The following is a 57671-nucleotide window of genomic DNA, read 5'->3' as shown; positions in this document are numbered from 1 at the left end:
GCGCCCGCCTCGATCATCGCCTTCATCAGCTCGAAAGCGTTGAGCACGCCGCCAAAGCCGGCCTCGGCATCGGCCACGATCGGCTGCAGGAAGTCGATGTCGTCGTTGCCCTCGGCATGGTGCAGCTGGTCGGCGCGCAGCAGCGCGTTGTTGATGCGCCTGACCACCGACGGCACCGAGTCGGCCGGGTACAGCGACTGGTCGGGATACATCTGCCCGGCGAGGTTGGCATCGGCCGCCACCTGCCAGCCGCTGAGGTAGATCGCCTTCAGCCCGGCCTTGACCTGCTGCATGGCCTGGTTGCCGGTCAGTGCGCCCAGCGCGTTGACGAAGTCGCTCTCCTGCAGCGAGGTCCACAGCTTCTCCGCGCCCAGGCGCGCGAGCGAATGCTCCACCCTGACCGTGCCGCGCAGGCGCACGACGTCGGCGGCGGTGTAGTTGCGGGTAATCCCGGCCCAGCGCGGGTTGCTGTCCCAGTCGCGCTGCAGGTCGTCGGCGGTTGGCATGGTGGTCATGGCAGTTCCTTTACGTGGGATCGCGCGTGGCGATCGTGGGGGTGGAACAACAACGGACGGGCGATCAGGACAGGCGCTCGTAGGCAGGCAGGGTCAGGAAGGCGGCCAGCTCGTCGGCGCGCGTGAGTTCCTCGAGCAACGCGATGGCCTCCTGGACGCGGCCGGCGCCGGGCATCGGCTCGGCCGCGAGGCACGACGGCAGGTTGAGCAGCGCGCGCTCGAACAGCGCGAAGTCGACCGGCTCGCCGTCGTGCAGGTGCAGCAGCGGCCGCACGCCATCGAAATCACCACCGTCGCCGTGGTGCAGCCACTGCCACAGCTGCGCGCGTGCGATCTCGGCGGTCGCCGCGTCCTCCATCAGCCAGTGGATCGGCACGCAGCCGTTGCCGTCGAGCCACGCCGCGAGGTAGCGCACGCAGACTTCGACGTTGCCCTCGAAGCCCTTGCGGGTGATGGTGCCGGTCGGCGCCGCCAGCAGCGCGTCGCGATCGGCATCGGCGTCATCGCGCAGCACGTGGTGCTGGTTGGCACCGGGCATCGCCGCGTCGAAGATCCCGCGCGCGATCGGCACCAGCGCCGGGTGCGCCACCCAGGTGCCGTCATGCCCGGCGGACGCCTCGCGCAGCTTGTCGGCGCGCACGCGCTCCATGGCCGCGTCGTTGGCAGCCGGGTCTCCGGCCACCGGCACCTGCGCCGCCATGCCGCCCATGGCGTGCGCGCCGCGACGGTGGCAGGTGCGGATCAGCAGCTCCGAATAGGCCTTGAGGAACGGCGCGACCATGGTCACCTGGCCGCGCTCGGGCAGCACCCGGTCGCGATGGCGGCGGAAGGTCTTGATGTACGAAAAGATGTAGTCCCAGCGCCCGCAGTTGAGACCGGCAACGCGCCCGCGCAGCGCGTGCAGGATCTCGTCCATCTCGAACACCGCCGGCAGCGTCTCGATCAGCGCCGTCACCTTGACCTGTCCGCGCGGCAGGCCAAGCGCGTCTTCGACATGCGCCAGCACGTCCTCCCACAGCTGCGCCTCTTCCATCGACTCCAGCTTGGGCAGGTACAGGTAGGGACCACGGTCGGCGGCGGCGAGCGCGGCGGCGTTGTGGAAGCAGAACAGCCCGGCGTCGAACAGGCTGGCGCTGATGCGCGCGCCGTCGATGCGCACGTGCTTCTCGTCGAGGTGCCAGCCGCGCGGGCGCACCATCAGCACGGCGCGCTCCGGCTCCGGCTTCAGCCGGTACGCCTTGCCGGCGTCGCTGGTGAATTCGAGCTCACCGGCCACCGCCGCGCGCAGCGCGCGCTGGCCGGCCACCAGGTTGTCCCAGGTCGGCGAGGTCGAGTCCTCGAAATCGGCCATGTAGCAGCTGGCGCCGGAGTTCAGCGCGTTGATCACCATCTTCGCGTCGACCGGCCCGGTGATCTCCACGCGGCGGTCCTGCAGCGCTTGCGGCAGTAGCGCCACGCGCCAGTCGCCGGCGCGGATGGCGCGGGTATCGGCGCGGAAGCCGGGCAGCGCGCCGCGGTCGAACTCCGCCTGGCGCACGCGGCGCGCCGCCAGACGTGCCTGGCGCCCGGGTTCGAAGCGGCGGTGCAGGTCCGCAAGGAAGGCCAGCGCGTCGTCGCCCACGACATCGGGCACCGCAGGACCGCTGCCGCTGACGACAGCGGACTCCGGAGCGACGGGATGGAGGACGGCGGACATGGCGGCTCCTGCAAAGGCGGGGCACGAACCATTGCCCGACAGGACCTATTTGACAAAGCAGGAATGGCAATGCGATGTATAACTTCACGTTATAACGAGGACGCCAGGTGCCCGACGCTGCGCCGCTGCGCCGTTTCAGCTACAAGGGCGACCGCCTGAAGCCGCTGCGCGCCTTCTGCCAGGTCACGCGCCTGGGCTCGGTGTCGCGCGCCGCCGAGGCGCTCTACGTCAGCCAGCCGGCGGTGACCCAGCAGCTCCAGGCGCTGGAGCGCGAGCTGGGCGTCCGCCTGTTCGAGCGCAGCGGCCGCCGGCTGCTGCCCACCCGCGAGGGCGAAGCGCTGTACGAACTAGCCCGGCCGCTGGTGGAAGGCCTCGACGCCCTGCCCGGCGCCTTTCGCCGCCAGCTGGCGGGCATGGATGCCGGCGAGCTGGAAATCGCCGCCAACAGCTCGACCATCCTGTACCTGTTGCCGCGGATCGTCGAAGCGTTCCGCCGGCAGCACCCGGAGGTGCGCCTGCGCCTGCACAACACCATCAGCGCCGACGGCACCGACCTGCTGCGCGCGGACACGGTGGAGCTGGTCGTGGGCTCGATGCTCGACGTGCCCGCGGACCTCGCCTACGTGCCGGTCTACGCGTTCACGCCGATGCTGATCACTCCCCGCGACCACCCGCTGGCGTCCGTGCCGCGCCTGTCGCTGGCCGACATCTCGAAGCACGGGCTGATCCTGCCGCCGCAGCGCCAGATCACCTGGCGACTGGTCGACCTGGTCTTCCACCAGGCGCGCGTGCCGTACACGGTGTCACTGGAGGTCGGCGGCTGGGAGGTGATCAAGCAGTACGTGGCGATGGGCATGGGCATCTCCATCGTCAGCTCGATCTGCCTGGACAACGATGACCACGAGCGGCTCGCGATCCGCCCGCTCGACGCCTGGTTCCCGGCGCGCAGCTACGGCGTGGTGGTGCGCAAGGGCAAGCTGCTGTCACCGCAGGCGCGCGCGTTCATGGACCTGATCAAGCCGGATCTGTTCGTGCGCCGCGGGCACGACGAAGGCGGGCACTCGGAGCGCTGAGCACCCGCCGCCGCGTCATTCGCCCACGGCGGGCAGCGCGTCTTCGGCGAAGACCGCCACGTGCGGCACGCCGTCGGTGCCGATCCAGCCGCGGAACATGCCCTCGGTGTTGAACGGGAAGGCCACCGTGCCGCCGGCATCCAGCGCGATCGCACCGCCGTCGCCGCCGGCGCGCACCACGTCGCCGTTGATCACGCCCTCGGCCGCGGTGCGGATGTCCTCGCCGCCATGGCGCACACGCGCGCAGATTTCGTGCGCCGCGGCGGTGCGGATGTAGTACTCGCCCCAGCCGGTGCCGGACACGGCGCACGCCGCATCGGCCCAGGTGCCGGCACCGATGATCGGCGAGTCACCCACGCGCCCGTAGCGCTTGTTGGTCATGCCGCCGGTGGAGGTGCCGGCCGCGAGGTGGCCGGCGCCATCCAGCGCCACCGCGCCGACCGTGCCGAAGTACATCGTGCTGCCGGGGCCGGCCTGTGCCTGGCCCGCGGCGTCCTCGCGCAGCGCGCGCTGCAGCTGCTCCCAGCGCTTGTCGGTATGGAAGTACGCGGGCTCGACCAGCGTGACGCCCTGTTCGCCGGCGAACGCCTCGGCGCCGGCGCCGACCATCATCACGTGCGGGGAGTGCTCCATCACCGCGCGCGCCAGCAGGATCGGATTGCGCACGCGCTGCACACCGGCCACCGCGCCCGCGCGGCCGCTGGCGCCATCCATGAGCGAGGCGTCGAGCTCGTTGCGGCCATCGTGGGTGAACACCGCGCCGCGCCCGGCGTTGAACATCGGAGCGTCCTCGAGGACGGTGATCGCGGCACCCACGACCTCCAGCGCCGGCGCGCCCGCCTCCAGCCGCGCATGGCCGGCGCGGAGCGCGCGCTCCAGCGCGGCGCGCGCCGCGGCGACATCATCGGCGGTCATGCCGGCGCGTTCCACGCCGGCGCCGCCATGGATCGCCAGCACTGCGGTGGCGAGCGGCTGCAGCCGGCCGCCGTCGGCGTGATAGCTGCGGCGGAACGCGGCCGCGTCGACGCGGCCTTCGGGCAGGTGCAGGGTGGATGCGGTCCCCACTCCGATCGTGTCCACGCGCGCCAGGCGCAGCGGCGTGCCGGCGCGCTGCGCCTCTGCAAAACCGCCGCGCACCACCGTTGCCCCGCTGCCGGGGCTGGTCGCGAACACGCGCGCGCGGCCATCGCCCTCGACGGCAAGCGCAGCGTCCTCGTCGACGCCCAGGCCGATGACGGCGCGGCCATCGGCCATCGACTCGGCCTTGGCGACGAACGCGACCAGGCGGCCGAGGCGGTCGCGCTCGGTGAAGTGGGTATCGGTGACCACGCCGGCGAGCAGGTCGATGTCCAGCAGGTCGCGTTCGATGGTGTTGGCCGCACCCAGCGGGTCGGCGAGCGCCTCCGGGCTGCGCAGGCTGCCGTCGTCCATCGCCCCGTAGATGAACTCGCCGAGGATCGCCAGGCCCGCGCTGGTGCCGCCGAGCGGCTTGCCGGCGCGCACGTGCGCCTGCAGCGCCGCGGCCACCGGGGTATCCCGCCAGCAACGCACGTAGCGCGACTGGTCGCCGCCGGCGATGAAGATGCCGTCGGCGCGCGCCAGGCTGGCGAGCAGCGCCGGATCATCGGCGGCGGCGCGGCCGCTGAAGACGAAGGTCTCGACCGAAGCCACGCCGCCCACCTCATCGTGGAACTCTTCGCCGATCTCGCCGCCGAACGACGCGCGCAACACCACCACGTGCCCGTTGCCGGCCTTGTCGAGGAACCAGCGCAGCGCCGCGTGGTTGCGATCGCCGCCGCCCATCAGCAGCAGGCCCGGCGAAGTTGCGCCCGGCGTCGGCAGTGCCGGATCGCCCACCAGGTGACGCTGGTAGTCGGCGGCATGCAGCGGCGACGCCAGGCACAGGCACGCGGCGACCAGGAGCAGCAAGGTCCGGCTGGCGGCTTTCATCATGTCCACGTATCCCCTGTCGATTGCGGTTGCCGCGTCATTGCGCGGTCCATTGAACCAGACGAACGACGGCGCCGATTCCCCCCGCAGCGCGCGCTGCCGCGCGGGCGCACCGATCCGCTATGGTGCGGCGATGCCCGCCGCCCTCGATGCATGGTTCACCAGCGAGATCCTCGTCCACGAGGAAGCGCTGCTGCATTACCTGCGCCGCGCGTGGCCGCGCCAGGACGAGGTGCACGACCTGCGCCAGGAGGTCTACATCCGCGTCTACGAGGCCGCCGGCAAAGGCCTGCCTCGGCAGCCGAAGGCCTTCCTGTTCACCACCGCGCGCCACCTGCTGATTGATCGCGTGCGTCGTGGCCGCGTGGTGTCGATCGAGCCGGTGGGTGATTTCGAGCCGATGAACGTCTTGATAGACGAGATCTCGCCCGAACGCTGGTGCGCCGGACGCCAGGTCCTGAAACGCCTGGCCGATGCGCTCGACCGGCTCCCGGACCGGTGCCGCGAGGTGGTCTGGCTGCGGCGGGTCGAGGATCTTTCGCAGAAGGAGGTGGCCGTGCGCATGGGAATCACTGAAAAGACCGTGGAGAAGCACCTGGCCAAGGGCATGCGGCTCATGGCCGACGGGTTCTACGCCGGCGAGGAGCGCCACGAGGCGATGGCGCCGCAGGCGCGGGCAGGCGATGGCCAGCGACGCAGCGAGTAATGGCAGCGGCGGCGGCGACAGCCGTGACGTCGAGCGTATCGCCGCGGACTGGCTGGCCCGCCGCGACGGCGACGCATGGACCGACGCCGACGCCCGCGCGCTGCAGGCGTGGCTGAGCGCGGCCACCGCGCACCACGTCGCGTTCCTGCGGCTGGATGCGGCATGGAACGAGTGCGGGCGCCTGCAGGCGCTGGGCGCCGGGGTGCGCGAGGGCCCGCCCGCGCGGGGGCACTGGGGCGAGCACGGCGCACCACACGTGCACGCCGATGCCCCGCCCACCGGAGCCGGCACGCCGGACATGTCGGGCGTGGTGTTCACATCGCCGCGGATCGCGCGCCGCGCGCGATGGCCCGTCGCGGCGGCCCTGGCGGCGCTGGCGGTGTTCGCGGTCGCATTGCCAATGGCGTGGCAGCACGCCACGGCGATCGATGCCTCATCGCACCGGACCGTGCCTGGCGCCATCCGCACCGTGCCGCTGGCGGACGGATCGCGCACCACCCTGGGCAGCGACAGCCGCATCGATGTCCGCCTGTCGCGCCGCCAGCGGCAGGTCGAGCTGCTCAAGGGCGAGGCGTTCTTCGCTGCCGCCCGGGACCCGCGCCGGCCGTTCGTGGTCCAGGCCGGCGAGCGCCGGGTGGTGGCGGTCGGCACCCGCTTCTCGGTGCGCATGGACGGCCGCGACCTGCGCGTCGTCGTCACCGAAGGCAGCGTGCGGCTGGAGTCCGCCGACCGCAGCGCGGCGACCGTGCTCCCGGCCGGCAGCGTTGCGCTCACCACACCGGCCGGCCTGCTGGTCACCGCAGGCACGGTGGCCGAAGCCGAACGCATGGTCGGCTGGATGGACGGGGTTCTGGTCTTCCGCGATACCGCGCTGTCCGACGCCGTTGCCGAATTCAACCGCTACAGCGCGCGCAGGATCGTGGTGGCCGATGCGTCGGTCGGCGCGCTGCGCATCGGCGGCAGCTTCCGCTGGTCCAACGCCGAGGGTTTCGTGCGCCTGCTTGAACAGGGTTTCCCGGTGCGCGCCGACCATGGCCGCGAGGAGATCGTGCTGCACGCGCGCTGACATCGGGCCCCCGGGGGATTTGGCCGGCTCGTTCGTCCTGTTATCGAAAGGCGTCGTCCGAACGCCCCAGGGGAGAATGCTTGTGAAACGAGTCAAACCGCTGCGCCTGCTGCTGCTGTCCCTGGCCTGCTCCGCCGCGCTGGCAGCCAACGCCCAGGGCGCGACCACGTCGACCATCGACATTCCCGCCGGCGACCTCGCCACCGCGCTCGATGCCCTGGCCAGGCAATCCGGCACGCAGCTGGTCTACCGCGCAGACCAGCTGCGTGACAGGCGGACTGTCGGCGCGAGCGGCAGCCTGTCGGCATCGCAGGCGCTGGACCGCATTCTCCAGGGCACCGGCTTCGGGGCACGCCACGACAGTTCGGGCGCCGTGCTGATCGTCGCCCAGGCCGGCGCCACGGCTGCGCCGGCGCAGGCCGCGCCGGCGCCACCTCCGCCGGAACCCGCGGCGGCTCCCGTGCCGGAGCCGCAGATCGCCAACCTGGAGGCCGTGCAGGTCACCGGCTCGCGCATCCCGCGCGCGCAGATCGAAGGCCCGGCGCCGGTCACCGTCATCACCGCCGCCGACATCCAGGCCGGCGGGTTCACCAGCGTGCCCGACGTGATGCAGTCGCTCACCCAGAACGGCGGCCAGACGCAGAGCCAGCAGTCCGCGGGCGGCGCCGATTTTTCGCCCGGCGCGCAGCAGGTCGACCTGCGGGCGCTGGGGCCCAACCACACGCTGGTGCTGGTCAACGGCCGGCGCATGGCCGACTTCCCGATGCCGTTCGGCGGCCGCAGCAATTTCACCGACGTGTCGAGCCTGCCGCTGGGCATGATCGAACGCATCGAGATCCTGACCGGCAGCGCCTCGGCGATCTACGGCTCGGACGCGATCTCCGGCGTCGTCAACTTCATCCTCAAGCGCACGGCCGACGGCACCACCATCGACTATCGCTACGGCCAGACCGGCGAAGGCGACGGCGAGTCACACCGCTTGAACCTGTCCAGCGGCTTCGAGCGCGGCAACTTCGGCGGCGTGGTCGGCCTGGAGTATCGCCGCCAGGAACCGCTGTGGGGCTTCGATCGCGCCCAGCAGGATTCCTCGTTCGACGGGCCCACCGCCAACTCGCAGCTGCCGCCGCGCAACTTCCTGATCACCGACTGGTGGGACGACTACATCGACCCGGGCGAAGACACCTGCAACGCGATGTCGCACCTCAATGAAGGCACCATGGGGTACGCGTTTCGCCCCCGCTACGGCAACTACTGCGGCAGCGACCGCTCGGTGGCCTACCGCACCATGATCAGCAAGCGCGAAGGCGTGAACGGCTACGCGTCGATGAGCTACCGGTTCGACAACGACACGGAATGGTTCGCCGATGTCCAGGCCGGGCGCCACGAGGTGTCGCTGTTCCGCGGTCCGCGCAGCTGGGCGCTGATGACGCCGGACGGCACCGAGTGGGATTATTTCTACAACCAGAACACCGAGCAGCTCGAGTACTGGCAGCGCCAGTTCACCCTGGAGGAAATGGGCGGGCTGCAGACCGGCATGGTGGAAACCGTGCAGAAGACCTTCAGCGTGACCACCGGATTCAAGGGTTCGATCTGGGGCGACTGGGACTACGAGGCGGCGCTCAGCCACGCGCAGTACACCGCGCAGATCAGATGGCCGCAGATCGTGGCCGAACGCGCCAACAACCTCTTCCTCGGGCCGCAGCTCGGCTATGACGAGGACGGCTACCCGATCTACAACGCCGACCACGCGCGCCTGTGGACGCCGCTCACGCGCGCCGAGTACGACAGCATCTTCGCGCACACCACGTACCAGCCGGAATCCGACACGCAGACGCTGGCGCTCACCCTGGCGCAGGCCGACCTGTTCACGCTGCCGGGCGGCCCGGTCGGCTTTGCCGCGACCGCGGAGCTCGGCCACCAGTCCTACGACCTCAAGCCCGACCCGCTCGCCACCGGGTACTACTACTACAGCTGGAAGGATTCCGACGGCCAGGGCAGCCGCAACCGCTGGGCGCTGGCCGGCGAGCTGCGCATGCCGCTGGTGGACACGCTCAACCTCAGCGTGGCCGGCCGCTACGACCAGTACCGCTTTGCCGGGCGCGACCCGGGCCGGTTCACCTGGAGCGCGGGCATGGAGTGGCGGCCCGCGGCCAGCCTGCTGGTGCGCGGCTCCTACGGCACCGCGTTCCGCGCGCCCGACATGCACTACATCTTCTCCGGCCCCGGCAACGACGAGACCTCGGTCGACGACTACTACCGCTGCGCGACCGAGGAGCCCGACGAGGCGCTGGACGACTGCAGCTGGAGCGGCGAGGGCATCATCCGCAGCCGCGAAGGCAACCGCGACCTGTCACCCGAGACCAGCGACTCCTGGACCGCGGGCATGGTCTGGTCGCCGGCCAGCTGGTTCGACCTGTCCGTCGACTACTTCGACATCGACATGCGCAACCAGGTCAAGGACCTGCGCGCGGACGAGGTGATGCGCAACGAGGCCGACTGCCGACTGGGCGAAGCCGACATCGACTCGCCGCTGTGCGTCGACACGCTGGCGCGCATCACCCGCATGCCCGACGGCAGCATCTACGGCGTGCACGTCAATCCCATCAACATCGCGCGCGAGACCACCAGCGGCGTCGACGTCGGCGCCAACCTGCGCTGGGACACGCGCGCCGGCACGTTCCGGCTCAACGGCAGCTACACCTGGGTGCGCGGGCACGACATCCAGGAATACCCGGACGCCGACATCGTCGACATGTTCGCCATCAACAGCGGCTACGACATCCCGCGCAGCAAGGCCAGCCTGCGCCTGTCGTGGGAGAAGGACGCGCTGTCGGCATCGATCCAGGGGCGCCGGCTTGGCAGCCTGCCCAACGACGACTCGTACTACGAGATCTACGACCCCGAGGATGGCAACAGCCCGTGGATCGCGGCCACCTACCGCTACAACGCCAACGTGCAGTTCACCTTCAACGACCATTCGCGCCTGTCGCTGACGGTGGTGAACCTGTTCGACAAGGCGCCGCCGCACGACCCCACGTACACCGGGTATCCGTACTACGACATCTCCTGGTTCGACACCGAGGGCCGCAGCTTCTACCTGCAGTACACGCACAAGTTCGGCGGCGGGCCGCTGTAGCCGCGCGCGAGTCCGCGACCGGGCCGGCCTTGCCGCGCACCGGTCGCGGCGGCCGTGCATGCGTGCCTCAGACCGTTCCGCACCGCTTCCCCATCCACGGCCGGTACCAGTCGCGGATGCGCGCCATGTCGGCTTCGTCGTCGTCGCCGACGTGGAACAGGGGACCGAAGCCGATGATCCTGTCGGGGTAGTGGAAGTACGCGGGCAGCACCGGGACGTCGGCGGCGCGGGCGATCTTCAGGAAGCCGCGCTTCCAGTGCTCCACCGGCTTGCGCGTGCCCTCGGGCGCCAGCCCGAACCAGAAGCGCTCGCTGCCGCGGATCAGCGTGACGACCTGTTCCACCACGCCGGACGACACGCTGCGGTTGATCGCGGTCACGCCGAGCGCGCGCAGCAACGGCCCCAACGGCCACCAGAACAGCTCGCGCTTGCCGATGAGGCGGATGTCGAGCCCCATCGCGAGCTTGGCGGCAAAGCCCCACACGCCATCCCAGTTCGACGAATGCGGCGCGGCGATCAGCACCAGCCGGGGCACGTCGGGGAGCTCGCCGACGATGCGCCAACCGCCCATCCGCAGCACGGTGCGCCCGAACCAGCGGGCCAGCCGATTGGGCTTCAGGCGCGGCGCGTTCGGCGGCAGTGTCGGCACGATGTCGTTTCCGCCGGCAGCCGTCTCGCGCATGCGCCCTGTCAGTCCCAGCCGCGCCCCGTGCGGCCCTTCTTGATCGTACTACGCACGCGCTTGTCATCCATCCGCCTGGCCTTGGCCGCGCGGCTTGGGCGCGTGGCGACGCGCGGCTTGGGCACGTGCAGGCCGGCGGCGACGAACGTCGCCAGGCGCTCGCGCGCGTCTTCGCGATTGCGCTCCTGGGTGCGGAAGCGCTGCGCGCTGATCACCAGGACGCCTTCGGTGGTGACGCGGCGGTCGCGGCGCGCGAGCAGGCGTTCACGCACCGGTTCGGGCAGCGTGGGCGAGTTGGCGATGTCGAAGCGCAGTTCAACCGCGGTCGAGACCTTGTTGACGTTCTGCCCACCCGGGCCCGACGCGCGCACGAAGCGTTCGACGAGCTCGTCTTCGGGGATGGTGATGGCGGGCGGCGTGCTGGTCATGGCGTGTCGGCGCGGATTGTACGGCGGGCGGCGGCACGCGGCCGTCGCAGGCTCACGCCGACGGTGGATCGAACAGCGCCAGCGCGCGCCTGAACTCCGCATCCGGCGGCGCCACCACGTCTACGTGCCTGGCGGGATCGTGCGGGTGCGGGAACGACAGCTGCTCGGCGTGCAGCAGCATGCGGTGGATGCCGAGCATGCGGAAGCTGCGGTTGTGGCGGCCGTCGCCGTGGCTGGTGTCGCCGATCAGGTGGTGCGAGAGATGCTTGAGGTGGCGACGGATCTGGCGAAAGCGCCCGGTCTGCGGCCAGGCGCGCAGCAGTGCGTAGCGCGAGGTCTCGAAACCGGCCGACGGCAGCGCCAGCTCCGCCGTGGCCAGGCGCTCGAAGCGCGTGACCGCCGGCTTCTTTTGCGGCTTGCCGGGGCCGCCGTCGAGGTCATGGTCGACTTCGAACGCGGCCTCCGCCGGCCAGCCGCGGCAGACCGCGAGATAGGCCTTGTCGAGCCCGCCGGCCATCAGCGACTTGCCGAGGAGCGATGCGGTCCCGCGGTCGAAGGCCAGCAGCAGGCAGCCGCTGGTGGCACGATCGAGGCGGTGGACGAGGAAGATCGGCCTGTGGAACTGCTCGCGCAGGCGGTTGGCGGCGAAGTCGCTCTCGCCGCGCGCGAGCTTGCTGTCGTGGACCATCAGACCGGCGGGCTTGTCGACGACGGCGAAGGTCGCCTCTTCGTACAGCACGTCGAGCGCCTCGGGTGCGGGCAGGGCTTCATCCGCATCGGTCGCGTTGCCCGCCGTTACGGGCGCGCCGCCGCACCCCACTGTCATCGCCGTGGCCAGGCCGCGAGCAGCGCGGCCAAGCCGCCGATGCCCGCCACACATGCCGCCACGGGCACCGACCACAGCGCCGGGCCGCCGGCTTCGAGCGCATACAGCACGCTGGCGACCAGCAGCAGGCCGACGCCGACGATCGCCGACACCGTGCGCCGCTGCATCGCCGCCATCACCTTCACCAGCTGGCCGATGTCGTCGGAGCGCATCGACAGCTGGTGGCGGCCTTCGACCTGCTGCTGCAGCCAGGCATGCAGCAGGCGCGGCATGTCGGGCGCGTGGGTGACCATTTCCGGCAGGCGCTTGCCGAACTCGCGCGCCAGCCGCTGCGGGCTGTAGCGCTCGGCGAGGATCCGCTCCAGCACCGGCCGCGCCACCGCCCAGATGTCGATCTTCGGGTCGAGCTGGCGGCCGACGCCTTCGATGTTGAGCAGGGTCTTCTGCAGCAGGATCAGCTGCGGCTGAAGGGTGAGCTCGAAGCGCTGCGCGGTGCGGAACAGTTTCAGCAGCACCTCGCCCAGCGAGATCTCCGACAGCGGCCGGGTGAAGTACGGCTCGCACACGCCGCGCACCGCGGCCTCCAGCTCGTCGATGCGCAGGTGCGACGGCATCCAGCCGGCCTGCACGTGCAGCTCGGCGATGCGCCTGTAGTCCTTGTTGAAGATCGCCATGAAGTTCTCGGCGAGGTAGTACTGGTCCTCGCTGGAGAGCTGTCCCATGATCCCGAAATCCAGGGCGATGAAGCGCGGGTTGGCGCGGTGCGCCGGGTCGCTGTCGACCCAGATGTTGCCGGCGTGGGCATCGGCGTGGAAGAAGTTGTCGCGGAACACCTGGGTGTAGAACACGCGCACGCCCTTGGCGGCGAGCGCCTTGCGGTCGATGCCGGCGGCGTCGATCGCGGCGATGTCGTCGCTGGGGATGCCGCGCACGCGTTCGAGGGTCAGCGCGCGCTCGGCGCTGTGGCTCCACACCGGCTCCGGCACGTACAGATCGGGCGAACCAAGCCAGTTGCGGCGCAGCACCGACGCATTGGCACCCTCGCGCTGCAGGTCGAGCTCGGCGGCCAGCGTGGACTCGATCTCGGCGACGATCTCGCGCGGGCGGATCTTGTCGGCGCGAGGATGCGAGCGGTCGACCAGCGCGGCGATGCGCTTGAGCAGCGCGATGTCGCCAGCGATCCGCGCCTCGATGTCGGGGCGCAGCACCTTCACCACCACCTCGCGCGGCGCGGCGCCGTCGATCGCAGGCAGGGTCGCCGCATGCACCTGGGCGATCGAGGCCGAGGCCAGCGGGCGGGTGTCGAAGCTGGCGTAGGCCTCGTCGATGCGGCGGCCCAGCGCGCGCTCGACGATGGCGCGTGCGACCTCGCCGTCGAATGGCGCCACCTGGTCCTGCAGCAGCGCCAGCTGGTCGGCGACGTCGGCCGGCACCAGGTCGCGGCGGGTGGAGAGGATCTGCCCGAACTTGACGAAGATCGGGCCCAGTTCCTCCAGCACCAGGCGCAGGCGCGCGCCGCGAGGCAGCGCCGCGATCTCGCGCGAGGCACTCGGCACGAACGGCCGCATCAGCCGCAGCCAGCGCTCGGCCGGCGTGCCGGCGAACATCTCGTCGAGGCGATAGCGCAGAAGCACGCGACCGATGCCGAGCGCACGCACCGCCGTCTTCATGCACGCCCTCCGGCGCCGCGCCCGAGGCGCGCGATGCGCGCAGCCAGGCGTTCGACATCGTCGCGGACCGCGTCGACGTCGTCGTGGAACGCGTCCAGCTCGTCGCGGCCGATCACGTCGCGCGATTCCTCGACCACGTACTCGGCGGCGCTGCTGGCCAGGTTGCTGCCGGCCGTGCGCGCGCCCTTCAGCGTCGCGGCCACGGCATTGGCGACCTGCACGCCCATGACCTCGCCGAACGCCGCGACGAACGGCCGCTGCCAATCGGGATCGAAGCGCGAGGCCATGCGCTGCAGCGCGCGTGCAAGCTCGGCGTCGCCCTCGATGCGCAGGCGTCCGCTGGGAGTGGCGTGGTCATCGCGGTTGCGGCCGAGCAGCGCCGGCAACTGGGCCAGCAGTCCACCCAGGGTGCTGCGTATCGACAGGTCGGCGGGTGCGTCGGCCTCCACCGGCCCCACCCGCAATGCGTCGTTATCGACGCGTATCGCCAGCGCCAGCGGCGGTGCCGCCAGGTGCAGGGCGACGTTGCGTCCGGCGAGACGCGCCAGGTCACGGCGGGTGTCGTCGTCAAGCGCCAGCGCGTGGTTCAGCGCAGCCTCGAGGGCACGGCCCGCGAGCGGCTTCCAGGCGGGGAACGGGAACGTGGTGTCGGCCATGGCGGCATTGTAGCGACCTGCCATCGGCCATCGCGGCGGCACCGGGTGCGGGCGCGACGCCGCGGCGATGGTGCGGGCCGGCGGCGCACGCGAGGTGACGGCTGGTGGCCGCCAACGCGCGCGCGCCGGCCCGGCCGGTCAGACCTTGCGGCCGCGGAAGAACGACACCGCGGCGAGCACCAGGAACACCACGAACAGGATCCAGGCGATGTTGGTGGCGGCACCGGCAATACCGCTGAAACCGAGCACGGCGGCGATGATGGCGATGACGATGAAGATCAGGGCGTAGCTGAGCATGGCGGTCTCCCTTCCGGCCGTCGGGCCGGCGCAGCGCCATGGTCGCCAAGCCGGAGTCGTCAGCGGGTGACGGATCCCGCCGCGTCGGCCGCCAGCCGGCGCAGGCCTTCGGCAATGGTCACCCGCGGCACGTAGCCGAAATCGCGCGTCGCCGGCGCCATGTCGTACCAGTGCGTGGTGCTGAGCTGCTCGGCCAGGAAGCGCGTCAGCGGCGGCTCGCCGCGCAGCCGCAGCAGCGGCCAAAGCGCCTCGTAGGCGGCGCCGATGGCGTACGCGGCGCGGAACGGCAGCGTCTTGCGCACCTGGGGCGCGCCCACCGCCGCCAGCAGCGCGTTGACGATGTCGCGCACCGCCATCGGCTCGCCGTTGCTGATGAAGTACGCGCGCCCGGCGCAGGCCGCGCCCGGCGCCAGCGCGGCGAGGGCGTCGAAGTGCGCCTGTGCCGCGTTGTCGATGTAGGTGGTGTCGATGCGGTTCAGTCCGTCGCCGACGAAGCGCAGGCGTCCGGCGCGCGCGCGTTCGGCCAGGCGCGGCAGCAGCTGGTTGTCGCCAGGCCCCCAGATCAGCCGCGGGCGCAATGCGATCGTGGCGAGCTCGTCGTCGTTGGCGGCCAGCACGATCTTCTCGGCGATCAGCTTGGTGGCGGCGTACGGCGCCTTGAGGTCCTGGCCATAGGGCACGGTGTCGGCGGTGCCGCCTTCGACCGGGTGCGTGGCGCGGTGGGTCACGCTGGGCGAGGACGTGTACACCAGCCGGCTGATGCCGTGCTCGCGGCACCCGGCCAGCACGTTGCCGGTGCCCATGACATTGGCGCGGTGGTAGCTGTCGTAGCTGCCCCAGGCGCCGGCCTTGGCGGCGTTGTGCAGCACCGCGTCCATGCCCGCGCAGGCGTCGATCACCGCGTCGCGATCGGCCAGGTCGCCACGCAGCTGGCGCACGCCCATGGCGTCGAGCGCGGGGTAGTGCCCGCGGTTGAAACTCGTGACCTCGTGCCCCGCCGCCACCAGGCCGCGGCACAGCGCTTGGCCAAGGAACCCGCCACCGCCCGTGACCAGCACCCTCACGCTCAACCCTCCTGCTTCACCGGCTCGAAGACCTTGCCGCGGCGCACTTCGCGCGCGGCCCACGCGGCCAGCTTCTCGCGGCCGATTTTCGCATTGTGGCGGATGTCGACCGGAAATGCGGAGTGGAACAGCACGCTGTCGACGCGCGCGGTGTGCACGAATCCTTCGCCGATGTGGCGCAGCTCGGCGGCGATCCGCGCGTGTTCGCCGCGGGCCACGCCCTTGTGCAGTTCCACGCACAGCAGCGGCCGCTGCGCACCGCGCGCGCCAAGGCCGACCAGCGCCGTGCGCCGCACGTCGGGATGGGTGTCGAACACCGGCTCGACCTGCTCGGTGCACAGCGTCGTCGCAGCCGTGACCACGCGCTGCGACTTGCGGCCGCAGAACCACAGCCGGCCTTCCGCGTCGAAGTAGCCGAGGTCGCCCATGCGATGGACGATGCGCTCGCCGGTGGCGCCGGCCTCATGGATCTTGGCCAGCCGCGTCTGCGCATCACGCTTGAAATAGGTGTCGGTGGCGGTCGGCCCGGCAACGGTGATCTCGCCGACTTGGCCCGGCTTCACCAGCTGGTCGTCCGACCATTCCGGAATCGCGTCATCGGTCACGCGGATGATGCGCACCTCGTTGGGCGGCACCGGCCGGCCGACGCAGGTGCCGGCGCCGGTTTCGGTGCGCGCGCGCAGCGTCATCAGCTCGCACCCTTCGATCACCGCCACCGGCAGGCATTCGGTGGCGCCGTACGGCGTCCAGAACTGCGCGTCGGGCGGCAGCAGCGCGCATATCTTCGCCACCACATCCGCCGGCACCGGTGCGCCGGCCGAGGTCACGCGCGTCACCGTGGGCAGCGGCACGCCATGCTCGGCCAGCACGCGCATCAGCGCCGGCGAGCCGAACAGCTGGGTCACGCCGAAGCGGGCGATCGCCGCGTGCAGCTTGCGCGGGTCCGCGCTGGCCGGGCGCGTGGGGTCCATGTCGGGGATGACCGAGGTCAGCCCGAGCGCAGGATCGAACAGCGCGAATGGCGGGAAGGTCGGCAGGTCCACGCCGCCGGGCGCCAGGCCGAAGGCGTCGCGCAGCATGGCGACCTGGGCGGCAAAGTGGCGATGGCGGTACACCACACCCTTGGGCACGCCGGTGGACCCGCTGGTGAACAGGATCGCGGCGACGTCGTCCGGCACGGTGTCGGCGAGCTGCGCTCCGGCTCCGGCACCGTCGCGCTCGACCGCGGCCAGGGTGGCGTCGGCGAACCACGGCCGCGCACCGGTGGTGATGCGCACCCGCGCGGCGCGCGACCAGCCGAGCAGCACGCGCGCCAACATCGCCAGCGGAATGCCGACGAAGGCCTCGGCGGCGGCTTCGCCCAGGCACTGCTTCAGCGCGCGCCGGTCGATGCCCGGATCCACCAGCACCGGCACCGCGCCGACCTTGAACAGCGCGTACATCAGCAGGAAGAACTCGGGCGTGGGCCGCACCATCACCACCGTGCGCGTGCCGCGGACGATGCCGCGCGCGGCGAGACCGGCGGCGATCGCATCACTGCGCGCGTCCAGCTGCGCATAGGTCAGTGCGGTAGCGTAGCGGCCATCGCTGCCGGGGCAGCGCATGGCGATGCGGTCGGGCGCCTCGGCCGCCAGCCGCGGCAGCGCCGCCGCGATGTTGCAGGGTTCGCTCATGCGGCGATTATCGCCCGGCGCCGCAGGGCGTCCACGCCGTCGCATGGACGCCGCCGGCGCCGATCACCGACAATCCCGCGTCCTTCGCCGCGGCCGACACCGCTGGAGCACCTTCGACCATGTCGCTGTTCGATCGCCTCAAATCAGCCGCCGCCACCGACTGGAACGCCTACGTCGACCACGCCTTCGTGCGCGGCCTCGGCGACGGCACGCTTCCCCAGGCCGCCTTCCGCAACTATCTGGTCCAGGACTACCTGTTCCTGATCCAGTTCGCGCGCGCGCATGCGCTGGCCGCGTACAAGAGCCGCACCATGGCCGACATGCGCGCGGCCAAGGGCGGGCTGGCGGCGATCGTGGACGTGGAAATGAACCTGCACCTGCGCCTGTGCGAGCGCTGGGGCTTGTCGGCGGCCGACGTGGAGGCCGCGCCCGAGCAGCGCGCCACCGTCGCCTACACGCGCTTCGTGCTCGACATCGGCATGTCCGGCGACCTCCTCGACCTGCAGGTGGCGCTGATCCCGTGCACGCTCGGCTACGCGGAGACCGGCCGCCGCCTGGCGCCGGCCGGCGTCGGCGCGCTGGATTCCGCGCATCCGTACCGCGAATGGATCGGCGAGTACGCCGGCGAGGCCTTCCAGCAGGTCGGGGTGGCGGCGCACGCCTGGCTCGACGACCTTGGCCGGCGCTACGCCAGCGACAACCGCTTCGGCGAACTGGTCGACATCTTTGCCAAGGCGGCGCGACTGGAAGCCGACTTCTGGCAGCAGGGCCTGGACGCGGCACGGGGCTGAGGCGGCGCGCGCCGCTCCGGCACTTGCGCCCCGGAGCGGCTGGACGAAGAATCCGCTACCCGGCTCCGGCGACCCCCACGTGCCCCATCCCTGCCTGAGCTGCGGCGCCTGCTGCGCCTTCTATCGCGTCAGCTTCCACTGGTCCGAGGCCGATCCCGCGCTGGATGGCAGGGTGCCGCCGGAACTGACCACGCCCCTGCGCAGCCATGAGCGGGCCATGCTCGGCACCTTCGGCGGCAGCGAACCGCGCTGCGTCGCGCTGGATGCCGACATCGGGCGCTACTCCCGGTGCACGATCCACCCGGTGCGCCCGCAGGCCTGCCGCGATGTGCCGGCATCCTGGGAATTCGGCGCCGCGAGCCGGCAGTGCGACAACGCGCGCGTTGCCCATGGCCTGCCGGCACTGACCCGCGCCGACTGGGCCTGGCGCGAGGCCGCGGCCAATGACCGCGACGGCAACCCCGACGGCAACGACACACCGAACGATGGCGGCTCGCCGCCGCCCGCCCTGCCGCCGCCGATCGCGGCCTGAGCCGCTACAGCGGGTTGCGCGCCAGGAAGTCGCGGACGGCGGGCACCAGCACCTCGTGCTTGTCTTCGAGGACGTAGTGACCGGCGTCGTCGAACGCCAGCACCTCGGCGTCCGGCAGCTCCGCCTGGAAGCGCTGCAGGAAATGCCGGTCGAACACGAAGTCCTTCAGCCCCCAGCCGATGAAGGCGGGCAGCGCCGCGTACTCGTGCAGCCGCTGGCCCGCGGCCTCCACCAAGGGCCACGCGCGGTCCTTCGGCGACAGCGGGATGTCCTGCATGAAGCGCACCGTGGAGATGCGGTTCTTCCAGCTGTCGTAGGGCGCCACGTAGGCGCGGCGCACGTCGGCCGGCATCTTCCGCTCCACGCCGAGCCATGAGGCACCGCCGGAAAACGCGTTGAAGCCGCGGATCACCAGCTCGCCGACGGTGTAGTCGCGGCCCAGCGCGATCTGCCAGGGCATGGGCTTGGCGTCGGGCATCGGGAACGCGGCGGTGTTGGTGATCACCAGCCGCTTCACCTGGTGCTGGTGCGCCAGCGCCCAGCCGAATCCGATCATGCCGCCCCAGTCGTGCACCGCCAGCGTCACCGGCCCCGCGATGCCGAGATGCTCGAGCAGCGCGCCGAGGTCGTCCACGCGCGACTGCAGCGTGTAGTCGTAGCGCGGCAGCGCGTTGGGCGCGTCGTCCGGCTTGTCCGACAGGCCCATGCCGACGTGGTCGGGCACGATGCAGCGATAGCCCTTGCCGGAAGCCGGATCCGACAGCCCCGACACCAGGTGCCGCCAGTAGTAGCTCCACGACGGATTGCCGTGGACCATCACCACCACCTCGCCGTCGCGGGGGCCCTCGTCGAGGTAGCTCATGCCGATGCCCGGGCGCACCTGGAAGCGCTTCGGGGTGAAGGGATAGTCGGGGAAATCCATCGTGGAAACAGCCATCACGCTGTGCTTGCTCGTCACTGGGGAGGCCATTATCGGCCAAGCGACGCGTCGCACGGTCCCGCTCAGGCCCCGAACCGCGCGAGCATCCACTGCGAAACGGCGTGGAACAGCTTCTCGCGATGCGCACGGAGGTAGAACGTGTGGTCGCACTCCGGCCAATAGTCCGTTGCCATTCCTGGCGAGCGCATCACCGCGCCGAAGCACGCGCGGGCCTGGCTGCGATGGTTGTAGTAGTCGCCAACCCCGCCGGTGTAGAGCAGCAGCGCCTGCACGCCGCGCGCATCGAGCGCCTCCAGCCGGCGCGCGGCCTCGGCCCGCGTCGGGAAATCGCTGAAGTCGTCGAGCTCCGGCGGGGGCGTGTCCCTGGGCGGACCCAGGCGCCTCCTGAAATAGCCCCAGATGCTGGCGGGCCGCAGCAGGCGTGGCAGGTAGTGGCGGAGGTGGTAGCCGGGAGTGCGATAACCAACGCCATCCAGCAGCAGCAATCCGGCCACGCGCGCGTCCGCCGGCGCGATGTTGAAGGCATCGTTGGCGCCGGAGCACAGGCCGCCCAGGACGAACTCGCGCACCCCGGTAAGTGAGGTCACCAGGTCCATCGCGGCCGTCGTCTCCGCCATCACCCGCCCGGCGGTGACCTGCGTGGACAGCGCGCTGTCGCCAAGTCCCGACTGGTCGAACCGGAACACGGTGAAGCCCTGCGCGGCCAGCACGCGTGCCATCTGCACATACAGGCGGAAAGGCCCCATGCGGTGCGTCAGCCCGGCATTGAGCAGGACCAGCGCGGCGCGGGCCCGCGTGCCTCCAGGGGGTTGCGTCAGCACGCCGACCAGGTTCCCGGCGAACACATGGACGGATTCTTCCACCCCGTCCTCCGCACTCGCCGGACGCGGATCCACCGCGCGCAGCGGCGCGGTCCCGGACAGCGGCAGCGTCGTCATGCGCGTGCACCCGCCAGCAGGACCGCCACTTCGGCGACGCTGCGCCGCGGAAACACCTGGTCCTCCAGCCCGTGCGCATCGTCCCATGCGGGCCGGTCAGCGGCCTGCAGGGTTACCTGCTCGACGGTGATGCCCGCTTCGCGCTGGGTGGCGATGAACGCCTCCACGTCGTCGTTCGGCCCGGGCCACGCCACGACACACAGGCGGCTCCCCGGCGGCAACGCGCTGCGGCGGAAGTCGGACCGCGCCAGCGCATCGATGAAGCCCGGGGCGACGTCGAAGCCGAGCAGCTCGGCGTCTGCCCGGGCCACGCGCACCGCACGGCGGAAACGTGTCCGGCCTGCCAGCTGCACAGCGTGCTGGCGACGCCATTCCTCGACCAGTGGACCTCCGCACACGACCGGATCCCAGAGCACGAGGTCGACCGGCTGCGCGCCCGCGACCGCCGCCGCCAGCACCGGCAGGCTTGCGCTGCGGAACGCGACGACGCGCATCCGCTGCCCGCTGCCGCGCGGCAGCCGCTGGCTGGCCAGTCGAAGGTCGACCTGGAGCCCGGGCAGGGTGACCTCGCCGGAGCCCCCGGCCGAGTCGCCCGTGCCGTACCAGTCGAAGTGCATGGCATCGCCGCCCTGCGCGGACACCGATTCGCAAAGCGTCCACAACGCGCGCTGGCAGGTCACGCCCTCCAGCAGCAGCGGTGGCGCCACGAGGATGGGCACGCCGCTGTCGGATGCCGGTGACGCGCGGTGCACCATGCCGAACATGCGGCGCGCCGAGGTGCCGAAGAAGAAGGCCCGTTCGCCGGACCCCGCATCGCGCGTCGCGTCGGGCAGCCGGGTGATCGGCGCATCGCCCATCGCCGCGGGGGAAGGCAGCGCCGAGGCCGGGATGTCACTCGCCAGCTGGGCCAGCGTCCGGGTTGCGAGCGGCATGAGTCTGATGCGATGCCCGGTCTCGCGCGCGACCCGGTTGGCCAGCTTCGCCGCGAGCATGGAGTGCCCACCCAGGTCGAAGAAGTTGTCCTCTGGCGATGCCGCGGCGCCAAGGATCTCCGTCCACACGGCCACGAGGTACGCCACCCGCGGATCTTCGTGGGTGGCGCTTGCGTCGACAGGGCTTCCCGGCGCTTGCGCGGCGGCGGCGGTGGCCGGCTGCGGGGCGGCCGGGGTTGCGGCTGCGGGCCGGGGCACGGGCACGTGCCCGGGCTGCGGCGCGGGCAGGGCCTTGCGGTCGATCTTGCCGTTGGGCAGCAGCGGCAGCGCATCCAGCAGCACCAGATGCTGCGGCACCATGTACCCAGGCAACGTCGCGCGCAGGCGCGACTGCAGCGCCGCCTCGTCGACGTCTGTGCCCGCCATGTAGCCGACGATCCGGAGGTCGCCCGGCTGGTCCTCGCGCACCACCACGACCGCGCGCGAGACCTCCGGCGCCGACTCCAGCACCGCCTCGATCTCGCCCGGCTCGATGCGATAGCCGCGCACCTTCACCTGGAAGTCGATCCGGCCCTGGTGCTCCAGGACGCCATCGGAACGCCAGCGGCCACGGTCACCCGTGCGGTACAGGCGCGGCGGCAGGCCGGTGCCGTGGTCGCGCGGCGCGATCCGGTCTTCGATGAACGTCCCGGCCGTCAGCCCGGGCCGTCCGAGGTAGCCCAGCGCCACGCCCGCACCGCCAATGCAGATCTCGCCCGACACGCCCACCGGGCAGAGGTCGCCCTGCTCGTCCAGCACCCACACCGTGGTGTTGGCGATCGGCCTGCCGATGTGGATGTCCGGCGTGCCGCCGGCGTTCGCCTCGATGCGTGTGGAGGTCGACCACACCGTCGTCTCGGTCGGGCCGTACAGGTTCCACAGCTCGATGCCGCGACCAAGCAGGCGCGAGGCCAGCTCCGTGGACAGCGCCTCGCCGCCGCACCAGGCCACGAATCGTCCCTCCGGACGCCACGCCGTGGACGCCAGGAGTTGCCAGCCGGATGGTGTTGCGATCATCAGGGTGGCGCGATGCGTCGTGAGCGCCTGCGCCAGCGCCGCGCCGTCCATCACCGTGTCGCGGTCGGCGATGACCACGCGCGCACCAACGGCGAGTGGAAACAGCAGGTCGGCCACGGAAGGGTCGAACGCCATGCTGACGGTTGCCAGCACGATGTCTTCGGGTGATAGACCGGGACGCTCCTTCGCCTCGTGGAAGAGGTTGACGACGGCGCAATGCGGCACCACCACGCCCTTGGGCTTGCCGGTGGAGCCCGATGTGTAGATGACGTAGGCCGGACTCGTGGGCATGAGCCCGTCCGCGGCACACGTCGCCACCAGCCCATCCGTGGCCGCGTTCTGCACGTCATGCAACGTGACAACTGCACAGTTGTCGGCGCTGGCGAAACCCGACCCATCCAGCCCGGGCCCGAGGAGCAGCGTCTTCGCGCCGCTGTCGACCAGGATCTCGACGAGCCGATCGCGGGGATACGCCGGATCCATCGGCACATACGCGGCACCCGATTTCAGTGCGCCGAGGATGCCGGCCACCATGTCCAGCCCGCGCTCGGCGCAGAGTGCGACACGATCCCCTGCCCGCACGCCAAGCGCGCGAAGTCGCCGCGCGATGTCCTGCGCGCGCGCATCCAGCTGCCCATAGGTAAGCGAGCCGTCGGGCGCGACGACTGCAACGGCATCCGGCGCCAGCCGCGCCTGCTGCTCGATCATGCGATGCAGGTAGGGAGACGGCACGGGCTCCCACGTGCGCTGTGTCTCGTTCCATACCGCCGATCCCGGCGCGCCATCACCTGCATCGCGCGCAGGCTGGCCCTTCCCGGCAACGGGCTGCACGGCCGACGGCGCAGATGCCCTGTTGCGCCCGCGGTATTCGAGCGTCCCATCCGCCAGGAGACGTGCCATCGCGCCCGTGCGCAGCCCGGCCGGCCCCTCGCCGGCAGTCCCGACGCCGGATACGCAAACCTCGCCGGGAATGCCCCGGGGCACTTCCCGCCCAGCGCCGTCGCGAATACTTATGGTCACGCCCGGGAGCGGACGGCCCAGCAGCACGCGTGACTCGCCGGGCTGCATGTGATGCAGCGTGGCACATGGCGTGGCGCCGATCGCGCCGTGGAAGCGCCAGACGGCGGCACATCGATCGAACAAGGGTTCGGCGAACCCTGGCGCGTCGGTGCCGGCGTCCGCCAGGATCTTGACGGCCTTGCCGCCGCTCCACTGTGCGTCGAACAGTTGGCGCAGTGCTTCCGGCGCCATCACCACGGCGTTGGCGCTGGCCGCGTCGATGGTGCGTCGGCAGGCATCGACGTCGTCAGCCACGCTGTGGTCCGCAAGTACCACGGTGCCGCCGGTGACCAACGGCAAGCACCACTCGATCAAGACCTGCGGCTGATGCGGCGCGCTCGCGACGAGCATGCGGATGCCGTCGGCTCCGAACACCTGCCCGGCAATGCCGCGGACGATCCCGACCATGTTGCCGTGGCTGATCCTGGCGGATTGCGCATGGTCGCTGCCAGGCGAACACACCATGAAAGCAATGTCATCGGCATGGTCTTCGGACTGCACGAATGACGTGGCATCCGCGGCAACGGCCGGAAGTGCATCGAGCGTGGACATCCGGACGACGCCGTCGAAGCTGGCGCGCAGCGCGCCATCCGCAAGCACAAGCGAGATGCCTGCTTGCGCAACGACGCCGCGCTGCCCATCGACCGGGCCACCGGCGGCAAGCGGCACGCATGTGCCACCGGCGCGCAGCACCGCCAGCGTCGACAGCAATGCGTCCAACGGCGAGGCCAGCTGGAGTCCGACGCGGGTTCCACGCTCGACGCCCGCACGTCGCAACCGCAGCGCCAACGCACTGCAGGCGTTGTCGAGGGCGCCAAAGTCGAGCACGCGCTGGCCCTGCACTACGGCGACGGACCGCGGCCGCGCCCGCGCCCACGATGCAACGTAGTGGTCGATACGCATTCCTGGCTCGGGAACGGATGCCCCGCACGTCATCGCGCTTCCGCCACCCGGGCGTCCGCCTGGTCGACCTCGTCCGTCAACGGCAGCGCGCCGATGGCAAGGCCGTTGTCGCGTGCGGCCCCGCGCAGCAGCGCAAGGTAGCAGTCGATCCACAGCGAGATCGTCTGTTCGTCGAACACGTCGGCGCTGTAGTCCCAGTCGATCGCCAGGCGCCCATCGTGTTCGATGATGTTGAACAGCGTGTCGTAGTAGAACGCCTGCCGCGGGTTCTCGTGCGTGCTGACCGTGCAATCCTGCAGGTCGAGCCGCGAGAAGAACCTGCTGTAGTTGAACACCACGTCGACCAGCGGCTGCCGCCCCGCCTCGCGCGGCACCTGAAGGGCACGGACCAGTTGCCCCAGCGTGACGTCCTGGTGCTCGATGGCGTCGAACATGGACCGCTGCGTTTCGGCGACAAGCTGGCGGAACGGCTTGTCCTGGCCCGTCGCCGCACGCAACGGCAAGGCATTGACACAGTAGCCCACCGTCTTCAGCCCGGTATGTGCCTGCCCGGCGACCGGCATGCCCACCACCACGTCTTCCTGCGCGCTCAGGCGCGACAGCAGCGCCTGGAAGCCGCTGAGCAGGAACACGTTGAGGCTGGTCTTGAGCGACTTGGCCGCGTCCTTGAGCTCGCCGACCACCGCGGCATCCAGATCGCGATGCAGCGTGGCGCCGCGATGGTTGCCCGTGTCGCGCCTGGAGTGATCCACTGGCAGATCGAGCGGCTCCGGCAACCGTGCGTAAACGCCGCGCCAGTACTCGAGCGCCTGCGCCTGCGACGCGCGCGCGGCAGGCGATGTCGTCAGGTGGATGTAGGCGCTGAACGGGACGGCCGAGGCGGAGGCATCGACATCGCTGCCCGGCTCGGCGCCATGGATCTCGGCGATGCGCCCCAGCAGCACGTCGGCGGAATAGCCATCGAACACGATGTGGTGGCAGTACACCACGAACAGGTGCGAATCCGGCCCGAGTTTCAGCAGCTGCGCACGCACCAGCGGACCGCGTGCCAGGTCGAACGGCGTCAACGCCTCCTGCTTGAGCAGGGCGTCGATGCGCTGCTGGCGTTCGGCTCCGCCAAGGGCGGACAGGTCGACCACCGGCACCTGGAAAGTCGCGTCGTCATCGACCCACTGCGTGGCACCCTCGTCGTCGAAACGGTAGCGGAACGCCTCCTGCTCGCCCAACGCGGTTTCCACCGCGGCGACGAAGCGCGCCGCGTCCAGCGGACCGTCGATCCTCACGGAGTCGGATTCGTTGAACGCGCAGCTCGCCATGTCGCCCATCTGCGAGGCGAACCAGAGCTCGCGCTGCGCATCGGTGAGCGGCAGCGTGCGACGCCATGCGAGCGCAGGCGCTTCGACCGGCGGCGCCGGCAGCAGGCCGTCAGCCTGCATCTCGAGGATGCTGTCCTTGAACGCGGCGATGATCGCTTCGACGTCATCGTCGCCGTGCGCGGCGGTCATGTAGCTGGGGAAGTTCTCCAGCACATGGATGCCGCGGGCGCGCAGGTGGAAGAACAGCAGGGTCGCCAGTTCGCCCTCCTCCTGCACGCGGATGAACATCTGCGAGGCGAAGTGCGGGATGTGGATCTTCAGCCCGCGCTCCTTGAAGAAGCCGTTGAGTTCGGTGGTCAGGTACGTGGTGCGCCGGTTGACGGTGTCCTGCAGGGCCGGGCCCTGCGCCTTGATGTACCTGAGTGCCGCGTGCACCGCGGCGATCGCCAGCGGATGGCGCACGAAGGTGCCGGCGAAGAAGGTCACGCCGGCCGCCGGGAACGAGTCGTCGCCGTACTGCCACTGGCCGCCATCGAAGGTGTCCATGAAGCGCGCACGCCCGGCAACCACGCCGATCGGCATGCCGCCGCCGATGATCTTGCCGTAGGTGGCGAGGTCGGCCTTGATGCCGTAGTACTCCTGCGCGCCGCCGGGGCGGATGCGGAAGCCGGTGATGACCTCGTCGAACACCAGCACGATGCCTTCGTCCTCGGTCAGCGTGCGCAGCTTCTTCAGGAACTCGTGCGGCTGGAACTCCGGGCGCCGGCTCTGCACCGGCTCCACCAGCACCGCGGCGATGTCGCCGGCGTTGCGGCGGATGATCTCCAGCGATTCCTCTTCGCCGTAATCGAGCACGAGCACGTTCTCGACCGCGCGGAACGGAATGCCCGGCGCCAGCGGGAACGTGCGGCGCGCGCCGCTGGCGTTCTTCGTCACGCGCACCAGCACTTCGTCGAAGTTGCCGTGGTAGTCGCCCGAGAACACCACGATCTTCTCGCGCCCGGTGTAGGTGCGCGACAGGCGGATCGCCGCCTGCACCGCCTCGGAGCCGGTGTTGACCCAGCTGACGCGGTCCATGCCGGTGAGCTCGCAGAACAGCTCGGCGGCCTCGCCGGCCAACGGCGTCTGCGGCCCCACCTCGATGCCCTTGTCGAGCTGCGCCTTCAGCGCGTCGGAGATGAACGACGGGCTGTGGCCAAGGAAGTTCGGACCGAAGCCGTTGAGGATGTCGATGTACTCGTTGCCGTCGATGTCGCGCAGGCGGCAGCCGTGCGAGCCCTCGATGACGATCGGATACACCATTTCCTTCCACAACCGGTTGAAGCCCGCGGCGGTGCGCGGATCGGCATGGTGCGGGCGATGCTGCTGCACGTGCCGCTTGGAGCCCATGGTGCGCGCGTTGTAGCGCGCGGTGAGGCGCTGGATGTGCTCGCGCTGGCGGCGCGTGAGCACGCGCTCTTCGCGGCTGACCTGCGGCCCGAAGCCCTTTGGCATGGCCGACGCGGCGGCGGCGGTCCCGCCCTGCGGTGTCGCAGCCGGATGCGGCGCGACGGCGACGTCCGCGGGTTGCGGTGCGGCGGCGGCAGCGGGTGCGGCCACTGGCGCTGCATGCGGCAACGCGGCGCCCTTGAGCGCCTGCAACAGCTGGATCTGCTGCGACATGAGCAGCAGTTGCTGCGCCATCACGTCCTGCAACCCGCCTGCGGAACCAGGCAGGGCATTCGACACTGCCGCGAACGACGCGGCGAAATCCGTCATCGCCAATGCGGGCGGCTCGACCGCGGGCACGCGCTCCGCCACGACGCCTTCGCCGGACATCGCCTCGACCGGTGCGGCCGTGGCAGCGCCCGGTGCATGCACAGGCACGGCATCCGGCGGCAAGGTGCGGTCGAGGTGTTCGGCCATCGCATGCAGCGTGGGCAGCTCGTCGAACAGTTGGCGAAAGGTGATCTTGACCCCGTATTCGCCCTGGAACGCCGAAGCAAGCTGGGTCAGGAACAGCGAGTCGAAGCCGAGGTCGAGGAACGTGGTCGTCTCCACCAGATCGGCCGGCTCGTAACCGGAGAGGTCGGCTGCCACTGCCCGCAGGCGATCGACGATCTTCGCGACCCGCAACTGCCCAATCGTCCCCATGCCTACCTCTCCGGATCCTGTTCCATCAATGTCAACAACGTCATCGGTCGCCGCGACCGGTCCCGCCCAGCCCGCCGATCACGCCCAGCTGCTCGGAAATCAGGGCCAGTTGCATGCGGATCAGCTGCTCGACGTCGCTCGGGACCCCCACCGCTGCCGGCCGGGCGCCGGTAACGGCGCTGCCCCCGGCAGCCGCCCGGGGCACGGGCTGCGTGGCCGGGCCGGGCGGAATCGGCTGGACCCAGAAGCGTTTGCGCTCGAACGGGTATGTCGGCAGCGGCACCCGGCGGCGGCGGCCGGGCTGCAGCGCCGCCCAGTCGGGCTGTACGCCGGCCAGCCACAGCTGGCCGACCGCCTGCAGCAGGTTCTGCACATCCGAGCCGGGCGCCTGCACCGGGCCGAGGCAGGGGAGGACCGCCAGCGGCCCGGGCTTGTCCAGCGATTGCCTGGCGAGCGTCGTCAGCGTGCGGCCCGGCCCCACCTCCAGCAGCAGCGCCCCGTCCGCGGCGGCCGTCGCGCTGGCATCGGCGAACAGCACCGGACGCATCAGCTGATCGCCCCAGTAGCCCGGATCGCGGAAGCCTTCGGCGTCGATCGTGGCGCCGGTCGCGGTGGAGACCAGCGGGAGCGATGCCGCGCGGGACGAGACCGCAGCGACCGCTTCGACCAGCGGGGCGCGTGCCGGCGCCATCATCCGCGAATGGAATGCGTGCGAAGTGAGCAGCGGGGTGGCCTGGATGTCCTCGGCCGCCAATGCCTTCGCCAGGCCATCCACGGCACCGACCGGGCCGCTCACCACGACCAGCCCGGGCGCGTTGACCGCGGCGATCGCCACATCCCGTGGCAACCGCGGCTCGACCTGTTCGCGCGGCGCGCGGATCGCCAGCATCGTGCCGCGAGGCTGCGCCTGCATCAGGCGGCCGCGGGTCGCGACCAGCCGCACCGCGTCGTCCAGCGCGAATACCCCGGCCATGCACGCCGCCGCGAACTCGCCGACGCTGTGTCCGAGCGCCGCATCCGGCTTCACGCCCCAGCTGCCAAGCAGCGTGGCCAGCGCCATTTCCATCACGAAGATCGCCGGCTGCGCGATCGCGGTCTGCGCAAGCGCGGCGGTCGCCTGCGCGGCATCCAGGGGCGACGCCTGCGCATCCCACAGCAGGAGCGGCCGCGGATCCTGCTCCGCCGCGCCCGCCTCGCACAGCGCCGCGCCGCAGCGGTCGATCACCTCGCGGAACAGCGGCTCGCTGGCGTACAGCTCGCGCGCCATGCCGGGATATTGCGCGCCCTGGCCGGGGAACATGAAGGTGATCGCCTTCGCGGACGCTTTCAGGCTCGCCGCCTCCACCGGTGTCGGCGCGGCCCGCAGCTTCACTGCGGCTTCCGCGACCTCGGCGGCGACCACGATGCGGCGATGCTCGAACTGCTGGCGCCCGACCTGCAGCGTGTAGGCGACGTCGTCGAGCGAGGCCGCGGGATTCGCCTCCAACCAGTCCGCGAGGCGCGTGGCCTGCGCCGCCAACGCCTCCTTGCTGCGCGCCGACAGCAGCAGCAGGGCGTGCGAACGACGGTTTCCTTCGGGTGGCGGCTCGGGCGCCTGCTCCACCACGAGGTGCGCATTGGTGCCGCCGACGCCGAAGGAGCTGATGCCGGCGCGCCGCGGCCACGGCGCCTGCGGCCAGGGCTTGAGTTCGGTGTTGACGTAGAACGGGCTCTGCGCGAAATCGATCTTCGGGTTGGGCCGGGTGAAGTTGATCGACGGCACCAGCAGGTTCTCGTCCACCGACAGCGCGGTCTTGATCAGGCCGATCGCGCCGGAGGACACGTCGAGATGGCCCAGGTTGGCCTTCAGCGACCCGATCGCGCAGTACTGGTGGTCCAGGGTGTGCGCGCGGTAGGCGGCAGTGAGGCCGGCGATCTCGATCGGGTCGCCCATCGGCGTGGCCGTGCCGTGCGCCTCGACATAGCCGATGCTGCGCGCGTCGATGTCGCCGGCCGCCAGCGCCATCGAGATCACGTCCGCCTGTCCGTCGACACTGGGTGCGGTGTAGCTGACCTTGCCGGCACCGTCGTTGTTGACGGCGAAGCCACGGACCACGGCGTAGATGCGGTCGCCGTCGGCGATGGCGTCCTCGACGCGCTTCAGCAGCACCACCGCCGCGCCGTTGCTGAACACCGTGCCGGCGGCCTGCTCGTCGAACGTGCGGCAGTGGCCGTCCGCCGACAGCATGCTGCCTTCGCGGTAGAAGTAGCCCTTCTTCTGCGGCAGCACGATGGTCACGCCGCCGGCCAGCGCCATGTCGCACTGGTAGGACGCCAGCGCCTGGCAGGCGGTTGCGATGGCGACCAGCGATGTCGAGCACGCGGTCTGCAGCGTCATCGCCGGGCCGCGCAGGCCGAGCTTGAAGGCCACGCGCGTGGCCAGGTAATCCTTGTCGTTGCCGAGTTCGGTCTGCAGCGAACCGACCTGGATGGATTCCACGAACCGCGCCAGGAAGGTCGGATCCGAGCACAGGTTCCACAGCAGGTAGGTATCCATGTAGCAGCCGGCATAGACACCGACGGCACCGGGATACCGCTGCGGGTCGTGGCCCGCGCGCTCCATCGCCTCCCAGCAGATTTCCAGGAACATGCGGTGCTGTGGATCCATCAGCTCCGCCTCGCGCGGCAGGTAGCCGAAGAAGCGCGCGTCGAACATGTCGACGTCGTCGAGGATGCCCTTGGCGCAGATGTAGCGTGCATTGGGGTCGTCGCCGGTATCCGGCGCCAGCGGGATCTCGAGTTCCGACGGATCGAAGTGCGTCACCGACTCCACGCCGTCCTTGATGTTCTTCCAGAACGTGTCCACGTCGGGCGCGCCCGGGAAACGCCCGGACATGCCGACGATGGCGATGCCTTCATGGCTCATGCGGGTTCTCCATTGCCGAGGCGGTGTTTCCGCGCCGCGGCCAGCAGCGCGGCCCGCGCGTGCGCCTCGCGCATGCGCCGGCCGCGCTGCTGCGCGGCGTCGACGCCGGCTGGCGCGGAACGGGTGGACAGGTGTGCGGCCAGCGAGGCCACGGTGGGGTGCTGGAACAACGTGGTGATGTCGACGTCGATCCCGAGCCGCTCGAGCAGCAGCCGGTGCACCTGGACGAGATGGATGGACTTGCCGCCGAGCTCGCGGAACGGGTCCTGCGCGCCGGCCGCGTCGATGCGCAACACCTCGCGCCAGATCGCCGCGATCGCATGTTCCAGGCCCGGCGCGGGCGCGATGAAGCCCGTCGCCAGCGCCGGGCGCGGCTGCGAACGCGCGGCGATGGCACGCCCGATATCGGCGGCCGTGGCCAGGTGGTGGGCGATGTGTTCGTAGACCGCCCCGCCGTCGCGGGCCGCATTGGCCGCCGGCACGGACAGCGCCGCGGCCACCGGCGCGCCGTCGTCGATATCGCCGTTGTCGGTGGCCGAGGCATCGAACGCGACCGCCGCAGCCTGCGACGCCGGCATGCGGAACACGCAGGCGTCGCCATCCGCTGCGGTAGAGAAGGCCGTTTCCAGGAAGCGCCGCACCGGGGTGTTGCGTTCGCCGGCAGTGAAGCGCACGGCAACCTCCGCCAGGCCCAGCGCCTGCGCGTGCGCGCCCGCGGCCGCCAGCATGCGGTGCTCGATGCCGCGGCCAAGCGCCCGGCAGCTGAGCATGAACAGGTCCACCAGCAGGCAGCCACCCTGCGGCGACGCGCGCAGCTGTCCGACCAGGCCGTAGTCGCCGAAGCGGTCCCGTGCGCGCACGCCGCGGTGGAACGCGTGCGCGCCGGTCGCGGCCAGCTCGCCTTCCTGCAGCCGCAGCAGGCTGGCATTGAACTGGTTGGTGCGCCGGGTCAGCTGCGACAGGCGCGGCAGATCGCCCGGACGCGGCGGGTCGATGTCGACGACCAGCTCGAGCCCGTCGAGGAACGCCTGCAGCGATGTCGTGCCACGCAATACATCGGCGCGCGCGGCGTTGTCGCGGTACATGGCCGCGCGGTCGCGGTCCTCGGCGGTCACCGCGTGGCGGTCAAACAACCACAGGTGCTCGACGAAGGCTTCGAGGCGCTGCGGATCTTCGGGCACGCGCACGGTCAACGTGGACGGCGATGCGGCACGCATCTGGGCGCATTCCAGCGGGTTGTCGTCGAGGAACACCACGCTGTCCAGGCCGATCCCGAGCGCGGCGGCGATGTCGCGCAGGTGGTCCGGCTTCGGATTCCAGTCGACGCGATGCGCGATGAAATCCTGCCAACCCAGCGCGAGGTCGTGGCGCTGCGTGAATACCGCGCGCAGGTCGGCCTCCTCGTTCTTGCTGAGCAGGCCCAGCAGTGCGCCGGCACCGGCCTGCGCGGCCAGCGCACGCTGCAGCGCGAGATGGCCAGGGTCGACGCGGAGCCCGTCGACGCCCTGCTCGCCCACCACGCCCGACCACAGCGTGTGGTCGGCATCCACCGCGAACAGCTTGATCGGCGGGCGCACGCGTGCCGCATACCAGCGCGCGATGGCGGTGCCCAGCGCGACCAGTGCGTCGCCGGTATAGGGGACATGGCCGAAGCGGTCGGAGGCCGCGTCCTGCACGCGCCCCACGCGATAGCGCGCCATGGCGTCGGCGCCATCCTGCACGTGCACCTCCGGGATGCCCGCCAGGCGCGCCGACAGCGCGCGCGTCGCCTCGTTGAACACGCGGTTCGCCGCATCGCCCGGGCCGACAACCACCAGGCAGGGCACGTGATGCGGCAGCACGGTGATCGCGGCGTGCAACTCGTCGATGCGCGCGGCAAGCAGCGCCGGCGTGTCGGCGCCGGTGGCGTTGCCGTGCGGCAGCAGGTCCTCCCAGCGCAGGCACACGACGTTGGCGCCGGCGTGGTTGCGGCGCAGCGTGCTGTCGGGATCCAGCAACTGCTGGAACACCTGCGCATACGGCGCGAGGCGCACGTCGGCATCCACGTGCAGCAGGTCGAACCAGTAGCCGACGACCGGAGCCAGCGGGTCGAGCGTCCAGGTGCCGGACAAGGCGATTACGGGTCGCGCCAGTGACATCTTTCCCCCTTGGCGATGGCGACGCGCCTGCCATCCGCGGCGGCGCTTCGCGATGCGGAACCGGGGGTGCGTCCTGGCGCGCGGCTGGCGGCGGAGCTGCAGGTATGATCAGGAAAACGCGGTTCCGGGCCGCGACAGGACACAGCAGGTGCGCATGGTTTGCTTCACCGGTGCGTGTGCGTGAGCGTGCGGCTGAAGTGCCTGGCACCGCGGCCAATGGCCACCCTGCGGCTGTTGTGCCTGCCGTTCGCCGGCGCGGGGGCGGGCGTGTTCCGCGGCTGGGGCGACGCGCTGCCGGCGCACGTGGAAGCATTCGCCGTGCAGTTGCCGGCGCGCGAGGACAGGCTGGCCGATCCGCCGCTGGTCGACTGGGCAGCCATGCGCGATGCGCTGCTGGCCGCGATCGACGCCCTGCCCCCGCAACGCACCGCGATCTTCGGGCACAGCCTCGGTGCCGTGATCGGGTTCGACCTGGCGCACGCGCTGCAGCGGCGCGGGACGTCGCCGATCGACCACCTGTTCGTGTCGGCGCGGCCCTGGCCTGGACGCGCACCGGACCCGCCGGTACCCGCCTGGCCCGCGGGCGACGATGCGTTGCTGGCCGCGACGGACCGCAGGTTCGGCAGCCTCGGCACCAGCCTGTCGCATCCGGATATCCGCGCCGTGGTGCTGCCCGCGCTGCGCGCCGACCTGTGCCTGCTCGACGACTACCACTACGCGCCGGGTGCGGTACTGGACTGCCCGGTCACGGTGTTCGCCGGCAGCGCCGACCCCAGCACGCCGGGCGACACGCTCGCCGCGTGGCGCAACGCGACCACCGGCGCATTCGCGCTGCAGGCCTTTGCCGGCGGTCACTTCTTCATCGAAACGCACAGGTCCGAAGTGCTCGCCGCGCTCGCCGCCAGCCTGCCCGCGCAGGCCCGGCCCGGCTGGTGACGCTCAGGCGGGCAGCAGACGCATGGCGTGCACCGGCGTACCCGGCGGTCGTGACAGCGCGACGACGTAATCGGGGTGCAGCGCCACCAGCCCGGTCTGCACGTCGAGCGCGGTGTCGCTGTCGCCGGTGAGCGGCAGGATGCCGCCCTCGGGCAACGCGAACGCCGCCATCGGATGCGCCAGGCCGACGCCCGAGGCCTTCAGGTAGGCCTCCTTCCTCGCCCAGGCGTCCAGCAGCGCGTGCGCGCGCAGGTGGTCCGGCAGGCCGGCCAGCGCGGCGGATTCGTCGGGATGGCAGATGTCGGACTCGATGTCGGCGATGCCGGCGGCGCGATCGCGACGCTCGAGGTCGATGCCGACCGGCGCCGCGCGCAGGGCGGCACATGCGAACGCCCCGTCGGCATGGCTGAGGCTGGTGCACCAATCGCCTCCGAGCACAGGACGTCCGCGGTCATCCCGGCCGAGCGGCAGGTCGCGTGCATCGATGCCCGTCAAGGCGCCGAGGAACAGGCGGTGCAGGGCGTAAGCAAGGGTGCGCGCGGCGGCATCGCGCGGACGCTTCATGCGTCCGGCGCGTCCGCGTTCCCGTGCGTCGAGCAGTTGGCCGGCCTCGGGAAGCCACGGCATCCAGTCGTCGACAACGGCGAGTGCCATCGTGGCATGCGCGGCTTCCGGCGCAGCGGCGAGCCCCCGCGCGATCGCGGTCGAAAACCTGCTGCGCAGCTCGCCCATGTCGCCCATGTCGCCCGGATTGCCCGGGCGGCGCGGGCTGGTGGCGGGATGACCGGGAAACTCCATCCGCCGATGGTAGCCCGCGGCCCCCGCCCGCTGGGGGATGATGGTCGACGCCAACCACCACCGCATGCAGGTGTTGACCCCTTTCAGGAGCAGGACATGACCAAGCCCATCCGCGTCGGAATCATCGGCCTCAACCCCGGCATCCACTGGGCCGCGCTGGCGCACATGCCGGCGCTCACGCCCCTGGCCGACGAACAGCTGACGGTCCGGGGCCCCAGGGGCGACGCGACGGAGCTCAGCGAACCCATGCCGCCCGCCGAGGCCTACGCAGGCTGGACCGATACGCCGGTGGCACGCAACGTGGCGCGCACGTATGCGCTGGTGGCGCGCGACATCCGCGAAGGCACGCGCCTTGCGCCGGGGTTTGGCGATGCGGTCGCGCTGCATGAAACGCTGGAGGCGATCGAGCGCTCGGCGGCGGCACGCTCCGGAGACCAGCCATGAGCCGGCGCCTACCCATCACCGCCCATGCCGGCGAACCTCGGCGCGCGGAGCGTGGCCGCCCGTGCGGATCGAACCGTGCGGCGTTCCTGTTCGCGGGCCTGCTTGGCATTGCGGGGATGGCCGCCGCGTCCGCGGACGACCGCGCCGTCTACGGCCCGCGACTGGAAGGCTTCGACTATCCGCACCCGCTCCGCACGCATGCGTTCGAATCGCAGCGCCAGCAGGTCGAAATGGCTTACCTGGACGTGCCGCCCACCGGCGAGGCCAACGGCCGCACCGCGCTGCTGCTGCACGGCAAGAACTTCTGCGCCGCCACCTGGGAGCGCACCATCGCCGCGCTTGCGGAGGCGGGATACCGCGTGATCGCGCCCGACCAGGTGGGCTTCTGCAAGTCCAGCAAACCCGACGGCTACCAGTACGCGCTCGCCGGCCTTGCGCACAACACGCGCGGCCTGCTTGCATCGCTCGGGATCGAGCGCAGCGTGGTGGTCGGGCATTCCATGGGCGGGATGCTCGCGATGCGCTACGCGCTGATGTATCCCGACGCCGTCGAGCACCTGGCCCTCGTGGGCCCCATCGGCCTGGAAGACTGGAAGGCGATGGGCGTGCCCTACCAGCCGGTGGAACAGGTCCATGCATCGGAACTGCGCACCACCTACGAGAGCATCCGCGACTACCAGACCGCCGTGTACTACGCAGGCGAGTGGCGGCCCGAGTTCGAGCGCTGGGCGCGGATGCAGGCCGGCATGTACGCGGGTCCGGGCCGCGATGTCGTGGCGTGGCACCAGGCGCTGACCTTCGACATGCTGATGTGGCAACCGGTGGTGTACGAGCTGCCGCTGTTGCGGGTTCCGACCACGCTGTTCATTGGCGTGCATGACCGGACCGCGCTCGGCAAGGCTGCGGCGCCGCCGGAGGTGCAGGCCAGGCTTGGCGACTATCGGGCGCTGGGTCGGCGGGCTGCGGAAGCGATTCCGGGAGCCGTGCTGGTCGAATACGAAGATCTCGGGCATTCCCCGCATATCCAAGACCCGGAGCGGTTGCATCGGGATCTGCTGCGGGAGCTTGCTCGCGTTGATGGATCAGGCCATTGAACAGGGTTGTCGCGGGGGACAGCGTTCGACCCAAAGCGGATGTAGGCCGGATCCGGCCGGCCGTCGCGCTCGCCCACTTCTTCACATCCAATCTCCTCGCTTCGGGAAATCGGCGGCGTCTGCACCATCATCTCAAGCGGCCCTGCGATGCGCGAACGCCCAAGTTCCACTTGGGACGGCTGTTCGGGCGCTATCAGCAGCTTGTGCTCACAGCGGCTGCGCTCCTTCGCTGAGGATGTCGAGGTACCGGCTGTAGGCGAACACGCGATGCCGCTGCTGCCCGGTTACTTCGTTCACGATCTCGAGTTCTTCCAGCGCGCGCACCGCCGCGCGGATGGTGGGCGGGGTGAGAGGGAGCTCAGGGGCGACGCGCGGAACGGTCAGTATCACGCGACGGGCAAACTGGTCGAACACCAGGCCGATGTTGCCGGCACGCTTCCCCAACGTCGCGATGCGGGCGCGATCGCTTGCCAGCAGCGCCAGCAGGCGCTGCGCGGTGTCCACCGCCTGCTGCGCGGTTTCGGCCACGCCGTCGAGGAAGAAGCCCAGCCAGCCCTCCCAGTCGCCGCGCACGCGCACGCTGTTGAGGCGGTCGTAGTAGTCGGCACGATGGCGCTTGAAGTAGAGGCTGAGGTACAGGCTGGGATCACGCAGCACACCTTCATTGCAAAGGATCAGCACGATCAGCAGGCGACCGAGGCGGCCGTTGCCATCACCGAAGGGATGGATGGTCTCGAACTGCACGTGCGCGAGTGCGGCTTTCACCAGCGGCGGGATCCGGCCTGGCGGCTCATGCAGGAAGCGCTCCAGCGCAGCCAGTGCGTCGGGCAGGGCCTCCGGTGGCGGCGGCACGAAATGGGCCAATGCCGGCGACGGGCCGCCGACCCACACCTGTCCCTTGCGGAACTCTCCGGGTTGCCTGGTGGCGCCACGCCCGCCGCGCAGCAACAGGGCATGCATCTCGCGGATCAGGCGCAGGGAAAGCGGGAAGTCGTCTTCGCGAAGGCGGCGCAGGCCGTGCTTGAGCGCGGCCACGTAGTTGGAGACTTCCTCCACATCGTCGACGGGCACGCCTGGCGCGGCATCGACCTCGAACAACAGCAGGTCGGACAGGGAGGACTGGGTGCCCTCGATCTGCGAGGACAGCAGCGCTTCCTTGCGCACGTATTGATACAGGAACAGCTCCGGATCCGGCAGCATCAGAGTGATGCCGTCCAGACGCCCAAGCGCCTGATCGGCGCGCTCCTTGCGAGCAATCAGATCCCCTGCGGCAAAGTCGAGCCGCGGCTCGGGCGGCAGGGGATCGGGGATGAAGGCCTGGTAGCGACTGCCGGCCAAAGAGCCGGTGACATAGTGGCCGGTGACCCTCGTGGCCATGGTGAGCTTTCCTTGCGGACGCCCGCGGTGAGAACAAGGAAAACTAAATACCACTTTCTTTCTTTACTTGCCAGAAGCGCCTGGGAAAGGAAACTCTCATGCAAATGGTCGCTTCGCGCTACCAGATCAACCTCACCCACTCCACCAGCGGGTTCCCCGGATCGGCCAGCAACTTCACCGTCAACGCCAGCGACATCACCACCAGCAGCGGCCGGATCGCGCGGCCGCCGACGCGCAGCGCGAGGTGCGCGCCGACCTGCCCGCCGGCGATGCTCGCCACCGCCATCACCAGGCCGACCAGCCACAGCACCTGCCCGCCAATGACGAGCGTGGCCAGCGCGGCGACGTTGCTCGCGAGATTCAGGAACTTGGTGTGCGCCGTGGCCGACACCAGGCCCATGCCGAACAGCGCCACCAGCGCGGTGGCCATGAACGATCCGGTGCCGGGGCCGAAGAAGCCGTCGTAGAAGCCCAGTGCGAACATCAGCGTGACCAGCGCCGCGTGACCCAGCCGCGCGTGGCGTCCGGCCTCGCTGGCCTTCGGGCCGAGCAGGAAATAGGCGGCCATCGCCACCAGCAGCACCGGCACCAGCCCGGCCAGGAACGACGGATCCACGCGCTGGATCGCGATCGCCCCGCCCACCGAGCCCGCGAACGCGGCCACCGCCGGCCACAGGAAACGCCGGAAATCGATGCGCCCCTTGCGCGCGAACGCCAGCACCGCGCCGGCGGTGCCGAAGCTCGACTGCAGCTTGTTGGTGGCGATGGCCTGCACCGGCGGAATGCCGGCCGCCATCAGCGCGGGGATGGTGATCAGGCCTCCGCCGCCGGCCATCGCATCGATGATGCCGGCAACGAACGCCACCAGTGCCAGCAGCGCCAGCACGTCCAGTCCGAACTCCATTGTGTTGCCGCGCCTCCGGTGAAATGTGTGCCCCAAAACGCCGAAGGGCCGGACAAGCCGGCCCCCCAAGGGCGTCAACGCCGGGCGGTTACCAGACCACTTCGGCCATCGAACAGTTCAGCCCCGAGCCGATGCCGAGCAGCGCGACGCGGTCGCCCTTCTTCAGGCGGCCCATCTCGCGCAGCTTGCTGAGGACGATCGGCACCGAGGCCGGGCCGATGTTGCCGTGCTCGCCGAAGATCGTCATGACCTTCTTCGGATCGATGCCGAAGGCGTTGATGAACGCCGCGGTGTGCGCCTTGCTGACCTGGTGGATGACGAACTCGTCCATCTCCTCCACCACCCAGCCCAGCGCCTGGCGCGCGGCGATGAAGGTCTTCTGCGCGAGCTTCATGCCCTCGATCAGCAGCGTGCGGGTGTCGGTGACCATGCGGTCGAGGTTGCCGCGGCACAGGCCGTTCCACTCGGTGGCGGCGCGTGTCACGCCACCGCGGTAGCGCGGCGCGCCCGGCGCAAGCTCGGCGCGGGCCAGCACCATGCCGGCGGCGCCACAACCAAGCGTGAGCGTGGCCATCTCGTTGCGGAACTCGGCCTCGGTGGCATCCGGGCGCAGCAGGCGTTCGATGGTGCGCTCGTAGGCGAGGTTGGCGGTCTCGCCATCGACGATCAGCGCGTAGTCGATCTCGCCGCGCTCGATCATGCGGCTGGCCACGTCCATGCCGTTGATGAAGGCCAGGCAGGCATTGGCGAGGTCGAAGTTCTGGCAGGTGTCGGACATGCCGAGGTTGCCGCTGACGATGGACGCCGTGGACGGCTCGAGGAAATCGCGGCTGACCGAAGTGTTGACCAGCAGGCCCACGCGCGACGGATCGATGCCGGCATCGGCCAGCGCCTTGACCCCGGCGAGGGTGGCGGCGTCGGACGCCAGCACGTTGTCGTCCCACAGGCGGCGGGCGTGGATGCCGGCGACATCGCCGAGCACGTCGGTCTTGATGCCGAGGCGGTCGAGCGTGGGCTTCAGGCGCGCGTTGATCTCGTCGGACGACAGCCGCCGGGGGGCGTCGATGTGCGCAAGACCGGCAATGGCTACGTGCTGGAACAACATGGGCTGGCCGCCGATGGGATGTGCAAAAAAGGCCGTCTAGATTACCGGCTTAGCGCCCCCCGCGCACTTGCGGGCCGCCACGTGACGGCCCGCACGCCTGCGAAGAGCCACGCCGTTCAGCCTCCGCAGCGCCAGGCGGCCCAGCGCTGCGCGCCACGCAGCGGTCCGCCGAGCGGGTGGATGGTGTCGGCGCCAAGGCCCGGCGCCTCGTTGCGGGCCAGAGTCTCCAGCTCTTCGCGCACGCGCAGGTCGTTGCGCTCGATGAACGCGACGCTGTGTTTCACCGCAACTTCGACCTCGCCGCGCTTCTCGCAGCCGGTCGGGGCCGAGGCCACCACGCGCACGGCCGACGCGCCTGGCGCCATGTGCACCCAGGTGCACCCGCCGAGGGCGAGGACAAGCAACGGCACGAACGCGAACGACTTGCGCATGGATCTGGCTCCGTGAATGGCGGTGCCGGCCATCTTCGCCGATGGCACGGCACCGCGTATCGCTCGCGGCTTAACGGTTGGCGACGGGCTTGCCGTCGGCGTCGATCACCGTCACCTCGCCGAAGCCGAGCGCGCGCACCGGCGCCTCGATCTTCGACAGGTCGCCCACCACCACCCAAGTCAGGGTGTCGGCGTCGAGCGTCTTCGCCGCCTCGGCCACCTGCGCCGGCGTCATCGCCTCGATCTCCGCCTTGCGGCGCACCACGTAGTCGTCCGGACGGCCGTACAGCACGATGCCGCCGATCGTCGACGCCACCGAGGCCGCGGTCTCGTACGCACCGGGCAGGCTGAGCGTGTTGATGGCGCGGATGCGTTCGACCTCGGCCGCGGTGGGCGGGGTTTCGCCACTGGCGAAGGCGCCGATCTCGCGGCGCATCTCGGCCATCGCCTCCGCGGTCTTGTCGATCTGCACCGGCGCCGACGCCAGCCACGGCCGCTGGCCGAGCGCGCCCGACGCGCCGCTGCGCGCGCCGTACGACCAGTGCTTGTCCTCGCGCAGGTTCATGTTGAGACGCGCGGTGAAGTCGCCGCCGATCACGCCGTTGGCGATGTCGAAGCGCACCGCGCCGGCATCGGTGGTCGAGGGCACCAGCTGGCCGGCGTAGATGTTGGCCTGCACCGCGCCCGGCTGGTCGACCAGGAACACGCGGCCCTGCGCCGGGCGCGCGACCGTCGCAGGCACGGACTGCGCGGCGGGCGCCGGGCCCGTGCCACGCCAGTCGCCGAAGTGTTTCTCGAGCAGCGGCACCACCTGCTCCAGCGTGGTGTCGCCGACGACCACCAGCGTCGCGCCCTCGGGGCGCACCCAGGCGCGGTGGAACGCGACAAGGTCGTCGCGGTCGAGCGCCGCGATCGACGCCTCGGTGCCGGAGCCGGTGAACGGCATCGCGTAGGCGTGGCCGTCGCCGTACAGCAGCGGCGGCAGCACGCGCATCGCCGCGGTCTGCGGACGTGCCTTCTCCTGGGCGATGTTGGCGATCCAGGTGGCGCGCACGCGTTCGATCTCGGCGGCGCTGAACTGCGGGCGGCGCAGCAGGTCGGCATACAGGGCCAGCGATGCATCGAGGTTTTCGGTGAGGCCCGAGAACCAGGCGCTGGCGCTGTCGAGCCCGGCGGCGGCGCCCATCTGCGCGCCCAGCGATTCGGCGCGGTCGGCGAACGCCAGCGCGCCCAGGTCACCCGCGCCTTCGTCGAGCATGCCCATGGTGAAGCTGGACGTGCCGGCGGCGCCGTTGGCGTCGGCGCTGTAGCCACCGGCGAACTGGTAGTCCATCTGCACCACCGGCAGGCCGGCGCGGCGCGCGAGGATCACCGTAGTGCCGTTGGACAGGCGCGCGCGCTCGAGCGCGGGGAACACCAGGTCGGGGAACGCGTCGGGCATCGGCACGCCCTGGCTGCGGTCGACGCTCGGGGGCGTGGTGGACCAGGCGGCATCCACCGGCGGCAACTGCCACGGCGCGGGGGTGCCGGCCGGCTCCTCGGCCAGCGGCGTGCGCTCGCCCTCCACGATCACCAGGGTGTGGTCGCCGCTGCCAAGCCACGTGCGGCCGACCGCCTGCACCTCGCTCGCCGAGGTGGCGTTGATGACGGCCAGCGATTCGCGGAAGCAGCCCGGGTCACCGGTGTACACCGCGCATTCGGCCAGTGCGTCGGCCTTGCCGCCGAAGCCGCCGATGCGCTCGATGCCGCGGATGAAGCCGGCGCGGAACACCGTGCGTGCGCGCTCGAGCTCGTCGGCGGTCGGGCCTTCGGCCAGCAGGCGCTCGATTTCCTCGTCGATGATCGCCTCGACCCGGGCCGGGTCGACGCCCTTCTTGACCTGCGCCATGACGATGAAGTTGGAGCCCAGCTGCTTGCCGTACGCACCGGCGCTGATGCTGTCGACCAGCTTCTCCTCGTGCACCAGGCGCTTGTCCAGGCGCGAGGACTTGCTGCCGCCCAGCACCTGGCCGAGCAGCTGCAGGCGGTCGAGGTCGGCATCGGTCACTTCGGCCACGTTCCACAGGCGGTAGACGCGCGGCTGCGGCACCTTGTCGTGCATGGTCTCGCGGGTCGACGCCGTGCGCCGCGCCACGTCCACCTTCGGCTGCGCCATGGTCGGACCGGCCGGGATGTGGCCGAAGTACTTCGCGACCTTGTCCTTCGCGGTGGCGACGTCGATGTCGCCGGCCAGCACCAGCACCGCGTTGTTCGGGCCGTACCAGGCACGGAACCAGGTCTTGACGTCTTCCAGCGACGCGGCATCGAGGTCGTTCATCGAGCCGATCACGCTGTGGTGGTACGGATGGCCCGCCGGATACAGCGCCTTGTTGAGCTTCTCCCACGCTTGGCCGTAGGGCTGGTTTTCACCCTGGCGCTTCTCGTTCTGCACCACGCCGCGCTGCTCGTCGAGCGCGGCCTGGTCGACGGCGCCGAGGAAATGCCCCATGCGGTCGGATTCCATCCACAGCGCGGTGTCGAGCGCGGTGGTCGGCACGTTCTGGAAGTAGTTGGTGCGATCGGTGTTGGTGGTGCCGTTCTGGTCGGTCACGCCGATCTGCTTGAAGGGCGTGAAGAACTCGCCCTGGTGGTTCTCCGACGCCTGGAACATCAGGTGTTCGAACAGGTGCGCAAAGCCGCTGCGCCCCGCCGGCTCGTCCTTGCTGCCCACGTGGTACCAGATGTTGACCGCGACGATCGGCGCCTTGCGGTCGGTGTGCACGACCACGCGCAGGCCGTTGGGCAGGGTGAAGGTTTCATACGGGATGTCGACCACCGCGGCCGGGGCCGCCTGCGGCACCTTCGCGTAGCCGGCCGGGGCGAGCGTGCCGAGGGCAGCGGCCATGGCCAGGGCGAGGAAGGTGGCGCGGCGCGGCATGCGCGTGGGCATCTGCATGGTGTGGTGATCCTGGGTACGGTCCGGACCGGGAATGGTAGCGCCCCCGCCAGCCGCGGCCCCCGGGCCATTGGTCCCGGGTGGCCACTGCACGCCGACGCGGGCTGGGGCATGCTCGTCGCATGGACACTCCTCCGCTGCATGCGCTGGTCACCGGCGCCAACCGTGGCCTCGGCCTGGAACTCACCCGCCAGCTGCTGGCACGCGGCGACCGCGTGGTCGCCACCTGCCGGCAACCCGGCAAGGCGAGCGCCTTGAATGCGCTGGCCGGCGCGCACCCCGGCCACCTGCACGTGCTGCCGCTGGACGTGGCGGACGGCAAGGCGCGCGCGCGCCTGGCGCATGAGCTGCCGCTGGTGCTCGGCGACGACGGCCGCATCGACCTGCTGATCAACAACGCCGGCGTGCTGCACTCCGGCGAACGCTTCGGCCGCCTCGACCAGGCGCAGCTCGAGGACAGCCTGCGCATCAACGCGCTCGGCCCGCTGCTGGTGACCGAGGCGCTCGCCCCGCTGCTGGCCGACGGCGCGCGCGTTGCCAACCTGTCCTCGCAGCTCGGCTCGATCGCCGGCACCACGCGCTTCGGCACGCCGGGCTACGCGCTCGGCAAGGCCGCGCAGAACATGGCGACGCGGCTGCTGGCGCAGGCGCTGGCCGAGCGCGGCATCGTGGTGGTGGCGTTCCATCCGGGCTGGGTGCAGACCGACATGGGCGGCGCGCAGGCGACCGAGCCTGTCGACGCGTCGGCACGTGGCCTGCTCGATGTCATCGCCGGGCTTGCGCCGGCGGCGAGTGGCAGCTTCCTCGACTGGCGCGGCGAGGCGATGCCCTGGTAGCCATGCGCCCGGCGGCTGCGGCTATCCTGCGGCGCCACATGCCGCGTCCCCCGTCGCGATGATCGACATCATCCTGTTCCAGCCGGAGATCCCGCCCAACACCGGCAACGCCATCCGCCTGTGCGCGAACACCGGCGCCCGCCTGCACCTGGTGCGGCCGCTGGGCTTCGACATGGACGACCGGCAGCTCAAGCGTGCGGGGCTGGACTACCACGAGTACGCACGGGTGGCGGTGCACGACGACCTGGCCGCGGCGCTGGCCGCGATCGCACCGGCCAGGCTGTTCGCGCTCAGCGCGCGCGGGCGGCTGCGCCATGACGCTCCACGCTATGCGGCTGGCGACGCCTTCCTGTTCGGCTGCGAGACGCGTGGCTTGCCCGACGCGGTGCTTGAATCCGTTGCCGCCGACCGCCGCCTGTTCCTGCCGATGCGCCCCGGCAACCGCAGCCTCAACCTGTCCAACGCGGTGGCGGTCGTGGCCTACGAGGCCTGGCGGCAGCTGGGGTTCGACGGCGCGGCGTGATCCCGACCCGTGCACTGCACGAAAGTTCCTGCACTGTCCAGTTCAGTATTCAGCCTGCGTTGTCGCGCGATGTCGAGAATACGTGCTCCGGCCATGGGCGGGTCCGATTTCCCCGATCGGTTCTCTCCCCTCCCCTGCCGTCCATGGCCGGACCTATAACAACAACAAGCAAGCACGAGGTCCTCCCCCGATGAAGCGTTCCCTGATCGCCCTGACCCTGGCGGCGGCGCTGCCGTTTGCCGCTTCGGCCGCCGAAGGCGTCACCTACAACTACGTCGAGGCCGGTTACCAGGCCACCAACGGCGACATCGATGCCGACGGCGTCGGTGTCAACGGCTCGTTCTCGTTCCATCCCAATTTCCATGTCTTCGGCGGCTACAGCAGCCAGGAAATCGACGACACCAGCCTCGATGTCGACCAGTTGAAGGTCGGCCTTGGCTACAACCTCGAGATCTCGCCGCGCGCGGACCTGCTGGCCCGCGTCGCCTACCAGAAGCTCGATGCGGGCCGCGTGCTCGGCACCGATCTGGAATTCGACGGCTGGAGCACCGAAGTCGGCGTGCGCGGCTCGCTTGCGCGCAACTTCGACGGCTACGCGCTGGCCGGCTACGAAGACTATGACGGTGGCATCGACGGCGATTTCTATGGCCGTCTGGGCGCCAACCTGAAGTTCAACCCCAACTGGGGCATCAACGGTGACGTCAAGTTCGCCGGCGGCGACACCGAGTGGTTCGTCGGCCCGCGCTTCACCTGGTAACACCGTTCCATGGGAAATCGCGCAGGGACTCTCTCCCCGCTGTGCGACATAGACCCCGGCCGCAAGGTCGGGGTTTTTTTTGTGCGCGCGCCTGCGCCGGGTACCAATGGCCTTGAGTGCTCATGTCCCCCGGCGATGGCCTTGCGGCCATCGCCTCCTCCTTTACTTCGCTCTCAAGGCCATTGGCACCCGGTACGTCGCACTGCGGTGGTTTTGAGGAGCAAAGCCACAGCCCGCAATTTCGCGCACGGTCACGCTCCTGGCAGCCAGCGCAGAGCCCCGAAGTGGCCGGGAGGCCTTCGCGGGGAAGTCAAGGAGGAGGTATCCGCCGCCAGGCGGATGCCGGGGGACATGAGCCGCGAAGGCGTCACGGCCACCACGGGCTCTAAGCCACCGCGGGGGTCAGGCGAAGAGCTTCGCCGGGTACTCGGCTTTCTGCTCGCGCGCCAGCAGGCGTGCCAGGCCTTCGGCCGGGGTGATGTCGCCGTGCAGCACGTCGCGGACGTTGCTGGCGATCGGAAGCTCCACGCCGTGCGCCTCGGCCTGGCGCATGACCTCGTCGGCGGTCTGCACCGACTCCACCACCTGGCCGATCTCGCGCACCGCGTCTTCCAGCGTCTGGCCGCGGCCGAGCGCCAGCCCCAGGCGCCGGTTGCGCGACAGGTCGCCGGTGCAGGTGAGCACCAGGTCGCCGAGGCCGGCCAGGCCCATGAGGGTCTCGGGCTTGCCGCCGATGGCGATGTTGAGGCGCAGCATCTCGTTGAGGCCGCGGGTGATCAGCCCGGCGCGCGCGTTGAGGCCGAGGTTCATGCCGTCGGCGACCCCGGTGGCGACCGCCAGCACGTTCTTCATCGCGCCACCCAGCTCGGCGCCACGCATGTCGTCGCCGGTGTAGGCGCGGAACGCCGGGCCATGCAGCACGTCGGCCACCCGCTGCGCGAACATCTGGTCATCGCTGTGCACGGTGAGCGCGGTGGGCAGGCCCGACGCGACCTCCATGGCGAACGACGGCCCGGTCACCACGGCCAGCGGCACCTCGGGGCCGAGGACCTCGGCGGCAACCTCGTGCAGGAAACGCCCGGACCCGGGCTCGAAGCCCTTGGTGGCCCAGGCCACGCCTGCATGCGCGGGGCGCAGCGGCGCCAGCGCGCGCAGGGTGTCGGCAAAGGCGTGCGAGGGCACCACGACCAGCACCAGGTCGGCCGTGGCCAGGGCCGCGGCGAGGTCGGTGGTGGCGCGCAGCGATGCCGGCAGGGCGATGCCCTTCAGGTAGCGCGGGTTGTGGTGGCCGGCATCGATCGCGCCGACCACCTCTGCATCACGCCCCCAGAGGACCGTGGCATGGTCGTGGCGCGCGATCAGCGCCGCCAGCGCCGTGCCCCAGGAGCCCGCGCCCAGCACCGCTACCGCCGGCTTGGCCACCGGCGTGACCGAGGGCTCCATCACCACTCAGGCGTTGCCGCCGGCCTCGGTATTGGCGAGGTCGCCACCGGCCTGCTGCGCGGCGCGCTGGCGCACGCCTTCGGCGTACAGGGCCTCGAAGTTGATGGGCTGCAGCAGGAACGGGGTGAACCCGCCGGCCTGGATCAGGTCGCCGATGGTCTGGCGCGCATACGGGTAGAGGATGGCCGGGCAGTGCGTGCCCAGCATGACGTCGAGCGCCTGGTCCTCGAAGCCCACCAGGTTGAACAGGCCGGCCTGCTGCACTTCGACCAGGTACATGGTGTTGTCCTCGCCCATGTTGCACGTCAGGTTGATGCCGAGCACGACCTCGAAGGTACTGTCGGCGACGCGGTTGACGCGCTGGTTGAGGTTCATCTGCAGCTGCGGCTGGCCCTGTTCGCCAAACGCCTGCGGGGTCCTGGGCGCCTCGAAGGAGACGTCCTTGACGTAGATCTTCTCGACGGTGAACTGCGGGGCGGCGGGCTGTTCGGCAATGGCGCCGGCGGCGCCGTTCTGGTCTTGGTCGGCCATCTGGGGAAACTCCGGGAGAATTCGGGAAAGAGGTGAATTATCGCACGCGGCCGTTACGCTACTTGCCGCGGCCCTTGGCCAGCGGCAGGTCGGCCTGCTGCCAGGCGGCGATGCCGCCTTCCAGCACGTACACGCGCTCGAAGCCGGCCTTGCGCAGGCGCTTGGCGGCCTGCGCCGCGGTCACGCCGGTCTTGCAGACGGCGACCACCGGCAGCGCCCTGGCGCCTGCCAGCATCTTGTTCTCGGGATCGAACTGGCTCATCTGCACGTTCTTCGAACCGGGAATATGGCCCTTCTCGAAGTCACCGGCTGGCTGCAGGTCGACCACCAGCGCGTTCTCGCGGTTCATCAGCGCGGTGAGTTCGGCCGGGCGCAGGCCCTTGAAACCGCGGAACAGGCGCGCGACCTCGGTGTAGAGGATCGCCAGCGTGATGCCGGCGAGCGCCAGGGCGAGCATGGGATTGCGGCCGGCGAAGGCCGACAGTTCTTCAAGGTTCAAGGCGGGGGCCAGCATGGCAGCGGGCCGCGATTGTCGCCCAGCGCCGGCGGCGGCGCAAAGCGCCGGGCTACTCGCCGCGCCAGAAGTCCGGCAGGCCGCTGGTCAGCACCCAGGCGCGGCTCTCCGCGTCGTAGCGCCAGGCTTCCTGGTAGCGCAGGCTGCGCTCGGCCATGGTGTGGCGGTTGATCACGCCGATGTCGATCTCGCGCACCGCCGTGCCTTCGCCGGCCTGGGCGCTGATGTCGCGGTAGTGCGAGACCTGGATCTGCCTGTAGCGCTCCAGCTGCACATCGGTCATCGGATGCTTCTCGCGGTACGCGGGCTCCACCATGTTCCAGGCGGTTTCGAAATCCCCCCAGCGGATCGCCGCCGAGTACGCGTACTGCACGCGCTGCAGCGCGTCGCCCTTGCCGCCCGCACTGGCGCAGGCAGTCACGGCCACCAGCATGCACAGCAGCAAGGCAGCCCTCGCGTACAGGGAGGCGTGGGGCGGTGTGCGCATGGCGGCGATTCCGGAAGTCGGCGTGGCCGGCATGCTAACCCCTGGTGATCGCCGCGTAACTGGCGCGCATGGTGGTGGCCACGCCGCCGGCCGGCAGCGGCACCGTGGCCGTGATGGCGACGCGCGCACGGCCGCGCGCACGCAGGGTCTTGTCGAAGTCGCTCCAGTGCGCGCCTTCCTCCAGGCACGCGCTGGCCTCGAGGTCGGCGTACAGCGGAGCCAGGTAGCGCACGGCGCTGTCGGCCACGAACACGTCGGCCTTGATCCCCAACTGCGCGCAGCGCAGCGTCACCAGGCCCCAGCCTGCCAGCGTCATCACCGACACCAGGCTTCCGCCGAATGCGCAGCCCTTGTCGTTGACGTTGCGCGCGAGCGGCGCGCGCAGGCGCAGGTGTCCGCCGTCGTGGCCGGCGATGGTCACGGCCATCGCCGCCACCGGCGGCATCGACCGGTAGTGCGCGTCCAGCGCCAGCAGTTCGTCTTCGAGGGTCATGCGGGGTCCTGTGCGGGGCGGCGCCTTGCAGGGGCCATCGACAGGCACCAAGCTGCTGCGATGCCCACCAACGCCACACCCGGACGCCTGTCCGGATGCTACGTCATCTCATTGCGCCCGGTGGGCGGCCACGACGCGATCCGGCGCGCCGCGGCACGCCATGGCGCGCGTACGCTGGCGCTTTCGCCGTGGCGCATCGAGGCGCGCGACGACCGCGCCACCCGCGCCGCGCTGCGCGCGGCGCTGGCGGCACCGCGGGTGCTGTTCACCAGTCCCGCGGCGGTCGACGCGGCGGCGCGGCTGCGTGCGCTGCGCCCCGGCCGCGGACAGGTGTTCGTGGCAGTCGGCACCGGCACCGCGCGCGCGCTGCACCGTGCCGGCGTGGCCGCAGTGGATGCGCCGCAGCGCATGGACAGCGAAGGGCTGCTGGCTCTGCCGACACTGGCCGCCGTGCGCGGGCTGGACATCGGCCTGGTCACCGCGCCTGGCGGCCGCGGCGTGATTGCCGCGACGCTCGCCGCCCGCGGTGCCCGGGTGCTGCGCGCCAACGTCTATGCACGCGTGCCGATCGCGCCCACGCCCCGCGCGGTGGCGGCGCTGCGCGCGCTCGACGCGCCGGCGTGGCTGCTGGCCAGCAGCGGCGAGGCGCTGGAGCATGTCGTCGCGCGGTTGCCGGCGGATGCCCTTGCGCGGCTGCGCGCCGCGCGCGTGGTCGCGGCCAGCGAACGCCTCGCCGTCCTCGCCCGCGCGCTGGGCCTGTCCGTGGCCGGGGTGGCCACGAGCGCGCGCCCCGATGCCATGCTCGAAGCCGCATGCGCCGCGGCTGCCATGAAGCCCTAACATGTGTGGCCCCCACCCGCGCCCGCTGCCGTGAATCCCCCTTCCTCCCCTGCGCCGCCGCGCCGCAGCTCCGCCCTCGCCTGGTTGCTCCTGCTGTTGCTGGTGCCAGTGGTCGCCTGGCTCGGGTGGACCAGCTGGCAGGCGCAGTCGGCCGAACGCCGCGCCTCGGTCGCCGACCAGCTGCAGCGCGTCACCGCGCTCGAGGACCGCATGGCTGCCGTGCGCCGCAACCAGCAGGCGCAGGGCAAGCGCCTGCAGCAGGCCGAGGCCACCAACCGCGTGCTGCGCGACGAGCTCCTCGGGATCGGCCAGCGCGCCGCCCTGCTCGAGGAAAGCGTGCAGCGCCTGGCCGGGCCGGCCGAAGGCGGTGCCCAGGCGCTGCGCCTGGACGACATCGAGCTGCTGCTGGCGCAGGGGCAGCAGCGCCTGATGCTGGCCGCCGACCTCGAGGGCGCCCGCCGCGCCTACGCGCTGGCGGCGCGCCTGCTCGACGCCGTCACCGACCCGGGCTACCTCGACATCCGCCAGGTGCTGGTGCAGGAACGCGCCGCGCTGGACGCCCTGGGCGACGACCCGCGCGTGGTCGCGCTGGCGCGCCTCGACGCCGTGGCCGCGCAGCTCGACGCGTTGCCGGTGCAGCCTGCGCCACGCGCCACGGCGGGTGATGGTGGCAGCTGGTGGGAGCGGCTTGCCGGCCGCGTAGTGGATGTCCGGCGCAGCGACGCGCGGCAGGCCGTCGCGCCCGCCGAGCGGGCGGCCGGCATCGCCACGCTGCGCCTCGAACTGGCGTTGGCCCGCACCGCCGCCGAACGGCGCGATGCCGGCGGCTGGCGCGCGGCGTTGGCGCGCAGCGAAGCCTGGCTGCCGCGGCTGTGGCCGGAGACCCCCGCGTTGCGGGCACGCATGGCCGACGTGCAGGCGCTGGGCGCGCTGCCGCTGGCGGTGGCGCTGCCCACGCTGGGCAGCACCCTGGAGCAGCTGCGCCTGCGCCGTGGCGCGCCCGGCGGCGCCCGCTGAACGACAACGGCGCCGCGCCCGCATTCATACACTGCCGCGACGCCGCACCGGCTAGGGTGGCCACGAACTCGGGAGCCTTGCCATGAATCTGTTCCGCAACCTGCTGCTCTGGATCCTGCTGGCGATCGTCGGCGCGCTCGCCTGGCACCTGCTCGCCCAGGACCCCGGCTACGTGCTGGTCCGCTACCGCGGCTGGGACTACACCACCAACCTGCTGTGGGTCGGCGTGGCCGCGGTCGTGGCGCTGTTCGCGCTGTGGCTGCTGTGGGCACTGATCGCCTTGCCGCTGCGCGCCTGGCGCCAACGCCGCGACCAGCAGTCGCGCGCGCGCCTGGGCACCGGCCTGGAGGCGCTGTACCACGGCCATTACGCACGCGCCGAAAAGCTCCTGCCGCAGGCCGGCGACGACAGCGATGCCGCGATCGCGCTGCTCGCTTCGTCGCGCGCGGCGCTTGCCCGCGGCGACCACGCCGCGGCGCGACGCCACCTCGATGCCATCGATGTGCGCCACGCGCTGACCCGCGCGATCGGCCACGCCGAGTTGTCGCTTGCCGAGGAACGCCCCACGGACGCGCTGGTCGCGCTGGATGCCCCGGCCGCGCAGCCGCTGCCGCCACGTGGACTTGCGCTGCGCGCGGAGGCGCTTGCCGTGTCCGGCCAGGCGGCCGAGGCGTATGCGCTGCTGGGTGCGCTGCGCCAGCAGCAGGCGCTGCCCGACACGGTGCTGGCCGAGCGCGAACTGCGCTGGTCGGCCGCCGCCATGCGCCAGGCAGCCGATGCCAACGCGCTTGCCGACCGCTGGGAATCGCTGCCCAAGCCGCTGCGCGCCGAGCCGACGATCGTCAGCGCGTACGCCGAACGCGCCGCAGCCCTGGGCTGGGACGAGGCCGCGACGTCGAGCGTCGAACATGCGCTCGGCACGCGCTGGGACGAGCGCCTGGCCGCGCGCTACGGCAGCCTGCCGCTGGCGCGCTTCGCCGAGCGCCAGGCCGCCGCCGAACGCTGGCTGCAGCAGCATCCGGGCAGCCCGGCGTTGCTGCTCACGCTGGCACGCCTGGCACGGTTGCAGGACCAGCCGCAGCCGGCCATGGACTACCTGCAACGCGCGCTGGCACAGGGTGCCGGCGGTGAAGGCTGGGAAGAGCTGGGGCACAACTACGCGCAGCTCGGCGACGACGCCCGGGCACGCGCCGCATACGGCAATGCCCTGCGGGCCATGCGCGGTGAACCGGTGCACGTGATCGAGTGAGGCGTGGCAGCCGGCGCGCGATGCGCGCGCCGGCTGCATTGCACGTGCCGGCCTCAGCGCTCGAGGATGGCGACCACGCCCATGCCGCCGGCGGTGCAGATCGACACCAGGCAACGGCCGCCGCCACGTTCGCGCAGCTGCTTGGCGGCACTGGCGACGATGCGCGCACCGGTGGCGGCGAACGGATGGCCGGTGGCGAGCGAAGAGCCCAGCGGGTTCATCTTCAGCGGGTCGATGCGGCCCAACGGCGCATCCAGGCCCAGCCGCGTGCGGCAGTAGTCCTCGCTCTCCCAGGCGCGCAGCGTGCACAGCACCTGCGCGGCAAAGGCCTCGTGGATCTCGTAGATGTCGAAGTCCTGCAGCGTGAGGCTGTTGCGTGCCAGCAGCTGCGCCACCGCCACCGTGGGCGCCATCAGCAGGCCTTCACCGTGCACGAAATCGACCGCGGCCACCTGCGCGTCGCGCACATGGCACAGCACTTCATGGCCATGCGTCGCGGCCCACTCGTCGGTCGACAGCAGGCACGCCGATGCACCATCGGTCAGCGGCGTGGAATTGCCCGCGGTCAGCGTGCCGCGACCGGATGTGCGGTCGAACGCCGGCTTCAGGGTGGCGAGCTTGTCCAGGGTGGAGTCGGCGCGCAGGATGTTGTCGCGCGACACGCCGCGGAACGGCACCACCAGGTCGTCGAAGAACCCGCGCTCGTAGGCGGCGGCCAGGCGGTGGTGCGAGGCGACCGCGAGCCGGTCCTGCGAGTCGCGCGAGATGCTCCACTCCTTGGCCATGTCTTCGCAGTGCTCGCCCATCGACTTGCCCGTGCGCGGCTCGGCCACGCCGGGGAAATCCGGCTTCAGCTCGCCGAGGCGGAAGCCCGCGAACTGCGCCAGCTTGTCGCGGGTGGTCCTGGCGGCATTGGCGCCGAGCAGGCGGCGGCGCAGTGCCTTGCCGTACACGATCGGCACGTCCGAGGTGCTGTCGCTGCCGCCACCGATGCCGGACTCGATCTGCCCGCAGGCGATCTTGTTGCCGATGGTGATGATGGAATCCAGCGAGGTGCCGCAGGCGCGCTGCAGGGTGATGCCGGGCGTCAGCGGTGACAGCCCGGACGACATCGCCGCCTCGCGGCCAAGGTTCCAGTCGCTGGAATGCTTGATCACCGCACCCATCGCCACTTCACCGAGCTGCTGGCCATGCAGGCCGAAGCGTTCGACCAGCGCACCAAGCGTGCGTACCGACATGCCGAGGTTGCCGACGTCGGCGTAGGCGGTGTTCTGCCGGCAGAACGGAATGCGGACGCCGCCAAGGACGGCGACGGGGCGACCATGCAGCATGGATGACCTCTCGGGATGACCCGCCGGCGCAGGCGGGCATAATGGGCGGCAGTTTAGCGCTGCACATGCGCAGGGCCAATGAACGAGATCACTCCACCGGTTCACGGACAACGCCGCGTGCTTGGCGCACTGGCGCTCGAGCTCGCGTATGGCGCGGGCGTGGCGCATGACAGCGTGGCGCAGGAGCAGGCCGGCAAGCTTGCGGCGCTGGTCGCCGCCGACCTCGCGGCGTTCGCGCCCGATGCCGCGCTGCTCGACTGCACGCTGGTCGCGGCTCACTACGATCCGGTCGAACTGCTGCGCCCCGGCTGGCCGCTGCACCAGGAGCTGTGGCAGCTGGCGGCGCGGGCACCGCGCGCGGCGGGCGGCGGTGCGCGCGTGATCGCGTTCGGCCACCACGCCGGCCAGTTGCCTGGCGCCTTGTCGCCATCGGCGGACTTCGGCGGCGGCCCGTTGCGCCTGCTGCCGTTCGTGCTGGACGGCGACCCGGCGGTAGTGGCGCGCGTCGCCGCGCGCTGCGAGGCCGACCTGATGGAAGAAGGCATGGCCGGCGCGGCGACCGCGCTGGCGATGCAGGAGGCGTTCGGCCTGAGAGTCGAACACGCGCGCTACCTCACCGTGCACGACCTGTGCGCGATGACCGCGCTGCAGTACGGCCACGCGGGACTCGAGCCTCTGTGGCCGTTGCTGGAAACCGCCCTGCTGTCACCGGCGCGCGAAGCCTGGCTCGACGCCCCGCCCGAGCCACTGCTGCGCTACGCGGACGGCGAAGTGCGCATGGCGCTGCTCTCGCCCGACGCGTGGCGCGCCCGCTATGCCACTGGCGCCGTCGAGGCCGCTGATGAAGCCGACGACGTGCGGCATGCACGCCTGGCGCGCGGCTTCGCGCATTTCGAGGCACGCCAGCGCCAGTTCGCCAGCGTGCTGCGCGCGCACGGCATCACGGTGTCGTTCGCGCACGCCAGCGGCGATCCGCACGACGCACTCTGACGCGTCTTTACGCTCCCGGGCCGATCACGCCGCACGCCAGTCGCGCGCCGGCGTTGCCGGTCGGCTGGGTGGTGTAGTCGTCGGGATCGGCGTGCACGATCACGCCCTTGCCGATCACGTCGGTGGCTGCGCCGTCGCCAAGCGTCACGCCTTCGAGGCGTGTGTCCACCTGCGCCACGCCCGCGCCATCGGCGGTGATGTTGCCGGTGTCGCCGGCATGGTGGGCGGCGCCACCCACGCGGCCATGCGCGGTGCCTGCGGGATTGAAGTGACCGCCGGCGCTGCTGCCGTCGGGCGCGCTGCAGTCGCCGGTCTCATGCACGTGGAAGCCATGTTCAGTGCCGGGCTCCAGGCCGGTGACCTGGCCGGTGATGTGCACGCCACCGTCGACGGCGGCAAAGCGCAGCTCGCCGGCGGTGGTGTTGCCGGCGGTCGCGGCCAGCGCGGCCACGGCGCTCGCAGGCGCGTCGTCCGCGGGCACGTAGGGGGGCGGCGAGACATCCGGCGTGGACTCGCGCGGTACGTCGGCGGTGGTCGGTGTGGCGGCGTCATCGACGGCGGCGCGGTCGCCACAGGCGGACAGCGCGAGCGCCAACGCAGCGGCAAGCAGGGTGAGGCTGGTGGTACGCATGGTGAACTCCCTTCGGGGCGCGCCGGCTGGCGCGGAGCAAGCAAACGGGGTGGGGGCAACGCCGCTGCGGGCAGGTGCCGCGCGGCTCATGGTGCCGGCAGCCTGATCACGCCGCAGGCCACGCGCGCACCGGTGGCGCCCGATGTCGCGCCCATGACCACCAGCGCGCGGCCGGCGATGTCATTGGCGGCGCCACCGCCGAGCACCGCGGCGGGCACCAGTTGCGCGACCTGCGCCACGCCGCGCGCATCGGCGACCACGCGGTCGCTGCCGCCATCCACGACGCCGCGCCCGGAGGCGTCGAAATAGCGGCCCGCGCTCGAGGCGTCGACGGCGCTGCAATCGCCGCGTTCGTGGACCTGCAGGACGTGCGCGCCATGCGGGGTCAGGCCGCCGATCTCGCCGGCCAGGCGCACGCCGCCGGCTTCCGCCGTGAGCGCGACGCGGCCGCTGACCAGGGTGGCCGAAGCCGCCGACAGGTTGGCCACCGCTTGCCGGGCCGTGCCGGACTCGGCGCGCGGCAGCGCCGCGGACGTGGCGGGTGCCGCGGTGGACGCGCGCGGCGGGCCGCTGGCGCAGGCGGACAGCAAGCCCGCCGCAAGCAGGGCGCAGGCCGCGGCGCGCAAGGGGTGGAGAAAAGGAATGGGTGGGGTCATCGCGGTCCGAGCCTAACCGGTGGCACCGTTGCCGCAACGTGATCCGCCACGCCGGCGCTCAGCGTCGCCCACGGCTGGTGCCAAGCTTGCGGGTCAGGGTATTGCGGCCCAGGCCCAGGCGCGCGGCGGCCTCGCTGCGGCGGCCACCGGTGTGGTCCAGCGCCGCCTGCAGCAGCACCTGGTCCAGGCGCTCGCGGGCGCGTGCGTGGATGCCGTCGGCATGCGTGGCCAACGCCGCCAGCGCCCAGGCGCGCAGGCTCTCTTCCCAGGCCGCGCCGTCCGCCGCCGCCAGCGCGTGCCCCGCGGCCAGGGTCTCGCCAAGGTCCTCCACGCCCGCCACCTCGCCCGGTGCCAGCGCCGCCACCCGCCAGCACAGGTTTTCCAGCTCGCGCACGTTGCCCGGCCAGTCATGGGCCATCAGCCGCGCCAGCGCCGCCGGCGACAGGCGCTTGGGGGCTGCGTCAAAGCGCGTCGCGGCGCGCTGCAGGAAGCGCTCGGCCAGCCGCGGGATGTCCTCGCGGCGCTCGCGCAGCGGCGGCAGGCGCAGGCGCACCACGTCGAGGCGGTGCAGCAGGTCGGCGCGGAAGCTGCCGTCGCCCACCCGCACCTCGAGGTCCTGGTGGGTGGCGGCCAGCACGCGCACGTCGACGCGGATCAGCTCGCGGCCACCGACGCGGAAGAACTCGCCTTCGGCCAGCACGCGCAGCAGCCGCGTCTGCAGGAGCGCCGGCATGTCGCCGATCTCGTCGAGGAACAGCGTGCCGCCATGCGCCTGCTCGAAGCGGCCCACGTGGCGGCGGTTGGCGCCAGTGAACGCACCCGCCTCGTGGCCGAACAGTTCGCTTTCCAGCAGTTCCGCGGGAATGGCCGCGGTGTTGAGCGCGACGAAGGGCCGCTGCGCGCGCGGCGACTCGCGGTGCAGCGCGCGCGCCACGAGTTCCTTGCCGGTGCCGGTTTCGCCGGTGATCAGCACCGACAGCGGCGCCTGCGCCAGCCGGCCGATGGCGCGGAACAGCTGCTGCATCGCCGGTGCGTCGCCGACCAGGGCGTCGCTGGCGGCAGCGTCCGGCCCGGTGGCGGTGGCATCCGCTGGCGCGCCGGCGTCGGCACGGCTGTCCAGCGCGCGTGCCGCCAGCGCCACCGCGTCATCGAGGTCGAAGGGCTTCGACAGGAACTCCTGCGCCCCGCCACGGAACGCGCCCGCGGTGCTGGCGACGTCGGTGTAGGCGCTCATCACCACCACCGGCAGGGCGGGCAGGCGCTGGCGAAGCGCGTCGAGCAGCGCCAGGCCGTCGTCGCCCGGCATGCGCACGTCGGTGAACAGCAGGTCCGGGCCGGCACCAGCGCGGTCCAGCGCGGCCATGACGTCACCCGCCGACTCGAAGCCGGTGACCGCGTAGCCGGCGTCGCGCAGCGCGGTGGCAAGCACGAAGCGCACCGAGCGGTCGTCGTCGACCACCCACACGCGTGCAGCATCAGCGTCGGTCATGGACGATCTCCGCGGCGTTGCCCTGGTCGCGTTCGCCACCGCTGCCCGCGTCGCGCGCGACGTCGGTGGGCGGCGGGTACGGCAGCAGCAGGGTGAACACCGTGTGCCCCGCGCGCGAACGGTAGGCGATGCTGCCGCGGTGCTCGCGCGCGACCTGCTGGGCCAGCGCCAGTCCGAGCCCGGTGCCCTCCGCGCGCCCCGACACCAGCGGCAGGAACACCTGTTCGGCCAGCGCCTCGGGCACGCCGCGGCCGTCGTCGACGATCTCCAGGCGCAGCGCAAGCGCGTGCGGCTCGCCTCCGATGCGCAGGCCATGCTCCGCGCGCGTGCGCAGCACCACGGCGCCGGCGCCGGCTTCGATCGCATTGCGCACCAGGTTCCAGACCGCCTGGGTGAGGCGGTCGGGGTCGCCGTCGAGTTCCGGCAGGCTGGGGTCGTAATCGCGCACCAGCTTCACCGCCCAGCCGGCATCGTTCTCCGCCAGGCGCAGCACGCGTTCAAGCACGGCGTGGATGTTGAGCGGGGCGTGTGCCCGCGGCGGCACCGGCTGCAGCAGCTGGTCGATGAGCTGGGTCAGCCGGCCGACCTCGGATTCCATCAGCGCGACCAGCTCGCGCGAGTCGGCATCGTCGCCGACGCGGCGCGCGAGCAGCTGGGCCGCGCCCTTCAGGCCGGCGAGCGGGTTGCGCAGCTCATGGGCGAGTCCGCGGAGCGCGGCCGACAGCGCCGACGGCAGGGCCGCGACCGGATCGCCGCCGCCGAACTCGTCGACCGGATGT

The 57671-nt window shown here is 71.3% G+C and carries 49 protein-coding genes and 1 pseudogene (2 of these 50 only partly in view); 16 read left to right on the top strand and 34 right to left on the bottom strand.

Annotated features, from left to right (window positions below; genetic code table 11):
- Together aceA and aceB are read right to left on the bottom strand one after the other, a co-directional pair.
- Positions 1-515, bottom strand: partial view of an isocitrate lyase gene (gene aceA, locus IDM46_RS01040; RefSeq protein ID WP_182823368.1) — the start only. It extends 781 nt beyond the left edge of the window; 515 of the gene's 1296 nt are visible here — the first part of the coding sequence; its start codon is at positions 513-515; the stop codon falls past the left edge of the window.
- A 64-nt stretch (positions 516-579) separates the two neighbouring features.
- Positions 580-2211, bottom strand: coding sequence for a malate synthase A (aceB, locus tag IDM46_RS01035; RefSeq protein WP_185114574.1), 1632 nt, complete (start codon positions 2209-2211; stop codon positions 580-582).
- A 107-nt stretch (positions 2212-2318) separates the two neighbouring features.
- Between aceB and IDM46_RS01030 the strand changes: the two genes are divergently transcribed.
- Entirely contained in the window at positions 2319-3284 is a 966-nt protein-coding gene (locus tag IDM46_RS01030) for a LysR family transcriptional regulator (RefSeq protein WP_223877989.1), read from the top strand.
- Positions 3285-3299: 15 nt separating this feature from the next.
- On the opposite strand, the gene IDM46_RS13555 is transcribed toward IDM46_RS01030, so the two are convergent.
- Positions 3300-4262: an isoaspartyl peptidase/L-asparaginase gene (locus IDM46_RS13555; protein ID WP_223878091.1), complete on the bottom strand. Its 963-nt coding sequence runs from the start codon at positions 4260-4262 to the stop codon at positions 3300-3302.
- A gap of 264 nt (positions 4263-4526) precedes the next feature.
- A pseudogene (locus IDM46_RS13550) lies at positions 4527-5087 on the bottom strand (cyanophycinase); the annotation flags it as partial.
- Positions 5088-5367: 280 nt separating this feature from the next.
- Between IDM46_RS13550 and IDM46_RS01020 the strand changes: the two are divergent.
- From IDM46_RS01020 to IDM46_RS01010, 3 genes are all read left to right on the top strand, one after another.
- Positions 5368-5940, top strand: a complete 573-nt coding sequence (locus IDM46_RS01020; protein ID WP_182823940.1) for a sigma-70 family RNA polymerase sigma factor — start codon at positions 5368-5370, stop codon at positions 5938-5940.
- Positions 5918-7006: a FecR domain-containing protein gene (locus IDM46_RS01015; RefSeq protein WP_182823376.1), complete on the top strand. Its 1089-nt coding sequence runs from the start codon at positions 5918-5920 to the stop codon at positions 7004-7006. The genes IDM46_RS01020 and IDM46_RS01015 overlap by 23 nt, the downstream gene beginning before the upstream one ends.
- An 82-nt stretch (positions 7007-7088) precedes the next feature.
- Positions 7089-10142 carry a TonB-dependent receptor gene (locus IDM46_RS01010; protein ID WP_343203847.1) on the top strand — a complete coding sequence of 1018 codons (3054 nt, stop codon included), beginning with the start codon at positions 7089-7091 and terminating at the stop codon, positions 10140-10142.
- 67 nt (positions 10143-10209) lie between these two features.
- Here the strand turns inward: IDM46_RS01010 and IDM46_RS01005 are convergent, their stop codons facing one another.
- The 8 genes from IDM46_RS01005 to oleC form a co-directional block, all read right to left on the bottom strand.
- A complete protein-coding gene (locus tag IDM46_RS01005) occupies positions 10210-10824 on the bottom strand; it encodes a lysophospholipid acyltransferase family protein (protein WP_185114571.1) in 615 nt (204 codons plus the stop codon).
- Between the two features lie 8 nt (positions 10825-10832).
- Positions 10833-11252 (bottom strand): alternative ribosome rescue aminoacyl-tRNA hydrolase ArfB, encoded by a 420-nt coding sequence (arfB, locus tag IDM46_RS01000; RefSeq protein ID WP_182823382.1) that lies wholly within the window; start codon positions 11250-11252, stop codon positions 10833-10835.
- Between the two features lie 52 nt (positions 11253-11304).
- Complete coding sequence (locus IDM46_RS00995; RefSeq protein WP_223877988.1) at positions 11305-12078, bottom strand: pseudouridine synthase; 774 nt, start codon at positions 12076-12078, stop codon at positions 11305-11307.
- The gene (gene ubiB / locus IDM46_RS00990; protein WP_185114569.1) at positions 12075-13748 is read right to left on the bottom strand and encodes a ubiquinone biosynthesis regulatory protein kinase UbiB; all 1674 of its coding nucleotides are present in this window, start codon (positions 13746-13748) and stop codon (positions 12075-12077) included. The genes IDM46_RS00995 and ubiB overlap by 4 nt, the downstream gene beginning before the upstream one ends.
- Entirely contained in the window at positions 13745-14404 is a 660-nt protein-coding gene (locus tag IDM46_RS00985; protein ID WP_185115214.1) for an SCP2 sterol-binding domain-containing protein, read from the bottom strand. Before IDM46_RS00985 ends, ubiB begins: the two co-directional genes overlap by 4 nt.
- A gap of 138 nt (positions 14405-14542) precedes the next feature.
- Positions 14543-14701, bottom strand: a complete 159-nt coding sequence (locus IDM46_RS00980; RefSeq protein WP_182823388.1) for a DUF1328 domain-containing protein — start codon at positions 14699-14701, stop codon at positions 14543-14545.
- Between the two features lie 59 nt (positions 14702-14760).
- Positions 14761-15765, bottom strand: a complete 1005-nt coding sequence (oleD, locus tag IDM46_RS00975; protein WP_185114568.1) for a 2-alkyl-3-oxoalkanoate reductase — start codon at positions 15763-15765, stop codon at positions 14761-14763.
- 2 nt (positions 15766-15767) lie between these two features.
- Positions 15768-17438 (bottom strand): olefin beta-lactone synthetase, encoded by a 1671-nt coding sequence (oleC, locus tag IDM46_RS00970; RefSeq protein ID WP_185114567.1) that lies wholly within the window; start codon positions 17436-17438, stop codon positions 15768-15770.
- A 119-nt stretch (positions 17439-17557) separates the two neighbouring features.
- Here oleC and tenA point away from each other — a divergent pair, with 119 nt between their 5' ends.
- Both tenA and IDM46_RS00960 read left to right on the top strand, forming a co-directional pair.
- Positions 17558-18229, top strand: a complete 672-nt coding sequence (gene tenA, locus IDM46_RS00965; protein ID WP_185114566.1) for a thiaminase II — start codon at positions 17558-17560, stop codon at positions 18227-18229.
- Positions 18230-18308: 79 nt separating this feature from the next.
- A complete protein-coding gene (locus tag IDM46_RS00960; protein ID WP_185114565.1) occupies positions 18309-18761 on the top strand; it encodes a YkgJ family cysteine cluster protein in 453 nt (150 codons plus the stop codon).
- A 4-nt stretch (positions 18762-18765) separates the two neighbouring features.
- Here IDM46_RS00960 and IDM46_RS00955 read toward each other — a convergent pair whose 3' ends face one another.
- The 6 genes from IDM46_RS00955 to IDM46_RS00930 all read right to left on the bottom strand — a co-directional run bounded on the left by IDM46_RS00955 (position 18766) and on the right by IDM46_RS00930 (position 33054).
- On the bottom strand, positions 18766-19683 hold the full coding sequence (locus IDM46_RS00955) for an alpha/beta fold hydrolase (protein ID WP_185115213.1): 918 nt from the start codon (positions 19681-19683) through the stop codon (positions 18766-18768).
- Positions 19684-19763: 80 nt separating this feature from the next.
- Entirely contained in the window at positions 19764-20639 is an 876-nt protein-coding gene (locus tag IDM46_RS00950) for an alpha/beta hydrolase (protein ID WP_185114564.1), read from the bottom strand.
- Positions 20636-24589, bottom strand: a complete 3954-nt coding sequence (locus IDM46_RS00945) for an amino acid adenylation domain-containing protein (RefSeq protein ID WP_185114563.1) — start codon at positions 24587-24589, stop codon at positions 20636-20638. The genes IDM46_RS00950 and IDM46_RS00945 overlap by 4 nt, the downstream gene beginning before the upstream one ends.
- Before the next feature lie 29 nt (positions 24590-24618).
- The gene (locus IDM46_RS00940; protein WP_185114562.1) at positions 24619-28038 is read right to left on the bottom strand and encodes an aminotransferase class III-fold pyridoxal phosphate-dependent enzyme; all 3420 of its coding nucleotides are present in this window, start codon (positions 28036-28038) and stop codon (positions 24619-24621) included.
- Between the two features lie 40 nt (positions 28039-28078).
- Positions 28079-30943 carry a type I polyketide synthase gene (locus IDM46_RS00935; RefSeq protein ID WP_185114561.1) on the bottom strand — a complete coding sequence of 955 codons (2865 nt, stop codon included), beginning with the start codon at positions 30941-30943 and terminating at the stop codon, positions 28079-28081.
- Complete coding sequence (locus IDM46_RS00930; protein WP_185114560.1) at positions 30940-33054, bottom strand: HAD-IIIC family phosphatase; 2115 nt, start codon at positions 33052-33054, stop codon at positions 30940-30942. Before IDM46_RS00930 ends, IDM46_RS00935 begins: the two co-directional genes overlap by 4 nt.
- A 207-nt stretch (positions 33055-33261) precedes the next feature.
- Here IDM46_RS00930 and IDM46_RS00925 point away from each other — a divergent pair, with 207 nt between their 5' ends.
- Entirely contained in the window at positions 33262-34017 is a 756-nt protein-coding gene (locus IDM46_RS00925) for a thioesterase domain-containing protein (RefSeq protein WP_185114559.1), read from the top strand.
- Between the two features lie 3 nt (positions 34018-34020).
- Here IDM46_RS00925 and IDM46_RS00920 read toward each other — a convergent pair whose 3' ends face one another.
- Complete coding sequence (locus tag IDM46_RS00920; RefSeq protein ID WP_185114558.1) at positions 34021-34815, bottom strand: 4'-phosphopantetheinyl transferase superfamily protein; 795 nt, start codon at positions 34813-34815, stop codon at positions 34021-34023.
- Between the two features lie 96 nt (positions 34816-34911).
- Here IDM46_RS00920 and IDM46_RS00915 point away from each other — a divergent pair, with 96 nt between their 5' ends.
- Positions 34912-35259: a hypothetical protein gene (locus IDM46_RS00915; RefSeq protein WP_185114557.1), complete on the top strand. Its 348-nt coding sequence runs from the start codon at positions 34912-34914 to the stop codon at positions 35257-35259.
- Between the two features lie 116 nt (positions 35260-35375).
- Positions 35376-36353: an alpha/beta hydrolase gene (locus IDM46_RS00910; protein ID WP_185115212.1), complete on the top strand. Its 978-nt coding sequence runs from the start codon at positions 35376-35378 to the stop codon at positions 36351-36353.
- 207 nt (positions 36354-36560) lie between these two features.
- Here IDM46_RS00910 and IDM46_RS00905 read toward each other — a convergent pair whose 3' ends face one another.
- From IDM46_RS00905 to IDM46_RS00885, 5 genes are all read right to left on the bottom strand, one after another.
- On the bottom strand, positions 36561-37730 hold the full coding sequence (locus tag IDM46_RS00905) for a Fic family protein (RefSeq protein WP_185114556.1): 1170 nt from the start codon (positions 37728-37730) through the stop codon (positions 36561-36563).
- 118 nt (positions 37731-37848) lie between these two features.
- Positions 37849-38634 (bottom strand): TSUP family transporter, encoded by a 786-nt coding sequence (locus IDM46_RS00900; protein ID WP_185114555.1) that lies wholly within the window; start codon positions 38632-38634, stop codon positions 37849-37851.
- An 88-nt stretch (positions 38635-38722) separates the two neighbouring features.
- Positions 38723-39739, bottom strand: coding sequence for a 3-oxoacyl-ACP synthase III (locus IDM46_RS00895; protein WP_182823420.1), 1017 nt, complete (start codon positions 39737-39739; stop codon positions 38723-38725).
- Between the two features lie 116 nt (positions 39740-39855).
- Positions 39856-40170, bottom strand: coding sequence for a DUF4156 domain-containing protein (locus IDM46_RS00890; protein WP_182823422.1), 315 nt, complete (start codon positions 40168-40170; stop codon positions 39856-39858).
- Positions 40171-40240: 70 nt separating this feature from the next.
- On the bottom strand, positions 40241-43105 hold the full coding sequence (locus IDM46_RS00885; RefSeq protein ID WP_185114554.1) for a pitrilysin family protein: 2865 nt from the start codon (positions 43103-43105) through the stop codon (positions 40241-40243).
- A gap of 122 nt (positions 43106-43227) precedes the next feature.
- Here IDM46_RS00885 and IDM46_RS00880 point away from each other — a divergent pair, with 122 nt between their 5' ends.
- The 3 genes from IDM46_RS00880 to IDM46_RS00870 all read left to right on the top strand — a co-directional run bounded on the left by IDM46_RS00880 (position 43228) and on the right by IDM46_RS00870 (position 45221).
- Complete coding sequence (locus IDM46_RS00880) at positions 43228-43941, top strand: SDR family oxidoreductase (RefSeq protein ID WP_185114553.1); 714 nt, start codon at positions 43228-43230, stop codon at positions 43939-43941.
- 58 nt (positions 43942-43999) lie between these two features.
- Positions 44000-44464 carry a tRNA (cytidine(34)-2'-O)-methyltransferase gene (locus IDM46_RS00875; protein ID WP_185114552.1) on the top strand — a complete coding sequence of 155 codons (465 nt, stop codon included), beginning with the start codon at positions 44000-44002 and terminating at the stop codon, positions 44462-44464.
- A gap of 190 nt (positions 44465-44654) precedes the next feature.
- Positions 44655-45221: a diffusible signal factor-reguated Ax21 faimly protein gene (locus IDM46_RS00870; protein ID WP_182823430.1), complete on the top strand. Its 567-nt coding sequence runs from the start codon at positions 44655-44657 to the stop codon at positions 45219-45221.
- Between the two features lie 402 nt (positions 45222-45623).
- On the opposite strand, the gene IDM46_RS00865 is transcribed toward IDM46_RS00870, so the two are convergent.
- The 5 genes from IDM46_RS00865 to IDM46_RS00845 form a co-directional block, all read right to left on the bottom strand.
- Positions 45624-46664, bottom strand: coding sequence for an NAD(P)H-dependent glycerol-3-phosphate dehydrogenase (locus tag IDM46_RS00865; protein WP_185114551.1), 1041 nt, complete (start codon positions 46662-46664; stop codon positions 45624-45626).
- A 6-nt stretch (positions 46665-46670) separates the two neighbouring features.
- Positions 46671-47195 (bottom strand): protein-export chaperone SecB, encoded by a 525-nt coding sequence (secB, locus tag IDM46_RS00860; protein ID WP_182823434.1) that lies wholly within the window; start codon positions 47193-47195, stop codon positions 46671-46673.
- A 58-nt stretch (positions 47196-47253) separates the two neighbouring features.
- Positions 47254-47694 carry a rhodanese-like domain-containing protein gene (locus IDM46_RS00855; protein ID WP_185115211.1) on the bottom strand — a complete coding sequence of 147 codons (441 nt, stop codon included), beginning with the start codon at positions 47692-47694 and terminating at the stop codon, positions 47254-47256.
- A 67-nt stretch (positions 47695-47761) separates the two neighbouring features.
- Positions 47762-48196 (bottom strand): hypothetical protein, encoded by a 435-nt coding sequence (locus tag IDM46_RS00850; protein ID WP_182823436.1) that lies wholly within the window; start codon positions 48194-48196, stop codon positions 47762-47764.
- Between the two features lie 34 nt (positions 48197-48230).
- Positions 48231-48689: a YiiD C-terminal domain-containing protein gene (locus IDM46_RS00845; protein ID WP_182823438.1), complete on the bottom strand. Its 459-nt coding sequence runs from the start codon at positions 48687-48689 to the stop codon at positions 48231-48233.
- A gap of 60 nt (positions 48690-48749) precedes the next feature.
- Here IDM46_RS00845 and IDM46_RS00840 point away from each other — a divergent pair, with 60 nt between their 5' ends.
- The 3 genes from IDM46_RS00840 to IDM46_RS00830 all read left to right on the top strand — a co-directional run bounded on the left by IDM46_RS00840 (position 48750) and on the right by IDM46_RS00830 (position 51795).
- On the top strand, positions 48750-49529 hold the full coding sequence (locus IDM46_RS00840; protein WP_185114550.1) for a uroporphyrinogen-III synthase: 780 nt from the start codon (positions 48750-48752) through the stop codon (positions 49527-49529).
- A gap of 84 nt (positions 49530-49613) precedes the next feature.
- Positions 49614-50546, top strand: coding sequence for a hypothetical protein (locus IDM46_RS00835; protein ID WP_220486612.1), 933 nt, complete (start codon positions 49614-49616; stop codon positions 50544-50546).
- Between the two features lie 82 nt (positions 50547-50628).
- Complete coding sequence (locus IDM46_RS00830) at positions 50629-51795, top strand: heme biosynthesis HemY N-terminal domain-containing protein (protein ID WP_185114549.1); 1167 nt, start codon at positions 50629-50631, stop codon at positions 51793-51795.
- Between the two features lie 53 nt (positions 51796-51848).
- Here IDM46_RS00830 and IDM46_RS00825 read toward each other — a convergent pair whose 3' ends face one another.
- Positions 51849-53126 carry an acetyl-CoA C-acetyltransferase gene (locus IDM46_RS00825; protein WP_185114548.1) on the bottom strand — a complete coding sequence of 426 codons (1278 nt, stop codon included), beginning with the start codon at positions 53124-53126 and terminating at the stop codon, positions 51849-51851.
- 78 nt (positions 53127-53204) lie between these two features.
- Here IDM46_RS00825 and IDM46_RS00820 point away from each other — a divergent pair, with 78 nt between their 5' ends.
- Complete coding sequence (locus IDM46_RS00820; RefSeq protein ID WP_182823449.1) at positions 53205-54116, top strand: hypothetical protein; 912 nt, start codon at positions 53205-53207, stop codon at positions 54114-54116.
- Positions 54117-54123: 7 nt separating this feature from the next.
- On the opposite strand, the gene IDM46_RS00815 is transcribed toward IDM46_RS00820, so the two are convergent.
- The 4 genes from IDM46_RS00815 to IDM46_RS00800 all read right to left on the bottom strand — a co-directional run.
- A complete protein-coding gene (locus tag IDM46_RS00815; protein ID WP_185114547.1) occupies positions 54124-54747 on the bottom strand; it encodes a superoxide dismutase family protein in 624 nt (207 codons plus the stop codon).
- A gap of 86 nt (positions 54748-54833) precedes the next feature.
- Positions 54834-55403, bottom strand: coding sequence for a superoxide dismutase family protein (locus IDM46_RS00810; protein ID WP_182823453.1), 570 nt, complete (start codon positions 55401-55403; stop codon positions 54834-54836).
- A gap of 58 nt (positions 55404-55461) precedes the next feature.
- The gene (ntrC, locus tag IDM46_RS00805; protein ID WP_185114546.1) at positions 55462-56892 is read right to left on the bottom strand and encodes a nitrogen regulation protein NR(I); all 1431 of its coding nucleotides are present in this window, start codon (positions 56890-56892) and stop codon (positions 55462-55464) included.
- On the bottom strand, positions 56879-57671 hold the 3' portion of the coding sequence (locus tag IDM46_RS00800; RefSeq protein ID WP_185114545.1) for an ATP-binding protein. It continues 308 nt past the right edge of the window; the window shows 793 of its 1101 coding nt (coding positions 309-1101); its start codon lies beyond the right edge, outside the window — the gene reads right to left on this strand; the stop codon is at positions 56879-56881. The genes ntrC and IDM46_RS00800 overlap by 14 nt, the downstream gene beginning before the upstream one ends.

Source organism: Luteimonas sp. MC1825 (assembly GCF_014764385.1).
Lineage (GTDB): Bacteria > Pseudomonadota > Gammaproteobacteria > Xanthomonadales > Xanthomonadaceae > Luteimonas.
Note: the sequence above shows the minus strand (reverse complement) of the source record. Positions and strands in the feature narration are given on the sequence as shown.

Coding starts and splice junctions, on each gene's coding strand:
- IDM46_RS00900 (WP_185114555.1), bottom strand. CDS start 38,634: ATGGAGTTCGGACTGGACGTGCTGGCGCTGCTGGCACTGGTGGCGTTC.
- IDM46_RS00905 (WP_185114556.1), bottom strand. CDS start 37,730: ATGGCCACGAGGGTCACCGGCCACTATGTCACCGGCTCTTTGGCCGGC.
- IDM46_RS00880 (WP_185114553.1), top strand. CDS start 43,228: ATGGACACTCCTCCGCTGCATGCGCTGGTCACCGGCGCCAACCGTGGC.
- IDM46_RS00940 (WP_185114562.1), bottom strand. CDS start 28,038: ATGGGGACGATTGGGCAGTTGCGGGTCGCGAAGATCGTCGATCGCCTG.
- IDM46_RS00875 (WP_185114552.1), top strand. CDS start 44,000: ATGATCGACATCATCCTGTTCCAGCCGGAGATCCCGCCCAACACCGGC.
- IDM46_RS00980 (WP_182823388.1), bottom strand. CDS start 14,701: ATGCTCAGCTACGCCCTGATCTTCATCGTCATCGCCATCATCGCCGCC.
- IDM46_RS00995 (WP_223877988.1), bottom strand. CDS start 12,078: ATGACAGTGGGGTGCGGCGGCGCGCCCGTAACGGCGGGCAACGCGACC.
- IDM46_RS00850 (WP_182823436.1), bottom strand. CDS start 48,196: ATGCGCACACCGCCCCACGCCTCCCTGTACGCGAGGGCTGCCTTGCTG.
- IDM46_RS00810 (WP_182823453.1), bottom strand. CDS start 55,403: ATGACCCCACCCATTCCTTTTCTCCACCCCTTGCGCGCCGCGGCCTGC.
- IDM46_RS00915 (WP_185114557.1), top strand. CDS start 34,912: ATGACCAAGCCCATCCGCGTCGGAATCATCGGCCTCAACCCCGGCATC.
- IDM46_RS00895 (WP_182823420.1), bottom strand. CDS start 39,739: ATGTTGTTCCAGCACGTAGCCATTGCCGGTCTTGCGCACATCGACGCC.
- IDM46_RS01015 (WP_182823376.1), top strand. CDS start 5,918: ATGGCCAGCGACGCAGCGAGTAATGGCAGCGGCGGCGGCGACAGCCGT.
- arfB (WP_182823382.1), bottom strand. CDS start 11,252: ATGACCAGCACGCCGCCCGCCATCACCATCCCCGAAGACGAGCTCGTC.
- IDM46_RS00830 (WP_185114549.1), top strand. CDS start 50,629: ATGAATCTGTTCCGCAACCTGCTGCTCTGGATCCTGCTGGCGATCGTC.
- IDM46_RS00890 (WP_182823422.1), bottom strand. CDS start 40,170: ATGCGCAAGTCGTTCGCGTTCGTGCCGTTGCTTGTCCTCGCCCTCGGC.
- IDM46_RS01005 (WP_185114571.1), bottom strand. CDS start 10,824: ATGCGCGAGACGGCTGCCGGCGGAAACGACATCGTGCCGACACTGCCG.
- IDM46_RS00950 (WP_185114564.1), bottom strand. CDS start 20,639: ATGACGACGCTGCCGCTGTCCGGGACCGCGCCGCTGCGCGCGGTGGAT.
- IDM46_RS00840 (WP_185114550.1), top strand. CDS start 48,750: ATGCCCACCAACGCCACACCCGGACGCCTGTCCGGATGCTACGTCATC.
- IDM46_RS00820 (WP_182823449.1), top strand. CDS start 53,205: ATGAACGAGATCACTCCACCGGTTCACGGACAACGCCGCGTGCTTGGC.
- IDM46_RS00935 (WP_185114561.1), bottom strand. CDS start 30,943: ATGAGCCATGAAGGCATCGCCATCGTCGGCATGTCCGGGCGTTTCCCG.
- aceB (WP_185114574.1), bottom strand. CDS start 2,211: ATGTCCGCCGTCCTCCATCCCGTCGCTCCGGAGTCCGCTGTCGTCAGC.
- secB (WP_182823434.1), bottom strand. CDS start 47,195: ATGGCCGACCAAGACCAGAACGGCGCCGCCGGCGCCATTGCCGAACAG.
- IDM46_RS00825 (WP_185114548.1), bottom strand. CDS start 53,126: ATGCTGCATGGTCGCCCCGTCGCCGTCCTTGGCGGCGTCCGCATTCCG.
- tenA (WP_185114566.1), top strand. CDS start 17,558: ATGTCGCTGTTCGATCGCCTCAAATCAGCCGCCGCCACCGACTGGAAC.
- ntrC (WP_185114546.1), bottom strand. CDS start 56,892: ATGACCGACGCTGATGCTGCACGCGTGTGGGTGGTCGACGACGACCGC.
- ubiB (WP_185114569.1), bottom strand. CDS start 13,748: ATGAAGACGGCGGTGCGTGCGCTCGGCATCGGTCGCGTGCTTCTGCGC.
- IDM46_RS00985 (WP_185115214.1), bottom strand. CDS start 14,404: ATGGCCGACACCACGTTCCCGTTCCCCGCCTGGAAGCCGCTCGCGGGC.
- IDM46_RS00870 (WP_182823430.1), top strand. CDS start 44,655: ATGAAGCGTTCCCTGATCGCCCTGACCCTGGCGGCGGCGCTGCCGTTT.
- IDM46_RS00885 (WP_185114554.1), bottom strand. CDS start 43,105: ATGCAGATGCCCACGCGCATGCCGCGCCGCGCCACCTTCCTCGCCCTG.
- IDM46_RS00845 (WP_182823438.1), bottom strand. CDS start 48,689: ATGACCCTCGAAGACGAACTGCTGGCGCTGGACGCGCACTACCGGTCG.
- IDM46_RS00865 (WP_185114551.1), bottom strand. CDS start 46,664: ATGGAGCCCTCGGTCACGCCGGTGGCCAAGCCGGCGGTAGCGGTGCTG.
- IDM46_RS01020 (WP_182823940.1), top strand. CDS start 5,368: ATGCCCGCCGCCCTCGATGCATGGTTCACCAGCGAGATCCTCGTCCAC.
- IDM46_RS00920 (WP_185114558.1), bottom strand. CDS start 34,815: ATGGAGTTTCCCGGTCATCCCGCCACCAGCCCGCGCCGCCCGGGCAAT.
- IDM46_RS00955 (WP_185115213.1), bottom strand. CDS start 19,683: ATGGATTTCCCCGACTATCCCTTCACCCCGAAGCGCTTCCAGGTGCGC.
- IDM46_RS00815 (WP_185114547.1), bottom strand. CDS start 54,747: ATGCGTACCACCAGCCTCACCCTGCTTGCCGCTGCGTTGGCGCTCGCG.
- IDM46_RS00910 (WP_185115212.1), top strand. CDS start 35,376: ATGGCCGCCGCGTCCGCGGACGACCGCGCCGTCTACGGCCCGCGACTG.
- oleC (WP_185114567.1), bottom strand. CDS start 17,438: ATGAGCGAACCCTGCAACATCGCGGCGGCGCTGCCGCGGCTGGCGGCC.
- IDM46_RS00945 (WP_185114563.1), bottom strand. CDS start 24,589: ATGCGTATCGACCACTACGTTGCATCGTGGGCGCGGGCGCGGCCGCGG.